We start from the raw sequence: 57486 nt of genomic DNA, 5'->3' as shown, positions 1-57486 counted from the left end.
CGAATTGAAATCCACTGCCTGCATCGGGGTCGCTCCGTTGAAGTTCATGCCATGGAAATTAGGCTGCCGCTTGACCCCTTGGGAAGATCTATTATCAGATGGGTCATCTTCTGAAAATCAGATACCTGATACTGATCGTTCCCACGCTCCGTGTGGGAATGCCACCCTGGACGCTCTGCGTCCGCTTTTAAAATCGTGACGCGGAGCGTCACAGGATGCGTTCCCCACGCAGAGCGTGGGAACGAGCGGAGAAACCAATGTCCCTGACCCTGCGCCAAATCCGCTACTTCGTCGCCACCGCCGAAATCGGCCAGATCTCCCAGGCGGCGATTCACCTCAACATCTCCCAATCCGCAGTGACCACCGCGATCAAGGAGCTGGAGGCGATGCTCGGCGCGCAGCTATTCGTGCGCTCGGCCCAGGGCATGAGCCTGACCGACGCCGGGCGGCATTTTCTCAACCGCGCCTACGTGATTGTGCGCAGCGTCGATGACGCCCTGAACAGCCCGTTGCCGGACTACCGCGCCAGCGGCGTACTCCGGGTGGCCGCCAGCTACACCGTGCTCGGTTACTTCCTGCCGCACCATTTGCAACGCATGGAACACTGGCACCCGGACGTGACCATCGAGGTCTTCGAACAGGAACGCCAGGCCATCGAACATGGCCTGCTCAACGGCCAGTTCGACATGGCCGTGGTGCTCACCGCCAACCTCACCCACCCGGATATCGTCTCGGAAATCCTCTTCAACTCCGAACGCCGCCTGTGGCTGCCCAGTCATCACCCGTTGTGCGAACGCCCGGCCGTGAGCCTCGCGGACGTGGCCAGGGAACCGTACATTTTCCTCACCGTCGACGAAGCCGAACAAAGCGCGATGCGCTACTGGGAACAGGCCGGGCAAACGCCCAAGGTGCGGCTGCGCACCAGTTCAGTGGAGGCGGTACGCAGCATGGTTGCCAATGGCAGCGGCGTGGCGATTCTGTCGGACCTGGTGCATCGCCCGTGGTCACTGGAAGGCAAGCGCATCGAAACCGTGAGCGTCACCGACAAGGTCACGCCCATGAGTGTCGGCCTGGCCTGGCACCGCGAGCGCGACTTCACCCCGGCGATGCAGGCGTTTCGGGATTACTTCCACGATGCATTCCTGGCGCCGCAGCAGTTGTCGGCCCGGCGTTAAAGCCGGGATTGCAGGATCGCCGCCAGCCAATCCATGAACACCCGCACCCGCAGCGGCAAATGCCGTTGGCCGGCGTACAGCAGGGACACGTCCAGCGCGGGTGCCGGATAGTCCGGCAGCACCGCCACCAACTCGCCGCTGGCCAATAGATCGACAATGCCCAGGACCGGCACCTGAGTCAGGCCGAACCCGCCGATGCACGCTGCCCGATACGCATCCGTGCTGTTAACGGTAACCCGCCCGGCCATGGGAACCCGGTGCACCTTGTTGCCCTGTACGTATTCAAACCCGGGCGAACGCGAGCCCAGCGGGCGTACGTAATGCACCAGTTGATGGTGGGCCAAATCGTCGAGTGTCTTGGGTATGCCGTGACGTTGCAGGTAAGTCGCGCTGGCGCAATTGATCATCGTCATGCTGCCCAGCAACCGCGCCACTACCGACTGGTCCGGCTGCGCGCCAATCCGCAATACGCAGTCGAAACCTTCGGCCAGCAGGTCGACCTGACGGTCAGTGCTGCTGATTTCCAGCTCGATCAGCGGGTGCAGGTCCATGAATTCCGGCAGGCGCGGCAGGATCAGTTCCCGGGCCATGACGTTGGGCATGTCCACGCGAATCCGCCCCGCCAGTTGCGCCTCATCCTGGCGAAACAAGCCTTCCAGCTCCTCCATGTGCGACAGCAGATCCTTGCTGCGTTCGTACAGCACGCGGCCATCCTGTGTCGCCTGAACCTTGCGCGTGGTGCGCTGCAACAGGCGCGCACCGAGCAACTCTTCCAGGGCCTGCACATGCTCGGACACGGTCGAGCGCGGCAGGCCCAGGCTCTCGCCCGCCTGGGTGAAACTCGACAGTTCGGTGACGCGCACGAAGGTGCGCAACAACTCAAGTTTGTTCATGGGATTGTTCGCCTTATCCGGCCAGTGATTCCGGTATCGCTCTGTTTATCACGTTATGGCCGGACAAATACACTCTGTCTCACGAACAATCACCCGCTCCGAGGACTCCACCATGACCCGTAAAATCGCACTGATCACCGGCGCCAGCCGTGGCCTGGGCAAAAGCGCCGCGCTGCACCTGGCAGCGCAAGGCGTCGACATCATCGGCACGTACCACAGCGCGGCGGACGAAGCCCAGGCCGTGGTCGCCCAAGTCGAAGCGCTGGGCGGCAAAGCGGCGATGCTGCAACTGGACGTCAGCCAGAGCTCCACCTTCGATGCATTCACCGCCCAGGTTGGCTCGGTGTTGAAAGAAGTGTTCGGCCAGGCGCACTTCAACTTCCTGATCAACAACGCCGGGATTGGCGCCCACGCCAGCTTTGCCGAAACCACCGAAGCGCAGTTTGACCAACTGGTGGCGATCCACTTCAAGGGCCCGTTTTTCCTGACCCAGAAACTGCTGCCGCTGATCAGCGATGGTGGCCGCATCATCAATATCTCCAGCGGCCTGGCGCGCTTCAGCCTGCCGGGTTACTCGGCCTACGCCTCGATGAAAGGCGCGGTGGAAGTGCTGACCCGCTACCAGGCCAAGGAACTGGGTGCACGCGGGATTACCGTCAACACCCTGGCCCCCGGCGCGATTGCCACCGACTTCAGCGGCGGCGCGGTGCGCGACAATCCGGACGTGAACGCGATGGTCGCCAACAACACCGCACTCGGTCGCGCCGGCTTGCCGGATGACATTGGCGGGGCGATTTCCACCCTGCTGGCCGATGGCAGCAACTGGATCACCGGGCAGCGCGTCGAGGCGTCGGGCGGGATGTTTCTGTAACGCGCTCAGATTCTCCGCTAGCATCAATGCTTTCGGATAACTGACAGGCAATCACCCATGAGTTTTGATCCAGGATTGGCCGGCGGCATGGGCGTACTGGCCGCCGTGGTCGATAGCGGCAGTTTTGCCCGCGCCGCCGACAGCCTGGAGATGACGCCTTCGGGAGTCAGCCGGGCCATTTCGCGGCTGGAAAAACGCTTGGGGATTCGCCTGTTCGACCGCACCACTCGCTCGGTGCAATTGACCGACGAAGGCCGGCGTTTCTACCAGGAAATCGCCCCGCTGCTGGCCGGCCTGGAAGAAGCCGCCAGCTCGGCGGCAGACAGCGCCCTGACCGTACGTGGGCGGTTGCGGGTGAACATCGACCCGTACTTCTCGCGGCTGGTGCTGGGGCCGGTGCTCGGTGAATTCATGAGCCAGTACCCGCAGTTGCAGTTAGACCTGCACACGCGGGATCAACTCGGGGACCTGGTGGCGGATGGCTTTGACCTGGCCATCCGTTTTGGGATTCCGCAATCGTCCTCGTTGATCGCCCGCAAGTTGCTGGAAGTGCGGGTGCTCACGTTGGCGTCGCCGACTTATCTTGAGCGCCACGGCCGCCCCAACCAGCCATTGGACCTGGAAGACGGCCAGCACGTCTGCATCGACTTTCGCGACTCCCAGACCGGCCGGCCGTTTGGCTGGGAATTCCACCGGCCCGGCGAACAGATCAATGTCGCCACCAGCGGACGGCTGGTGGTCAACGATGCCGGGACCTTGTACAGCGTTTGCGAACACGGCCATGCAGTTGCGCAGATGCTCGACCTCGGGCTTGCGCCAGCGCTCGAATCGGGCGCGTTGATCGAGCTGTTTCCCGACTGGCCCGATGAGCGCTTCCCGTTGTATGCCTTCTACCCGTCGCGGCATTTGCCGGCGGCCAAGGTGCGGGCGTTCCTGGAGTTTGTGGCGTCTGTAGGAGCGAGCTTGCTCGCGAAAAACTAAAGTGCACCGTGTTACTCCTGAAACCCGGCGTTTTCGTTAACGTCCATCGCGAGCAAGCTCGCTCCTACAAATAATCCTTTCCCGCAACGCGTCGTACGCCCAGTGATACACATAGGTGTACGGCAGGAAAAACAGCAGCACGCCGATGTCGAGGATAAACGCCTGCATCAGGCTGATGTTCAGCCACCAGGCAATCAACGGTACGCAGATCGCCACCAGGCCGCCTTCAAACATCAACGCGTGCAGCACGCGGGTCCACACCCCGCCGGACAGTTGCAGGCGCGCCTTGAGACGGTCGAACAGGCCGTTGAAAATCACGTTCCAGGCCAGTGCCATAAGGCTGATGGCCAAGGTCACCATGCCCATCTCCAGCGCCGGTTTATCCATGATCCACGCCAGCAGCGGCGTACAGATCAACAAAGCCAGGCCTTCAAAACCAATGGCCTGCCAAACGCGTTCAGTAATCGACTTGGTGGGTGTCATGACCCGTTCTCCGTGAGTGACGATGGTTGCCATCATTACCCTTTGAATCGATACTTCATAACCAATAACCATCGAACAAGGCGATAGTCATGGCTTCCCATGAAGTGCTTCAGGCGTTTGTGCAGGCGGCGACCCAGGGTTCGTTTTCAGCGGCGGCGCGCAAGCTGGGCAAGAGCCAGTCCACCGTCAGCGCGGCGGTGGCGAGCCTGGAGATTGACTTGGACGTGGTGCTGTTTGATCGCAGCAGCCGCAAGCCCACGCTGACCCCGGCCGGGCATGTGCTGTTGCAACGCGCCGAGCAGGTGCTGGAAGCCAGCAGCCGCCTGGAGTTGGCGGCCAGTCAGTTGTCCCAGGGGTTGGAGCCGAAGCTGAGTATCGCCATGTCCGATACGTACCAGTCGGACCGTTTCGAAACCGCCCTCAGCGCCTTCGAACAGCGCTATCCGGACCTGGAGCTGGAATGCCTGATCGCCGAATGCGAGGACTTGATCGCCCTGGTGCAAAGCGGCCGGGCGCAGATTGCGTTTATCGAGAAGCAGGACGTATACCCGCCGGACCTCACCAGTACCGCCGTGGAAGAGCGCACGGAAATCGCGCTGTTTGTAGCGCCCAAACATCCGCTGGCGAACCTTAAGGACATCGATCAGCAAACCCTGGAGCAACACCGCGAACTGCGCCTGGCGAGCATCATCAACCCGAATGAAACCCGGGGCCTGGGGCGTGTGTGGTCGGCGCCCAGTTACCTGATGCTGATGGAAATGGCGCAACTGGGCTTTGGCTGGGCACCGCTGCCGCGCTGGTTGGTGGAGCGCTTTGGCGGCGGCCACCTGTGTGAAATCAAGGCCCGGAGCTGGCCGCGCTCGGTGGCGGTGGATGCGTTGTGGTCACGCCAGCATCCGCCCGGCCCGGCAGGCAGTTGGTTGCTGGGCAAGATGCTGGAGTAACGGCTCAGGCTGCTTCTATCTGTGGCGGGCGGTTGTTCTGGAAATACTCATGCAGCGCCCGCAACGCCGGCAACTCCAGCGCCTGGGCGGCAAAGCACAACCCCACCCGGCGCGTCGGTGCCGGCAGGTGCCAGGGACGAATCACCACCCCGGCCCGCTCCGCCGCCAGCGACTGAGGCAACATCGCCACGCCCACCCCGGCGGCCACCATGTGCAAGGCCTGGGTCAACGAACCGGCATGCCCGGCCACCGCCTGAGGTGAACGACCGTACAAGGCCATCAGGCGCTGGTGCGAGTCATGCTGCGGGCAAGTGATCCAGTCTTCAATCGGCGCCCACGCCTGTTCTTTTCCACCTGCCGCCATCGGGTGTGCCATCGGCAGCGCCATCACGTAGGACTCTTCCCAAAGCGGCAGGAACAATTCGTCCTCGCAGCACATTTCCTCCACAGCCAGGCGCCCTTCTCCTTCACAGCCTTCCTGCAAGGTCAGCAGCAAGCCGGGTAAGCCTTGGTGCGCCATGCGCAGGAAAGTTTCGATCTGGCTGTCGGCAATATCGCCTTCCACCCCCAGTTCCAGGGCGATGCGGTTTTCGCGTCCGCGAAACAACCGGCTCAACGCATCGGCCTCGGCCACCATGCGCCGCGCTTGCGGGTACAGCACACGCGCCTCGTCACTGACCTCAACCCCGCGAGGCTGGCGCAGAAACAACGCCACGCCCAACTCTTCTTCCAGTTGCTTGATGGTCACCGACAGCGTCGGCTGGCTGACGAACAGGCGCTGGGCGGCGGCAGTGATATTGCGCTCTTCGAACACCGCGAGAAACGCTTTGAGATGACGCACATCCATAGCTAATACCGATGACAGACAGAGGAATAAGGCATTTTTCAGTCACTCAAGGGCTAAATATACTGCGACCCACGTTTAGTTATTTGTTTTTCTTATTTCAGGAGTTCAAGCATGAGCAAGCCATTGATCATCATCACCGGCGCCAGTTCGGGCATTGGCGAAGCGTCTGCGCGCTTGCTGTCGGCCGCCGGCCACCCGCTGTTGCTGTTGGCCCGCCGCATCGACCGGCTAAATGCGCTGGAGTTGCCGAACACCTTGAGTCGCGGTGTCGACATCACCGACCGCGCTGCACTGGTGGCAGCGGTGAAAGAAGCCGAAGCGCAATTCGGCCCGGCCGATGCACTGATCAACAATGCCGGTGTGATGCTGCTGGGCAGCGTCAGCGAACAGGACCCGGCACAGTGGGAGCAGATGCTCGACGTCAACGTGAAAGGCTTGCTGAACGGTATTCATGCAGTGGCTGCCAGCATGGTCGAGCGCAAGGGCGGCACGATCATCAACGTCAGCTCGGTGGCCGGGCGCAAGACCTTCCCTAACCATGTCGCCTATGTAGGCACCAAGTTTGCCGTGCATGGGATTTCGGAAAATCTGCGGGAAGAAATGTCGCCGCACAATGTGCGCGTGATCACCATCGCGCCGGGGGCGGTGGAAACCGAACTGCTGAGCCACACCACCGATGAAGCGATCAAGACCGGCTACCAGGCGTGGAAACAGGACATGGGCGGTACGGTATTGAGTGCGGATGACGTGGCTTCGGCGATTGCCTATGCCTACCAGCAGCCGCAGCATGTGTGCATTCGTGAGATCGTGTTGGCGGCGACGCGCCAGCAGCCGTAATTCAGTCGTCCAGGCAACATCGATTAAATGTGGGAGCGGGCTTGCCCGCTCCCACATTTAGTACTGCGTCGGCTTAGAGACCGTAGCTCATCAGACGCTCGTAACGACGGGCCAGCAGCGCCTCGTTGTCGAACTTCTTGAGCATCGCCAGTTGCGCGCTGAGTTCAGCACGAATGGTCGCGGCAGCGGCAGCCGGGTCACGGTGGGCGCCGCCCAATGGCTCGGCGATCACTTTGTCCACGATACCCAGGCCTTTCAGGCGATCAGCCGTGATGCCCATGGCTTCAGCGGCATCCGGCGCTTTCTCGGCGGTTTTCCACAAGATCGAGGCGCAACCTTCCGGCGAGATCACCGCGTAGGTCGAATATTGCAGCATGTTCAGTTGATCGCAGACGCCAATGGCCAGCGCACCGCCGGAACCGCCTTCGCCGATCACGGTAGCGATGATCGGGGTCTTCAGGCGAGCCATCACACGCAGGTTCCAGGCAATTGCTTCGCTCTGGTTGCGCTCTTCAGCGTCGATACCCGGGTAGGCGCCCGGGGTGTCGATGAAGGTCAGGATCGGCATCTTGAAGCGCTCGGCCATTTCCATCAGACGGCAAGCCTTGCGGTAGCCTTCCGGGCGCGGCATGCCGAAGTTGCGACGGACTTTCTCGCGCACTTCACGGCCTTTCTGGTGACCGATCACCATCACTGGCTGGTCGTCCAGGCGAGCGATACCGCCCACGATGGCAGCGTCGTCGGAGAAGTGACGGTCGCCGTGCAGTTCGTCGAACTCGGTGAAGATGTGCTCGATGTAGTCCAGGGTGTACGGACGGCGCGGGTGGCGGGCCAGGCGCGCGATCTGCCAGCTGGTCAGCTTGCCGAAGATGTCTTCGGTAAGCGTGCTGCTCTTGTCTTGCAGGCGAGCGATTTCATCGCCGATATTCAGCGAATTGTCATTGCCGACCAGGCGCAGCTCTTCGATCTTGGCTTGCAGGTCAGCGATCGGCTGTTCGAAATCAAGAAAATTCGGGTTCATAAGCGTCCGTCTTGGGTCGACGGCCAAGGAGTGCCTGGCCAGCCGGTGGTCTATTCGCGCCCTACCTTAAGGGAGAGGCGCGGTTAGGTCGAGATTAAATGTTCGGTCGAGATCAGGCTTTTTTGTACTGCCTGACCGTCAACGGTATTGGAGGAAGACGTTGTCACGCCCGAACTGGTCACGCAATGCTTGAATCAAGCCATCCGCCGGGTCGATTCTCCAGGTCTCGCCGAACTGCAGCATGGCCTTGGCATCGTTGCCGGTGTACTCCATGGTCACCGGGCACGCGCCGCGATGCCGCTTGAGCAAGTCACCCAACCAGCGTAGCTGATCACCTTTAAGCGCCTCGGTGCGCACTTTCAGGCGCAGGCTTTCGGCGAGGTTGGTGCGGGCATCTTCCATGCTCATCACGCGCTTGATCCGCAGGCGCAGGCCACCGGAGAAGTCGTCGTTGCTGACCTCCCCTTCCACCACCACCATCGCATCAGTCTGCAACAGTGACTGGGCGGAATGGAAGGCATCGGCAAACAGCGACGCTTCAATCCGGCCCGAGCGGTCGTCGAGGGTGATGAAGCCCATCTTGTCGCCCTTCTTATTCTTCATCACCCGCAGGGCGATGATCATGCCCGCAACGGTCTGGGTATCCCGCGCCGGCTTCAGGTCGATGATGCGCTGACGGGCGAAACGCCGGATTTCACCTTCGTATTCGTCAATCGGGTGACCGGTGAGGTACAGGCCCAGGGTGTCTTTCTCACCCTTGAGGCGTTCCTTGAGGGTCAGGTCCTTGGCTTTGCGGTGGTTGGCATAGACGTCGGCGTCTGCTTCGACGAACAGCCCGCCAAACAAGTCGGCGTGGCCGCTGTCGTGGGTGCGCGCGGTCTGCTCGGCGGCCTTGATCGCTTCTTCCATGGCGGTCAGCAACACTGCACGGTTGCGATCGATGTTGGCCTGGTAAGCCTTCGGCTCATCATGGAAATACGGGCCCAGGCGATCCAGGGCGCCGCTGCGGATCAAACCGTCAAGGGTACGTTTGTTGATGCGCTTGAGGTCGACCCGGGCGCAGAAGTCGAACAGGTCCTTGAACGGCCCGTCCTGGCGCGCTTCGGTAATCGCCTCCACCGGGCCTTCGCCCACGCCCTTGATCGCGCCGAGACCATAGATGATGCGGCCGTCATCGTTCACCGTGAACTTGAACTCGGAAGTGTTCACGTCCGGCGCGTCGAGGCGCAGCTTCATGGTGCGCACTTCTTCGATCAAGGTCACGACCTTGTCGGTGTTGTGCATATCCGCAGACAGTACCGCGGCCATGAACGGAGCCGGGTAATGAGCTTTCAGCCAGGCCGTCTGGTACGACACCAGTCCGTAAGCGGCGGAGTGAGACTTGTTGAAGCCGTAACCGGCGAACTTTTCTACCAGGTCGAAGATGTTACCGGCCAGGTCGGCGTCGATGTTGTTGGTGGCGCAACCTTCAATGAAACCGCCACGCTGCTTGGCCATTTCCTCGGGCTTTTTCTTACCCATGGCTCGACGCAGCATGTCCGCACCGCCGAGGGTGTAGCCGGCCATAACCTGGGCAATCTGCATCACCTGTTCTTGATACAGAATGATGCCGTATGTCGGTGCCAGTACCGGCTTGAGGCCTTCGTACTGGTAGTCGGAGTGCGGGTAAGCCAGTTCGGCACGCCCGTGCTTACGGTTGATGAAGTCGTCCACCATGCCCGATTGCAGCGGGCCCGGACGGAACAGGGCCACCAGTGCGATCAAGTCTTCCAGGCAGTCGGGCTTGAGCTTTTTGATCAGCTCTTTCATACCACGGGATTCAAGCTGGAAGACGGCCGTGGTTTCGGCCTTTTGCAGCAACTGGTACGTCGGTTTGTCGTCCAGCGGGATAAAGGCGATGTCCAGCGGCGGCTCGTCGATCTTCGCCCGCTCGCGGTTGATGGTCTTCAGCGCCCAGTCGATGATCGTCAGGGTACGCAGGCCGAGGAAGTCGAACTTCACCAGGCCGGCCGCCTCCACGTCATCCTTGTCGAACTGGGTTACCAGGCCGTCGCCTTCTTCGTCGCAATAGATCGGCGAAAAGTCGGTCAGCTTGGTGGGCGCGATGACTACACCACCGGCGTGTTTACCGACGTTACGCACTACACCTTCGAGCTTGCGCGCCATGTCCCAGATTTCGGCCGCTTCTTCATCGACCTTGATGAAGTCCCGCAGGATTTCTTCCTGCTCGTAGGCTTTTTCCAGGGTCATGCCGACTTCAAACGGAATCATCTTCGACAGACGGTCCGCCAGGCCGTAGGACTTGCCTTGCACACGGGCCACGTCGCGGATTACCGCTTTCGCCGCCATGGAACCGAAGGTGATGATCTGGCTTACCGCATTGCGGCCGTATTTCTCGGCCACGTATTCGATAACCCGGTCGCGACCATCCATGCAGAAGTCGACGTCAAAGTCGGGCATCGATACCCGTTCCGGGTTAAGGAACCGTTCGAACAGCAGGTCATATTCCAGCGGGTCGAGGTCGGTGATCTTCTGCACATAGGCCACCAGGGACCCGGCACCCGATCCACGGCCAGGGCCTACCGGCACGCCGTTGCTTTTGGCCCACTGGATAAAGTCCATTACGATCAGGAAGTAACCGGGGAACCCCATCTGGATAATGATATCCAGCTCGAAATTCAGCCGGTCGACGTACACCTGGCGCTTGGCTTCGTAATCTTCAGTGGTGTCCTTGGGCAGCAGGACACTCAAACGGTCTTCCAGGCCGTCGAACGACACCTTGCGGAAATATTCATCGATGGTCATGCCATCGGGAATCGGGAAGTTGGGCAGGAAGTGCTTGCCCAGTTTCACTTCAATATTGCAGCGCTTGGCGATTTCGACAGAGTTTTCCAGGGCCTCGGGCAGGTCGCTGAACAGCTCGGCCATTTCATCGGCGCTTTTGAGGTACTGCTCTTCGCTGTAGTTTTTCGAACGGCGCGGATCGTCCAGCGCCCGGCCTTCACCGATGCATACGCGGGTTTCGTGGGCCTCGAAGTCTTCTTTCTTGATAAAGCGCACATCGTTGGTCGCGACCAGCGGCGCACCGAGCTTTTCAGCCAGGGCCACGGCGGCGTGCAACTGCTCTTCATCGTTGGGGCGGTTGGTGCGCTGGATTTCCAGGTAGAAACGGTTGGGGAACACGTCCATCCACTCACGGGCGAGCACTTCCGCCTCCTGAGGATTGCCGCCCAACAACGCGATACCGATTTCACCCTCTTTGGCCGCCGAGAGCATGATCAGCCCTTCGCTGGCCTCGGCCACCCACTCGCGCTCGATGATGATCGAGCCGTTGCGCTGGCCGTCGATAAAACCACGGGAAATCAGTTCGGTGAGGTTGCGATAACCGACGCCGTTCATCGCCAACAGGCTGATGCGGCTCAGTGGGTTATCCGGGTCTTTGTTCGACAGCCACAGGTCGGCGCCGCAGATCGGCTTGATGCCGGCGCCCATGGCGGCCTTGTAGAACTTGACCAGGGAGCACATGTTGTTCTGGTCGGTCACCGCCACGGCAGGCATGTTCATGCCCACCAGGGTTTTGACCAGGGGTTTGATCCGTACCAGGCCGTCGACCAGGGAGTATTCAGTGTGCAGGCGCAGGTGAACGAATGAAGCCGGCATAGTGATCCTGTCTAAAAACGTGGAGACAACAAGGCCCGGATTGTACCGGGCCTTGGCAAAAACATCAGCCTTGCTGCTAAACCTCGATCAAGCTTTCCCGGGCCTCGTAAGCCTGGCGAACCGGGGCGAACGAGCGGCGGTGGATCGGGGTTGGGCCCAGGCGAGCCAAAGCTTCCAGATGAACGGGCGTCGGATAGCCTTTGTGTCCACCGATCCCGTAGCCGGGGTAGATCAATTCGAAAGCCGCCATTTCACGGTCACGGCTAACCTTGGCCAGGATCGAGGCAGCGGCAATCGCCGGCACCTTGCTGTCGCCCTTGACCACTGCTTCCGCCGGCATTGTCAGCTTCGGGCAGCGGTTGCCGTCGATCATCGCCATTTTTGGCGTGATGTGCAGGCCTTCGATGGCGCGCTGCATGGCCAACATGGTGGCGTGCAGGATGTTCAGTTCGTCGATTTCTTCGACCTCGGCCCGGGCGATGTGCCAGCTGAGGGCTTTCTCACAGATCTCGTCGTAGAGTTTTTCACGACGGGCTTCGGTGAGTTTCTTCGAATCGTTGAGACCGAGGATCGGACGGTTCGGGTCGAGAATCACCGCGGCGGTGACGACTGCGCCGCACAGCGGGCCACGACCGACTTCGTCGACGCCGGCCACCAGATCAAGAGCATCGGCGACCAGGCTGAAATCCAGGCCCATTTGCGTCTTCATAGGGCTTCCTGTTTATGGCCGATCAAGGTCAGCACGGCATCTGCCGCCTGGTTCGACGCATCACGGCGCAGGGTACGATGGATTTCGTCGAAACCACGGGTTTGTTCTTCGCCGCCATCGATCAACGGGAGCATGGTGTGCGCCAAGGCTTCCGGCGTCGCGTCGTCCTGCAGCAATTCGGGCACCAGCAGTCGCTGGGCCAGCAAATTGGGCAGGGAAATGTAAGGGCTTTTGACCATACGCTTGAGAATCCAGTAGGTCAGCGGCGCGAGGCGATAGGCCACGACCATAGGGCGCTTGTAGAGCAGGGCCTCCAGGGTCGCGGTGCCGGAGGCGATCAGCACCGCATCGCATGCAGCCAGCGCCAGGTGCGAGCCGCCGTCGAGCAAGGTCAACGGCAAGTTGCGGCCTACCAGCAATTCTTCAACTTGCGCGCGACGCTGAGGGCTGGCGCACGGCAATACGAAGCGCACGCCCGGCTTCAGCGCTTGCAGGCGTTCGGCAGCATCAAAAAACAGTGCGCCGAGACGACCGACTTCGCCACCACGGCTACCCGGCATCAGGGCGACCAAGGGTCCGTCGGGCAAGCCCAGTTCGGCACGCGCCGCAGCACGGTCAGCCTGGAGCGGGATGGTATCGGCCAGGGTGTGGCCAACAAACCGCACCGGCACGCCCTTCTCCTCGTAGAACCTGGCCTCGAACGGCAGCAGGGTCAGCATCAGGTCGCAGCCTTCGCGAATCTTCAGCACGCGCTTTTGCCGCCACGCCCATACGGACGGGCTGACGTAATGCACGGTCTTGATCCCGGCCTGACGCAACTTGAGTTCGATATTGAGGGTGAAGTCCGGAGCGTCGATTCCGATAAAGACGTCGGGCTTTTCTTCGATCAGGGACTGAATCAGCTTTTTGCGGCGAGCCAGCAGCTCACGCAACCGACCCAGCACTTCCACCAGCCCCATGACCGACAAGCGCTCCATGGGAAAGTAGGACGTGAGGCCTTCAGCCTGCATCAGCGGACCGCCGACACCAATGAATTCAACCGCCGGATGCTGGAGCTTGAGGGCCCGCATCAGGCCTGCACCGAGAATATCGCCGGAAGCTTCTCCGGCCACCAACGCTATACGCAGCTTGGCCATGATCAGCGAGTGATGCCGCGAGTCGACGACTGGATCGAGTCACGGAATATTGCGACTTCAGGAAACAATGTTGCGGGTTCCGTCAGTTCGGTCAAAGCCTGGTCGACCGTCAGCCCCTGGCGGTAAACCACCTTATAGGCGCGGCGCAGGGCATGGATCGCGTCTTCGCTGAAACCCCGACGGCGCATGCCTTCGAAGTTCATGCTGCGGGCTTCGGCCGGGTTGCCGAATACCGTGACGAACGCCGGAACGTCCTTGCCGATGGCGGTACCCATGCCGGAAAAGCTGTGGGCGCCGATATGGCAGTACTGATGCACCAGGGTGAAGCCGGACAGGATCGCCCAATCGTCCACATGCACGTGGCCAGCCAACGCAGTGTTGTTGACCAGAATGCAGTGATTGCCGATGACGCTGTCATGGCCGATGTGCGCGTAGGCCATCACCAGGTTGTGATCACCCAGGGTGGTCTCTGCGCGGTCCTGAACGGTACCGCGGTGAATGGTCACGCCTTCACGGATGATGTTGTGATCTCCGATTACCAGGCGCGTCTCTTCACCCTTGTACTTCATGTCCGGAGTGTCTTCGCCTATCGATGAAAACTGATAGATGCGATTGTGTTTGCCAATCCGCGTCGGGCCTTTGAGGATTACATGCGGCCCGATGACTGTCCCCTCGCCGATTTCCACACCTGCGCCGACGATCGACCAAGGGCCGACCTCAACGTCGGCGGCCAGTACGGCCGTCGGATCGATGATTGCGCGAGGGTCAATCAAACTCATAGTTTGCGTTCCGCACAGATGATTTCAGCCGAGCACACCGGCTTGCCGTCGACCGACGCCTGGCATTCGAACTTCCAGATCTGGCGCTTGCAGCTGATGAACTTGGCTTCCAGGATCAACTGATCACCCGGGGTCACCGGGTTGCGGAAGCGCAGTTTGTCGGAGCCCACGAAATAATAGAGCGTGCCATCGGCAGGCTTCAGGTCGAGCATTTTGAAACCAAGGATACCGGCAGCCTGGGCCATCGCTTCGATGATCAAAACGCCTGGCATGATGGGATGCGCAGGGAAGTGACCATTGAAGAACGGTTCGTTGATGCTGACATTCTTGTAGGCACGAATGCGCTTTTCCTCAACATTGAGGTCCGTTACTCGGTCCACCAGCAGGAACGGGTAACGGTGAGGCAGGTATTCGCGAATCTCGTTGATGTCCATCATTTCGGGGGGAAGCCTGTAATAAAGATTGGGAGCGTGCGGACTAAGGCACGCCCCTCTAGCAAATCAAGGAGGCAGTCTAGCGGCTGTGCACACTTGATATGGAAATGGTATCAGCCATCTGATGAAGCATTACCGCCAGGGGTCACGTCCCCAACACGCTTTTCCAGATGTTTCAGGCGCCGAGCGATATCGTCGAGCTGCCTCAGACGCGCCGCGCTCTTGCGCCATTCGGCCGCAGGCTGCATGGCCGTACCGGATGAATAGGACCCAGGTTCGGTAATCGAATGGGTCACCATGGTCATGCCGGTGATGAATACGTTGTCGCACACTTCGATATGGCCCACCAGGCCTACACCGCCGGCGAGCATGCAATGCTTGCCAATCTTGGTGCTGCCGGAAATCCCCACGCACGCCGCCATGGCGGTGTGATCGCCAATCTGCACGTTGTGGGCAATCTGAATCTGGTTATCCAGTTTCACACCGTTACCAATGACGGTATCGGCCAAGGCGCCGCGATCAACAGCAGTATTGACGCCAATTTCCACGTCATCACCGATCAACACGCCGCCCACTTGGGCAATCTTGTGCCAAATACCTTTCGCGTTGGCGAAGCCGAAGCCCTCGCCGCCGATCACAGCACCTGACTGAATCACTACACGCTCACCGATACGCACGTCGTGGTACAGGGTCACGCGAGGAGCCAGCCAACCACCGGCACCAATCTCACTGCGGGCGCCGATAAAGCACTGGGCGCCTATCGTTACACCCGCGCCGATACGTGCGCCGCTTTCGATCACCACAAAAGCACCAATGCTCGCGGCAGGGTCAACCTGCGCGTCATCCGCGATTACCGCCGAAGGATGGATTCCCGCGGCAGCCTTGGGTTTTGGATCGAACAGGTGCGATGCCCGGGCATACGCCAGGTACGGGTCGGCAACAACCAGCGCATCCCCGGCAAACTCTTCGGCGTCAGCGGCCTTCAGCAACACGGCTGCGGCACGGCTTTCGCCCAGGTATTTACGGTATTGGGGGTTTGCCAGGAAGCTCAACTGAGCTGGGCCAGCCTCCTGCAAGGTGGCTAGCCCAGTAATTTCCTTCTCCGGAGAGCCACGTAAGGTGGCCCCCAGGAACTCGGCCAATTGGCCGAGTTTGATAGTCGCAGTCATGGCTTACTTCAGCTGATTCATGCGCTCGATCACCTGACGGGTGATGTCGTACTGAGGTTTAACGTCGATGACTGCACCGCGTTCGAATACCAGGTCAAAGGCACCTTTCTTGATGACTTCTTCCACAGCGCTGTCGAGTTTCGGCTTGAGTTGCTTGAGCATTTCGCGGTCGGCAACAGCCTTGGCTTCGTTCAGCTCCTTGGACTGGAACTGGTAGTCACGGGCCTTTTGCTTGAATTCAAGCTCCAGACGCTCGCGCTCGCCTTGCTGCATCTTGTCGCCACCGGCTACCAGACGATCCTGGATACCCTTGGCGCTGCTTTCCAGCGTCTTCAGCTTGGTCAGCTGCGGACCGAATTTCTTCTCGGCATCCACGGCGTATCTCTTGGCCGCATCGGATTCCAGCAGAGCCATCTGATAGTTCAGAACAGCAATCTTCATTTCGGCAAAGGCCGGGGTCGCTACCAGGACAGTCGCCAGGAGAACCAATTGAGTCAACTTACGCACGATGCACTCCTACAAATCCGTTGTCGTTATCTTGGGTCAGACGCTTAGAACGTCTGGCCGAGGGAGAATTGGAAAATCTGGGTTTCAGCGTTATCCGGTTTCTTGATCGGCATGGCCAGAGCAAAGCTCAATGGGCCCAGCGCCGTCACCCAGGTCACGCCCACACCTACAGAGCTTGCCAGGTTGCTCAGACTTACGTCGTTGCATTGCGTGTTGGACTTCGAGCCATTCGGGTTGGTGACCTGTTCGCACTTGGAGTCGAACACGTTACCCACATCCCAGAAGACCGACGTACGCAGGGAACGTTGATCTTTCACGAATGGCAGCGGGAACAGGATTTCCGCACCACCCTGGATCAGCACGTTACCACCGAATGGCAGCGGGTCGTTGTCCGAGTCAGCCACGGTACCTTTGTTACCCGTTACATCCGCACCACGACTTGGGGTACCACGAGGGCCCAAGGTGCTGTCTTTGAAACCACGTACCGAGTTGAAACCACCCGCATAGTAGTTCTCATAGAACGGCAAGCCGCTGGTCGAACCGTAACCATCGCCATAACCCAGCTCGGTGTGCAGGCGCATGGTGTAGTTTTCGCTCAATGGCTGGAACAACTGGCCACGGTAGTCGAGTTTGAAGAACGACAGGTCGCTGCCCGGCGTGGTGGCTTCCAGAGTCAGGCTCTGGGAATGGCCACGGGTCGCCAGTACACCTTTGTTCAGGGTCGATTCCGACCAGCCGGCCGAAGCCTTGAAGTTCAGGAACTGGTCGCCTTCTTTACGCACGAAGTTGAAGATCTCATCCACGGTGTACACACCGGTCTTGATCTTGTCCTGTTGCGCGGTCAGGCCGAAGGTCAGACGCGAGGTCTCACTGATCGGGTAACCAATGTTGGCGCCAACACCCAGGCTGTCGATTGCATAGCTTGCAACATCAACGTCGAGGTCTTTGTAGTCGGTTGTGCGGTAGAAGGCGTTGTAGCCCAGGCTCACACCGTCAGCAGTCCAGTAGGGGTCGACATAACCGAAGTTATAGCGGCTCTGGTATTCGCTTCGGGTCAGCCCGATGGAAACCTTGTTACCGGTACCGAGGAAGTTGTTCTGGGTAATCGAACCACCGAGGATCAGACCGGCACTCTGGGCGAAACCGACACTGGCGGTAATCGAACCGGAGGCTTGTTCTTCTACGGCGTAGTTCACGTCAACCTGGTCATCCACGCCCGGTACAGCCGGGGTTTCAACGTTGACTTCTTTAAAGAAGCCCAGGCGCTCAAGTCGAACCTTGGACTGGTCGATCAGGTAAGTCGACGCCCAGCCACCTTCCATCTGACGCATTTCGCGACGCAGCACTTCGTCAGCAGACTTGGTGTTGCCACGGAAGTTGATGCGGTTCACGTAGGCACGCTTGCCCGGGTCTACAACGAAGGTGATGTCTACCGTGTGGTCTTCGTCGTGCGGGGTCGGTACGCCGTTGACGTTGGCGAAGGTATAGCCTTCGTTACCCAGGCGACGGGTGATCAGTTCCGACGTGGTGGTCATCAGCTTGCGCGAGAACACCTGGTCTTTCTGCACCAGTAACAGGGACTTGACCTGGTCTTCAGGCACTTTCAAGTCACCGCTGAGCTTGACGTCACGAACCTTGTACTTCTCGCCTTCGTTGACGTTGACCGTGATATAGACGTGCTTCTTGTCCGGGGTGATGGACACCTGGGTCGAAGCGATATCCATATTGATATAGCCACGGTCCAGGTAGTAGGAACGCAGGCGCTCCAGGTCACCGGACAGTTTTTCGCGAGCATACTTGTCATCGTTCTTGAAGAACGACAACCAGTTGGTGGTCTTGAGTTCGAACAGGTCAACCAGGTCGTCATCAGAGAACTTGGTGTTACCCACCACGTTGATGTGCTGGATCGCCGCCACGGTGCCTTCGTTGATGTTGACCTTCAGGCCGACGCGGTTACGCGGCTGCGGCACCACTTCAGTCTCGACGGTAGCCGAGTAACGGCCCTGGGCAACGTACTGGCGTTGCAGCTCGTTACGCACGCCTTCGAGGGTGGCACGCTGGAAGATCTCGCCTTCGGCAAGGCCCGATTGCTTGAGGCCTTTCATCAGGTCTTCAGTGGAGATCGCCTTGTTGCCTTCGATCTCGATACTGGCGACAGAAGGCCGCTCGACGACGGTGATGACGAGGACGTTACCTTCGCGACCCAGTTGGATATCTTGAAAGAACCCGGTTTTGAACAGCGCACGAGTGGATTCCACCAGGCGACGGTCATCAGCCTGTTCCCCGACGTTCAACGGCAAGGCACCAAAGACGCTACCCGCGGAAACCCGCTGGAGGCCGTTGACGCGAATATCGGAGATGGTGAAGGACTCGGCGTGAACTTCGGCGATCATCAATACGGTGAGAACCGCAGTTAGCAGCAGACGTTTCATGAAGTCCTTTCTTATTCCAACTGGCAATAAACAAACTGCCGCAAAATGCGGCAGATTCGCAATTCAGCGAAGCGTTACAGACGTCCCAGATCGTTGACCAGAGCTAACAACATCACCCCGACCACCAAACTGATACCGATCTGTATCCCCCAACCCTGCACCCGATCCGACAAGGGGCGACCACGCGCCCACTCGACCAGATAAAACAACAGATGCCCCCCATCCAATACTGGAATGGGCAACAAATTCAGAACCCCAAGGCTAATACTCAGATAAGCCAGGAAATTCAGGAAATCTACAACGCCCGACTGGGCAGAAGCGCCCGCCACTTTAGCAATGGTTATCGGTCCACTCAAGTTTTTTACCGAGAGCTCGCCGAACAACATTTTCTTGAGGGAATCGAGGGTCAGCACACTCATGGTCCAGGTGCGTCTCGCACCCTCGCCAATTGCCGCCAACGGCCCGAAACTGATCTCTCGCACCATCGACGGTGGCCACTCGACACCCTTAACACCGGCACCCAGGTAACCCCCGGCCGCCTTGGCTTCCCCGCGAACCGCCAGGGTTACAGGGACGTCGATTTGAGCACCATCGCGCTCAACTTTCAGCACAATTTTGGTATCAGGCCGAACACGCACCAGATCCACCACTTGCTGCCAGTCACCCAGCGCCTGGCCATCAAGGACCAACAGGCGATCACCGGCTTTCAGACCTGCGGCCTGGGCCGGCCCTTTCGGATCCAGCTCTGCCAGCACCGGCGGCAAGGCCGGACGCCACGGACGGATACCCAGGGACTTGATCGGATCAGGCTCATCGGAGCCCTTCAGCCAGTGGTCCAGGGTCAGCTCTCGCGCAGTTTCCGTGGTGGAGTCCTGCTCGCGCACCACCAACTTCACGATGCCGCTTTCACCCAGGCGACGCACCAACTGCAAATTGACCGCGCCCCAACCGGTGGTTGGTTCGCCATCAACTGCGACAATTTCTTGCCCGGCGGTCAGGCCAGCCTTGGCTGCCATGCTGTCCGCCTCGACCGCACCAATGACCGGCCGCACCTGCTGGCTGCCCAGCATGGCCAGGACCCAGAAGAACACCATGGCCAATAGAAAGTTGGCTATCGGGCCTGCTGCAACAATGGCGATACGCTGACGAACGGTCTTGCGATTAAAGGATTGGTCCAACTGATCAGCTGGCACTTCGCCTTCGCGCTCATCGAGCATCTTGACGTAGCCGCCCAACGGAATGGCCGCAATCACAAACTCGGTGCCGCGACGATCATGCCAACGCACCAAGGGCATGCCGAAGCCTACGGAAAAGCGCAGTACCTTGACGCCGCAACGACGCGCGACCCAGAAATGGCCGAACTCGTGGAAGGTAACCAGCACACCCAGAGCAACCAGGGTGCCGACAATCATGTAAAGCGCACTCATCTAATTTCTCCGCATTTCAATCCAGTGCCTGAAGGCTCGAAAACGCCCAAAGACTAACGCGTATTGCGGTTCAACCACTGCTCGGTCAAGGCCCGAGCCTTTGTATCTGCCTCGAACACTGCGCCCAGGTCATTCACGGCGACAACGGGCTCAAGGTTTAAAACGTCCTCGATGATACTCGCGATCTGCGGAAAGCGGATGCGTCGGTCAAGAAACGCCGCCACGGCCACTTCATTGGCCGCATTCAGCATCGCCGGGGCACTGTTACCTGCCTCGGCAGCTTGCCGCGCAAGACGCAGGCAAGGGAAGCGTTGCTCGTCGGGCGCTTCGAAGTCCAGACGGGCAATGGCAAACAGATCCAACGGCGCAACACCCGAATCCATCCGCTCCGGCCACGCCAGCGCATTGGCGATCGGCGTGCGCATGTCCGGATTGCCCAGCTGGGCCAATACCGAGCCATCCACGTAATCCACCAGGGAATGAATCACACTTTGCGGGTGGATCACCACCTCGACCTGATCCGGCCGGGCATCGAACAGCCAGCAGGCCTCGATAAGCTCCAGGCCTTTGTTCATCATGCTCGCTGAGTCCACCGAGATCTTGCGACCCATGGACCAGTTCGGATGAGCACACGCCTGATCAGGAGAAACATGCTCCAGATCGGCCAGCGGCGTCTGTCGGAACGGGCCGCCGGAGGCCGTCAGCAGAATCCGGCGCACACCAACCTGGCTCAACCCACGGGCGAAATCACCGGGCATGCACTGGAAAATCGCGTTGTGCTCGCTGTCCAGCGGCAACAGCACTGCGCCGCTCTTGCGCACCGCCTGCATAAAGAGCGCACCGGACATCACCAGGGCTTCTTTATTGGCCAGCAGAATCTTCTTGCCTGCATCAACGGCTGCCAGGGTCGGACGCAAGCCGGCAGCACCGACAATCGCCGCGACGACGGTGTCGACATCAGGGTCAGCCGAAACCTGGCACAACCCCTCCTCCCCCACCAATACCTGAGTCGCCAGGCCCGCAGCGCGCAGGTCATCCTGCAAACCACGTGCGGCCGCCGCTTCAGGTACGACGGCGTATTGCGGCGCGTGTCGCACACACAGCGCCAGCAGTTCGCTCAGGCGACTGAAGCCGGTCAATGCGAATACTTGATAACGCTCGGGATGACGGGCAATCACATCCAGGGTACTTAGCCCCACCGAGCCGGTAGCGCCCAGCACGGTCACCTGTTGCAGGCGGCTCACGAGGCAGCCATCCACAGCAGTACGGCAAAGATCGGGATCGCGGCCGTCAGGCTGTCGATGCGGTCCAGCACGCCACCGTGACCCGGCAGCAGGTTACTGCTGTCCTTGATCCCGGCCTGGCGCTTGAACATGCTTTCAGTCAGGTCACCGACCACCGAGATGAATACGACCACGGCCGCACCCACCAGGGACAGAAGCATTTCCTTGACGGTCCAGCCACGCACTACACCGACCACCAGGGTAATCACCAGGGTCAGGGCCAGGCCGCCATACACGCCTTCCCAGCTTTTACCCGGGCTGACAGCCGGCGCCAGCTTGCGCTTGCCGAAGGCACGACCGGAGAAATAAGCACCGATATCAGCACCCCACACCAGCACCATCACCGCCATGATCAGCCAGTTGCCCAGCTGCATGTGCTTGATATAGACCAGCCCTTGCCAAGCGGGCAGCAGGATCAAAAGACCGATCACCAGCTTGCAGGCGACACTCGACCAATGGCTGCTGGTGCCAGGATAGGTCAGCACCAGATAGGTCGCCAACGCCCACCACAGCACCGCCGCACCCAGCACCCAAGGCGCCACGTCCGGCAGGATGTACATCAGGAACATCAACAGTGCCACGACAGCGGCGTACACCACACGCGGCAACTGCGCCGCGAAACCGGCGAGCCGCGCCCATTCCCAGGCACCCAGTGTCACCACCAGGCCAATGAACAGCGCGAAATTTGCACCTTCAAGCAGGAAAAACCCGCACAGGGCAATAGGCAGCAGGATCAGCGCCGTGATGATTCGTTGTTTAAGCATTAAACCCGGGCTCCAGCTTCGATCTGCTCGCTCGTTTTACCGAAGCGACGCTGACGGGAAGCGAAATCGGCCAGCGCATTGCGCATGGCATCGTGTTTGAAGTCCGGCCAGAACAGGTCGGAGAAGTACAGTTCGGTATAGGCCAACTGCCACAACAGGAAGTTGCTGATGCGATGGTCGCCACCGGTACGAATGCACAGGTCCGGCAGCGGCAGGTCGCCGGTTACCAGACAGGTTTGCAACAGTTCGGGGGTGATGTCTTCGGGGCGCAAATGACCGGCTTGCACTTCCCGCGCAAGACGCTGCGCTGCCTGGGCAATATCCCACTGGCCGCCGTAGTTGGCTGCGATCTGCAGCACAAAACGGTTGCTGCCGGCAGTGATCGCCTCGGCTTCGCGCATCGCCGCTTGCAGCTCCGGATGGAACCGCGAACGGTCACCGATGATGCGCAGGCTGATGTTATTCTCGTTCAGGCGCTTGGCCTCACGACGCAGGGCCTTGAAGAACAGGTCCATCAAGGCACTGACCTCCTCGGCCGGGCGCTGCCAGTTTTCACTGGAGAACGCGAACAAGGTCAATACTTCGACCTTGGCCTCGGCGCACACCTCGATCACGGCACGCACCGCATCGACACCCGCCTTATGCCCGGCAACGCCAGGCATAAAGCGCTTCTTCGCCCAGCGATTATTCCCGTCCATGATGATCGCGACATGGCGCGGCACCACGGAGGGCACAGTCTGCTTGGTCTTTTCCATGAAGGCGTCCTGACCCCTTATACGGCCATCAGGTCCTTTTCTTTATCTTCCGTGGCCTTGGTGATCTGGGCCTCGGCATCTTTAGTCAGCTTATCGATATCGGCGACGGCACGGCGCTCTTCGTCTTCACTGATTTCCTTGTCCTTGACCAGCTTCTTCAGGTCACCCAAGGCATCACGACGAATGTTGCGCACGGCAACACGTGCATCTTCAGCTGCGCTGCGCGCCTGCTTGGTGAAGCCCTTGCGGGTTTCTTCGGTCAGGGCCGGCATGGAGATCAGCAGCAATTCGCCCAGGTTGGTCGGATTGAGGTTCAGGCCGGCGCTCTGGATGGCTTTGTCGACGGCGCCGAGCATGTTGCGCTCAAAGGCTACGACTTGCAGGGTGCGCGAATCTTTTACAGTGATGTTGGCCACTTGGGTGATGGAGGTATCAGCGCCGTAGTACGGCACCATCACGCTGCCCAGAATGCTTGGGTGAGCCTTGCCGGTACGAATCTGGCCAAATGCATGGTTCAGAGAGTCCAGGGATTTCTGCATGCGCTCTTGAGCGTCTTTTTTGATTTCGTTGATCATTGTTCGATTTCCTCGATCAGAGTCCCTTCCGCGCCGCCGTGTACGATGTTCAGCAGGGCACCGGGCTTGTTCATGTTAAATACGCGCAGCGGCATCTTGTGGTCGCGGCACAAGCAGATTGCCGTCAGGTCCATCACGCCCAGCTTGCGATCCAGCACTTCATCATAAGTCAGATGATCGAACTTCTCGGCATGCGGGTCTTTGAATGGGTCTGCGGTGTAAACACCATCAACCTTGGTGGCTTTTAGCACCACGTCCGCGTTGATCTCGATACCACGCAGGCAAGCTGCCGAGTCGGTGGTAAAGAACGGGTTGCCGGTACCGGCAGCAAAAATCACTACCTCTTTGGCATCCAGGTGACGCATGGCTTTGCGACGATCATAGTGATCCGTTACGCCAACCATGGAAATAGCCGACATGACGATGGCGGTGATGTTGGCGCGCTCAAGGGCGTCACGCATCGCCAGGGCGTTCATCACAGTGGCCAGCATGCCCATGTGGTCGCCTGTCACCCGATCCATGCCAGCAGCGCTCAGTGCTGCACCGCGGAACAGGTTGCCGCCGCCGATCACCAGACCGACCTGAACACCGATACCGACCAGTTGGCCGACTTCCAGCGCCATGCGATCGAGTACTTTGGGATCGATCCCAAACTCTTCCGAGCCCATCAGGGCCTCGCCGCTAAGCTTGAGTAGAATGCGTTTATAGCGAGCCTGATGACCACTGCCCTGCTGAGCCATTGCGAATCTCTCCTGCGGCGTATTTTTTGAAAATTCTTGGCAAGCCGTTTACGGCCTGCGTTCACTCTAGCTTGACGCTGTCACAGCGCCATCGGAACACGGCTTTGTAAGCCAGTTCCAAAGGGAAACCAATAAAAATCGATCACCCCATTTGAAAAGAGGCTGCGCGCGTAAGCGGGCAGCCTCTTTTGGGCGACAGTTGAAAACTGTCTTACTGCTTGGCGGCAGCCAGCTGGGCAGCAACTTCTTCAGCGAAGTTGTCGACCGGCTTCTCGATACCGTCGCCTACTTTGTAGTAAGTGAAGGAAACGATTTCAGCACCGGCTTTCTTGGCCAGTTCGCCAACCTTGATTTCAGGGTTCTTGACGAACGCCTGCTCAACCAGGGAAGCCTCAGCCAGGAACTTGCTGATGCGGCCTTTGATCATGTTTTCAACGATATTTTCCGGCTTGCCGGCGATTTTGTCAGCGTTGAGGCTCAGGAACACGGCTTTTTCGCGTTCGATTGCTTCAGCGGACACTTCCGATGGCAGCAGGAATTCAGGGTTGCTGGCCGCTACGTGCATAGCGATGTCTTTGGCCAGTTCAACGCTGCCGCCTTTAAGGGCAACCACAACGCCGATCTTGTTACCGTGCAGGTAACCACCGACAACATCACCTTCAACGCGAGCCAGGCGACGGATGTTGACGTTTTCGCCAACTTTGCCGACCAGTACCAGGCGAGCAGCTTCTTGAGCTTCGATCAACGGAGCGACGTCAGTCAGCTTGTCAGCGAACGCTTTTTCAACGCTTGCAGCGACAAATGCCTTGAAGTCGTCCTGCAGAGCCAGGAAGTCGGTCTGCGAGTTCACTTCCAGCAGAACGGCGGTTTTACCGTCTTCTTTAAGAGCGATAGCGCCTTCAGCAGCTACGTTGCCTGCTTTCTTGGCAGCCTTGATGGCGCCCGAAGCACGCATGTCATCAATGGCTTTTTCGATGTCGCCGCCGGCCTTGGTCAAGGCCTTTTTGCAATCCATCATGCCTTCGCCGGTACGCTCACGCAGTTCTTTAACCAACGCTGCAGTAATCTCTGCCATTTTCAAAATCCTCTTGGATAGGTTTTCAACCATTCCACCCGATTGAACGGGCGATCAATTCTTCCCGAATCACCCTTGTAGGCCGCTGCACGTTACAGATGTTGTAGCTGCGCTGCCGACAAATGGTTTTCGAGGTGGCAAAAAGGGGGCCAAGCCCCCTTTTTGCTTACTGAGTCAACGCCAAGGCGTCAGTTACTCAGCTGCTGCTACCGGAGCTTCTTCAACGAACTGCTCGGTGCCGCCAGCAACGTGGTTGCGGCCACGGATTACAGCGTCAGCCATCGAACCCATGTACAGCTGGATAGCGCGGATTGCGTCATCGTTGCCTGGGATGATGTAGTCAACGCCATCCGGGCTGCTGTTGGTATCGACTACGCCGATAACCGGGATGCCCAGCTTGTTGGCTTCGGTGATCGCGATGCGCTCGTGATCAACGTCGATAACGAACAGTGCGTCAGGCAGACCGCCCATGTCCTTGATACCACCCAGGGAACGATCGAGCTTTTCCAGGTCGCGAGTACGCATCAGCGCCTCTTTCTTGGTCAGCTTGGCGAAAGTACCGTCTTCGGCTTGCACTTCAAGGTCACGCAGACGCTTGATGGAAGCACGGATGGTTTTGAAGTTGGTCAGCATGCCGCCCAACCAGCGGTGATCGACGTACGGCGAACCGCAACGTGCTGCTTCTTCAGCAACGATCTTGCCAGCGGAACGCTTGGTGCCGACGAACAGAATCTTGTTTTTGCCCTGGGCCAGGCGCTCTACGAAAGTCAGAGCTTCGTTGAACATTGGCAGGGTTTTTTCAAGGTTGATGATGTGGATCTTGTTACGCGCGCCGAAAATGTATTTACCCATTTTCGGGTTCCAGTAACGGGTCTGGTGACCGAAGTGCACACCGGCCTTCAGCATATCGCGCATGTTGACTTGGGACATGATAGTTCCTTAATAAGTCGGGTTTGGCCTCCACGTATCCCAATGACCAACCAGCGGCATTCGCCTCCGGCACCCAGGTCATCGTGTCGACACGTGTGTGGATTTAAGCTTTGCGGGGTATCCCCGGAAAGCGGCGCATTTTATACCACAGAGCTTGCAAAAACGAAACCCGCAATCACATTTGCCGTCAGTCGCTTTTGCCTAAGCCTTTGAATAGAGCCAGAATGCCCCCATCCTTATAGACAGAAGCGATCGCCAGACGCTCATGGTTTCACCCCTGCGTCTGCTAGAATCGCGTTTTTTTGGGCTTGTGCGAATTCTGCAACCTTTTGTCGCACACCCGTAAACCGTATTGATTTCAGCGCGTCGCGCTAGAGAGAGCCTGTATGACCGTAACCCTCAAAACCGCCGAAGACATCGCTGGCATGCGCGTTGCCGGCAAACTGGCTGCCGACGTGCTGGAAATGATTGCCGAACACGTCAAGCCCGGCGTCACTACCGAAGCGCTGGACCGCATTTGCCACGACTATATCGTCGACGTGCAAAAGGCCATCCCTGCGCCGCTGAACTACAAGGGTTTCCCCAAGTCGATCTGCACCTCGATCAACCACGTGGTGTGCCACGGGATTCCAGGCGACAAGCCGCTGAAAGACGGTGACACCCTGAACATCGACGTCACCGTGATCAAGGACGGCTACCACGGCGACACCAGCCGCATGTTCCACGTCGGCTCCGTGCCGGTCTGGGCCGAGCGCCTGTCGCAAGTGACCCAGGAATGCATGTACAAGGCCATCGAGATCGTCAAGCCTGGCTGCCGCCTGGGCGACATCGGTGAAATCATCCAGAAGCACGCTGAAAAGAACGGCTTCTCGGTGGTGCGTGAATTCTGCGGCCACGGCATCGGCAAAGTGTTCCACGAAGAGCCGCAGATCCTGCACTACGGCCGTGCCGGCACCGGCATGGAGCTGAAGGCAGGCATGACCTTCACCATCGAGCCGATGATCAACCAGGGCAAGGCCGACACTAAGGTACTGGGCGACGGCTGGACCGCCATCACCAAGGACCGCAAGCTCTCGGCCCAATGGGAACACACCCTGCTGGTGACCGACACCGGCTACGAGATTTTCACCCTGCGTGCCGACGACACGATTCCTCGCGTTTCGGCGTAATGTTTGCACCGGTTTTCTAATAGCAACGCTGTGACCCATAGATAGAAAGGAAAACCGATCGATGCCCCAGGTGGATCCCGAACTCTTCGACCGTGGCCAGTTCCAGGCGGAACTGGCGCTGAAGGCCAGCCCTATCGCCGCCTTCAAGAAAGCCATTCGTCAAGCCCGCGAGGTACTCGACGAGCGCTTCCGCACGGGCCGGGACATCCGCCGGTTGATCGAGGACCGCGCCTGGTTCGTCGACAATATCCTGCAAAAGGCCTGGGAACAGTTCAGCTGGAGTGAAGACGCCGATATCGCCCTGGTGGCGGTCGGCGGCTACGGCCGTGGCGAACTGCACCCCTACTCCGATATCGACCTGCTGATTTTGCTGGACAGCGCCGATCACGAGATTTTTCGCGATTCCATCGAGCGTTTTCTGACCCTGTTGTGGGACATCGGCCTCGAGGTCGGCCAAAGCGTACGTTCAGTGGACGAATGCGCCCAGGAAGCCCGCGCCGACCTGACGGTGATCACCAACCTGATGGAAAGCCGCACCATCGCCGGCCCCGAGCGCCTGCGCCAGCGCATGCTGGAAGTCACCAGCACCGCGCGCATGTGGCCGAGCAAGGATTTCTTCCTGGCCAAGCGTGCTGAACAGAAAGCCCGGCACCACAAATACAACGACACCGAATACAACCTGGAACCCAACGTCAAAGGCTCCCCGGGCGGGCTGCGGGATATCCAGACGATTTTGTGGGTCGCGAGGCGCCAGTACGGCACCCTGAACCTGCGTGCCCTGGCCGGGGAAGGCTTCCTGGTGGAGAGCGAAAACGCCCTGCTGGCCTCCTCCCAGGAATTTCTCTGGAAAGTGCGCTACGCGTTGCACATGCTGGCCGGCCGCTCCGAAGACCGCCTGCTGTTCGATCACCAACGCTCTATCGCCACCTTGCTGGGGTTTGAAGGCGAAGACGCAAAGACCAGCATCGAAAGCTTCATGCAGCAGTACTACCGGGTGGTGATGAGCATTGCCCAGCTCAGCGACCTGATCATCCAGCATTTCGAAGAAGTGATCCTGGCCCCGGAAGACGAAGCACCGCCGCAGCCGATCAACTCGCGCTTCCAGTTGCACGATGGCTACATCGAGGCTCGCAACGACAACGTGTTCAAACGCACGCCGTTCGCCATGCTGGAAATCTTCGTGTTGATGGCCCAGCAGCCGGAAATCAAAGGCGTACGCGCCGACACCATTCGCTTGCTGCGGGAAAACCGTCACCTGATTGACGACGACTTCCGTAACGACATTCGCAACACCAGCCTGTTTATCGAGCTGTTCAAGTGCAAGATCGGCATCCACCGCAACCTGCGGCGCATGAACCGCTACGGGATCCTCGGGCGTTACCTGCCGGAGTTCGGCTTTATCGTCGGGCAGATGCAGCACGACCTGTTCCACATCTATACGGTGGACGCCCACACCCTGAACCTGATCAAGCACCTGCGTAAGTTGCAGTACACCCAGGTGTCAGAGAAATTCCCGCTGGCCAGCAAGCTCATGGCACGCCTGCCCAAGCCAGAATTGATCTACCTTGCCGGCCTGTACCACGACATCGGTAAGGGCCGTCACGGCGACCACTCGGAAATTGGTGCCGTGGACGCCGAGGCGTTCTGCCAGCGCCACCAGTTGCCGCTGTGGGACAGCCGCCTGATTGTATGGCTGGTGCAAAACCACCTGGTGATGTCCACCACCGCCCAGCGCAAGGACTTGTCCGACCCGCAGGTGATCCATGACTTCGCCCTGGCCGTCGGCGACGAAATCCGCCTCGACTACCTCTACGTGCTCACCGTCTCCGACATTAATGCCACCAACCCGACGCTGTGGAATTCCTGGCGCGCCAGCCTGTTGCGCCAGCTCTACACCGAGACCAAGCGCGCGCTGCGTCGCGGCCTGGAGAACCCGGTAGACCGCGAAGAGCAGATCCGCCGCACCCAAAGCGCGGCCCTGGATATTTTGGTGCGTGGCGGCAACGACCCGGACGACGTCGAGCAACTCTGGTCGCAGCTGGGAGACGACTACTTCCTGCGCCACACCGCCGGCGACGTGGCCTGGCACAGCGACGCGATCCTGCAGCAGCCGGCCGATGGCGGGCCGCTGGTGCTGATCAAGGAAACCACCCAGCGCGAGTTCGAGGGCGGCACGCAGATCTTCATCTACGCACCCGACCAACACGACTTCTTCGCCGTGACCGTGGCCGCGATGGACCAGCTCAACCTGAACATTCACGACGCCCGGGTGATCACCTCCAGCAGCCAGTTCACCCTCGACACCTACATCGTGCTCGACACGGAAGGCGAGTCCATCGGCGACAACCCGGAGCGGGTGAAAAAGATCCGCAAAGGCCTCACCGACGCGCTGCGCAACCCTGACGACTACCCGACCATCATCCAACGCCGGGTACCGCGCCAGCTCAAGCACTTTGCGTTCGCCCCCGAAGTCACTATCCACAACGACGCCCAGCGCCCGGTAACGGTGCTGGAACTCAGCGCACCGGACCGCCCGGGCCTGTTGGCGCGGATCGGCACGATCTTCCTGGAGTTCGACCTGTCGTTGCAGAACGCCAAGATTGCGACCCTGGGCGAACGGGTGGAAGACGTGTTCTTTATTACCGATGCCGACAACCAGCCGCTTTCCGACCCTGAACTGTGCCGACGCTTGCAGGAAGCCATCGTCCAGCAGTTGAGCGTCAACCAGGAGACCGGCGTCGAGATGTCACGCTTGAGCATCTGACCGGCCGCCATTTTCAGCTTCCAGTGAATTGAACGAGATTTATCGATGAACAATGCCCTGAACCAGTTGCAGCCCTACCCGTTCGAGAAATTGCGCGTCCTGCTGGGCAGCGTCACGCCGAACCCGGACAAACGCCCGATCGCCCTCTCCATCGGCGAGCCGAAGCACAAATCCCCGCAGTTCGTCGCCGACGCGCTGGCCAACAACCTGGACCAGATGGCGGTGTACCCGACCACCCTGGGCATTCCCGCCCTGCGCGAAGCCATTGGCGCCTGGTGCGAACGTCGTTTCAGCGTGCCCAAGGGCTGGCTCGACCCGGCGCGCAACATCCTGCCGGTGAACGGCACCCGTGAAGCGCTGTTCGCCTTCACCCAGACCGTGGTCAACCGTGGCGACGACGCGCTGGTGGTCAGCCCAAACCCGTTCTATCAGATCTACGAAGGCGCTGCGTTCCTCGCCGGGGCCAAGCCGCATTACCTGCCGTGCCTGGATGAAAACGGCTTCAACCCGGATTTCGACGCCGTGTCGCCGGACATTTGGAAACGCTGCCAGATCCTGTTCCTGTGCTCGCCAGGCAACCCGACCGGCGCACTGATTCCCGTCGACACCCTGAAAAAACTGATCGCCCTGGCCGACGAATACGACTTCGTGATCGCCGCCGACGAGTGCTACAGCGAGTTGTACTTCGACGAACAAACCCCGCCGCCGGGCCTGCTCAGTGCCTGCGTCGAACTGGGTCGCCAGGACTTCAAGCGTTGCGTGGTGTTCCACAGCCTGTCCAAGCGCTCCAACCTGCCGGGCCTGCGTTCGGGCTTTGTGGCCGGCGATGCCGAAATCCTCAAGGGTTTCCTGCTGTACCGCACCTACCACGGCTGCGCGATGCCGGTGCAAACCCAACTGGCGAGCATCGCCGCCTGGCAGGACGAAGCCCACGTGCAGGCCAACCGTGATCTGTACCGGCAGAAGTTTGATGCCGTGCTGGCGATCCTGAAGCCGGTGCTGGACGTGCAAAACCCGGACGGCGGGTTCTACCTGTGGCCGAACGTGAGTGGCGACGATGCGGCGTTCTGCCGGGACTTGTTCGTGGAAGAACACGTGACCGTGGTACCGGGTTCGTACCTGTCGCGGGAAGTGGACGGGGTCAACCCAGGCGCCGGGCGTGTGCGCCTGGCACTGGTTGCGCCGCTGGCCGAGTGTGTGGAAGCAGCCGAGCGGATTCGCGACTTCATCACTCGCAATAAATAATTGCGCTGAATGTGGCGAGGGAGCTTGCTCCCGCTCGGCTGCGCAGCAGTCGTAAACCGGCTGACGCTGTTTCCCTGCATGAATGAAGTCGCCAGCGTTGGGGCGACTTCGTCACCCAGCGGGCGCAAGCTCCCTCGCCACAAGTAAGCACCGCGGTGTTATTTGACGTGACCCAGGTTCGCCTCGCTCATATCCAGATCCGCCAACACCTCCCGTAGCACGTCATCACCAATCTGGTGGTGACGACTCAGGCTATACAGCTCCAGGCGCTGCGCCCGCAGGGCCTTGAGCCGCAACTTGCGCTCCAGTTGGTCCATCTGAAACGCCAGCGCCTGGGCTTCGGCCGAATCATTGAACACCTCCAATTGATGACGATACTCCGACATCAACCGCGCCTTGAGCTCGGTGGCCAAGGCTGCCTGAGCGGCATCCAGAGGTGCAGCTTCAGCGGGTTCTTCGGTTTCGAGTGCATGGATAGCCGCCACGGCGGTCTTCTTCCAGGCCTCGCGCACTTCATTGTGGCGTTTCTCATCCGGGCTCTTCTCGATGCCGCGCAACAGCAGCGGCAAAGCGATGCAGGCCGCGACGAGCGACAGCAGGATCACACCGGCGGCGATGAAGATCAGCAGGTCGCGCTCCGGAAACGCTTCACCGGGAGCCAGCAGCAACGGCACCGACATCACACCCGCCAGGGTCACCGCACCACGCACCCCACCCACGGTCAACAGCCAGCAGGAACGGGCCGTTGGTACCAGCGTCAGCTCACTTTTCCCACGCAGGCGGCGCAGCAATCCCGACAGGCGCCAGATGCTTTGCACCCAGATAAACCGCAACACCACCAGCACCAGGAAAATCGCGATAACGTCCAGGCAGCGATACAGCAACGTCGGCCACAGCGTCGGCTCATGGCTGACCACCGCCTTGATAATGTCCGGCAATTGCAGGCCCAGCAGCAGGAAGATCAGACCGTTGAAGGCAAACTCCAGCAGCGACCAGACACTGCGATTGAGCAAGCGGGTGCTGGTCTGGCGCGGCAGCAGGTCGAGCCAGCTTTGCATCATCCCTGCGGCCACCGCCGACAAGATCCCCGATGCGCCAAGGCGTTCAGCCAGCACGTAGGCAGCGAACGGCAGCAGCAACATGAACACCACGTGCGTCGCCGGGTCGTCCCAGCCCCGTGCAATCATCCAGGACCGCAGGCGGCCCACCAGCCAGCTCAACGCTACGCCGATGGCCAGGCCACCGACGGCTACCAGCACAAATGTCAGGCTGGCATTGGCCAGGGAGAACACCCCGGTAACTGCCGCCACCAGGGCAAACTTGAAGGTCACCAGGCCCGAAGCATCATTCATCAGCGCCTCGCCCTGAAGCATATGCATCAAAGGCGTTGGCAAACGATTCTGGGAAATGGCCGACACCGCCACGGCATCCGTCGGCGACAGCACGGCCGCCAGGGCGAAGGCCACCGGCAGTGGAATACTCGGCAACAACCAATGAATGAAGTACCCGGCACCGACCACGGTGAACAGCACCAGGCCCACCGCCAGCGTCAGGATCGGCCCGCGCAGGCGCCACAATTCTCGCTTGGGCATGCGCCAGCCGTCCGAGAACAGCAGCGGCGGCAGAAACAGGAACAGAAACAACTCAGGGTCCAGGGCCACATGCAGCCCCAGGGTCGGCCAGGCCAGCAAGGCACCGGCGGCGATCTGCACCAGTGGCAACGGCAGTGGGATGATGCGCCCGACAAGGCGCGAAACGCTGACCAGCATCAGCAGGATAAGTACGGTGTAGGCGGTTTGCATAACGCGGGATTCCCAGACAATCAACTTGCAACAACACACATCAGGCAACAACTCGCCGTTGAAGTGCCATATTAGCCGCCTATGCTGCGCGATGGCCTTTGCACAAAAGTCGCACGCGAGCAAAACGTAATGTTGACGAGCGGCGCCGAAAGCCGCTGGCCATGGCATAATCCGTGACCTTTCATTTGCGTCAGCCCAAAGGGGGGCAATTCCTTGACCGATTCAAGCAAAACGCTGCACCTTTTCGGCATCAAAGCCTGCGACACCATGAAAAAGGCGCGCACCTGGCTCGATGAACACGCTATCAAGTATGAGTTTCATGACTACAAAACGGCCGGTATCGACCGCGAACACTTGACCCAATGGTGCAATGAGCACGGTTGGCAGGTGGTTTTGAACCGTGCGGGCACCACCTTTCGCAAACTCGAAGACGAACGCAAAGCCGATCTCGACCAAGCGAAAGCCATTGAATTGATGCTCGCGCAACCCTCGATGATCAAGCGACCAGTGCTTGATCTCGGTGACAAAACCCTGATTGGCTTCAAGCCAGATAGCTATTCGGCGGCCCTCAAGTAGGCCTGCCCACTCCATTTTTGTAGAGGTAACAGCATGTCCAATTCCCTGTTCAGCCTGGGCTTCGGCGTCGGCACTCAGAACCGCCAAGGTGCTTGGCTGGAAGTGTTTTACGCACAACCGCTGCTCAATCCATCGGCTGAAATCATCGCTGCCATCGCGCCGATCCTCGGTTACACCGAAGGCAACCAGGCGATCACTTTCACCGTCACCCAGGCCCTGCAACTGGCTGACGCGCTCAAAGGCGTCGACGCTGCCCAAGCCGCTCTGTTAAGCCGCCTGGCTGAAAGCCACACGCCACTGGTCGCCACGCTGCTGGCCGAAGACGCCGCACTGACGTCCACCCCTGAGGCTTACCTCAAGCTGCACCTGCTGTCCCATCGCTTGGTCAAGCCACACGGCCTGAGCCTGGCCGGTGTGTTCCCGCAACTGCCGAACGTGGCCTGGACCAGCCAGGGCGCGATCGACATCGCCGAGCTGGCCGAGCGTCAACTGGAAGCGCGCCTGCGTGGCGACCTGCTGGAAGTGTTCTCGGTGGACAAGTTCCCGAAAATGACCGACTACGTAGTGCCGAGCGGCGTGCGCATTGCTGATGCCGCGCGCATCCGCCTGGGCGCCTACGTGGGCGAAGGCACTACCGTGATGCACGAAGGTTTCGTCAACTTCAACGCCGGTACCGAAGGCCCGGGCATGATCGAAGGCCGTGTGTCGGCTGGCGTATTCGTCGGCAAGGGTTCGGACCTGGGCGGCGGTTGCTCCACCATGGGCACCCTGTCGGGCGGCGGCAACATTGTGATCAAGGTCGGCGAAGGCTGCCTGATCGGCGCCAACGCCGGTATCGGTATCCCGTTGGGCGACCGCAACACCGTGGAATCGGGCCTGTACGTCACCGCCGGTACCAAGGTTGCACTGCTGGATGAAGCAAACCAGCTGGTCAAAGTGGTCAAGGCCCGTGAGCTGGCCGGCCAGCCGGACCTGTTGTTCCGCCGCAACTCCGAGACCGGTGCCGTGGAGTGCAAAACCCACAAATCGGCCATCGAACTGAACGCAGCGCTGCACGCTCACAACTAAGCAGCGACTCGATGCCACTGACGGCCCACACCTTGCCGGTGTGGGCCGTTTATACGAGCCTTGATCACCATGCTTGTGCCCTCTCCCTGGCGCGCCGATTTCCCGGCCATCGCCACCCTGCTACGGCAAGACCAGACCTATCTGGACAACGCCGCCACCACGCAAAAACCTCAAGCCTTGTTGGACGCCATCAGCCATTACTACGCCAATGGCGCAGCCAATGTGCACCGTGCCCAGCATTTGCAGGGCGCCCATGCGACCCAGGCGTTCGAGGACAGTCGCAGTAAAGTGGCGCAGTGGCTGAACGTCGGTGACAACGGGCAAATCATCTTCACCCACGGCGCGACGTCGGCGCTGAACCTCCTGGCCTATGGCCTTGAGCACCTATTCAACCCGGGCGACGAAATTGTCATCAGCGCCCTGGAGCACCACGCCAACCTGCTGCCGTGGCAACAATTGGCCAAACGTCGCGGGCTGGAGTTGGTGGTACTGCCGCTTAACGATGACGGCTTGATCGACCTGCAAGCCGCCGCCCGAATGATCGGCCCGCGCACCCGCCTGCTGGCGGTGAGCCAACTGTCCAACGTGCTTGGCGCCTGGCAGCCGTTGCCGCAATTGCTGGCCCTGGCCAAGGCCCACGACGCACTGACGGTGGTCGATGGCGCCCAGGGCGTCGTTCATGGTCGCCATGACATGCAGGCCCTGGGCTGTGACTTCTACGTGTTTTCCAGCCACAAGCTCTACGGTCCGGATGGCGTCGGCGTGCTTTACGGTCGCACCGAAGCCCTGCATCACCTGCGCCATTGGCAGTTTGGAGGCGAGATGGTGCAACTGGCCGACTATCAAAGCGCCAGCTTCCGCCCCGCGCCCCTTGGTTTCGAAGCCGGAACACCGCCGATCGCCAGCGTGATCGGCCTGGGCGCAACCCTGGATTACCTGAGTTCCCTGGATCAACAAGCCGTGACGGCCCACGAAGCCGCTTTGCACGACTACCTGTTGCGCGGCCTGCAAGCCCGCAACGGCGTGCGCCTGCTGGGTTCGCCGCAAGTGGCCCTGGCCAGTTTTGTGGTGGAAGGCGTACACAACGCCGACCTCGCCCACTTGCTGACTGAACAAGGGATTGCCGTACGCGCCGGCCATCATTGTGCGATGCCGCTGCTCAAGCAGATGGGATTGTCGGGGGCGATTCGGGTGTCGCTGGCGCTGTACAACGATTCCGATGACCTGGAACGCTTTTTTGAAGCGCTGGATCAAGCCCTGGATATGCTGCGATGAGCTTGCCGACGGAGGCCGTTGTGGCGCTGCAGGCGTTTCAGGTGGTCGGGAGTTGGGAGCAACGCGCCCGCCTGCTGATGCAATGGGGTGAGCGTCTTCCCCCGTTGCTGGATGAAGACAAGGTCGACGCCAACCTGGTGCAGGGCTGTGAAAGCCTGGTGTGGCTGGTGGGGCGCTTGCAGGATGGCCACTGGCAGTTTGCCGCCAGCAGCGATGCGCGCCTGATACGCGGGCTGGTGGCGTTGTTGCTGGCACGGGTTAACGGTTTGTCTGCCGCTGAGTTGCAGGCGGTCGACTTGCCCGACTGGTTCAATCAACTGGGTCTGTCGCGGCAGCTATCACCGTCACGCAGCAATGGTCTGAATGCAGTGCTTCAGCGCATGCGGAAGTTGAGCCTCACACAAAACTAAATGTGGGAGCGGGCTTGCTCGCGAAGGCGGAGTGTCAGTCACCAGATAGGTCGACTGATACACCGCCTTCGCGAGCAAGCCCGCTCCCACATTTTGATCTTTTCAGGGTGCAGAGATCGGTGTTGCCTGAACTCTGTCAGCAGGCCTGCGCACCCCGGCCACAATCTTGTCCACCGCCTTGGTCGCCGCCACCATGCCGAAAGTCGCGGTGACCATCATCACCGCGCCAAACCCGCCGGCGCAGTCCAGTTTCACGCCATCTCCGACAAAACTCTTCTGCAAACAGATGCTGCCGTCCGGCTTTGGATAACGCAGTTGTTCGGTGGAAAACACGCAGGGCACACTGTAATGGCGGGTCACGGTGCGTGAGAAGCCATAGTCGCGGCGCAGGGTGGAACGCACTTTCGACGCCAGCGGGTCATTGAACGTACGGTTCAAATCACACACCTGAATCAGCGTCGGATCAATCTGCCCACCCGCGCCGCCAGTGGTGATGATCTGGATCTTGCGCCGCTTGCACCAGGCGATCAGCGCGGCCTTGGCATTGACGCTGTCGATGCAGTCGATCACGCAATCGATATTGGGCGTGATGTACTCGGCCATGGTCTCGCGGGTGACAAAATCCGCCACCGCATGCACGGTGCAGTCCGGGTTGATGCCCTTCAGGCGCTCAGCCATGACCTCGACCTTGGCCTTGCCCACCGTGCTGTCCAGCGCATGCAACTGACGGTTGCTGTTGCTGACGCACACATCATCCAGGTCAAACAGCGAAATTTCGCCCACCCCGCAACGAGCGATCGCTTCCGCCGCCCACGAGCCCACACCGCCCACGCCGACGATGGCCACGTGGGCCGCCTTCAAGCGTTCCAGGCCTTCAATGCCATACAAGCGGGCGACGCCGGCAAACCGCGGATCTTCTGTACTCATGACCATTACCCCAAAAACCGGCGCGCATTATAGGGCGTTGCCGCGACAAGTTCGACGCATCCAGCTACAAGTAAAGAACTTAGGTGAACTTTCGCTGCCCAATGTTCGGTTTTTCTCGGCTTGCTGTACGGTCAGTGAAAGGCCGGTGTAGGATGCGCGCCGTTCGGCGCAGGCCGACACCTCTTTTCGTTCCACACCCTTTGGAACCCGAAATAGCCATGTCATCGCGTAAATTTGGACTCAACCTGGTGGTAGTGCTGGCAATTGCCGCGCTGTTCACCGGCTTCTGGGCGCTGATCAACCGCCCGGTCACTGCCCCTAACTGGCCTGAACAGATCTCCGGTTTTTCCTACTCGCCGTTCCAGCAAGGCCAGTTCCCACAGAAAGACCAGTATCCGACTGACGATCAAATGCGTCAGGACCTGGCGATCATGAGCAAGCTGACGGACAACATCCGTACCTACTCGGTCGACGGCACCCTGGGGGATATCCCCAAGCTGGCGGAAGAGTTCGGCCTGCGGGTGACCCTGGGTATCTGGATCAGCCCGGACCTCGAGCGCAACGAGCGCGAGATCCAGCGTGCCATCGAAATCGCCAACAACTCCCGCAGCGTCGTGCGGGTGGTGGTGGGTAACGAAGCGCTGTTCCGTGAAGAAATCACCCCGGAGGCGCTGATCGTGCTGCTGGACCGGGTGCGCGCCGCCGTGAAAGTACCGGTGACGACTTCCGAGCAATGGCACATCTGGGAAAAGAACCCGCAACTGGCCAAGCACGTCGACCTGATCGCCGCGCACATCCTGCCGTTCTGGGAATTCATTCCGATGGACAAGGCCGGCCAGTACGTACTCGACCGCGCCCGGGACCTGAAGAAATTGTTCCCGAAAAAGCCGCTGCTGCTGTCGGAGGTTGGCTGGCCGAGTAACGGCCGCATGCGTGGTGGCAATGAAACGTCCCCGGCCGACCAGGCAATTTACCTGCGCACACTGGTGAACAAGCTCAATCGCCAGGGCTACAACTACTTCGTGATCGAGGCGTTCGACCAGCCGTGGAAAGTCAGCGATGAAGGCTCGGCGGGCGCCTACTGGGGCGTGTTCAACGCCGCACGCCAGCAGAAATTCAACTTTGAAGGGCCGGTGGTAGCGATCCCGCAATGGCGGGTGCTGGCCATCGGTTCGGTGGTGCTTGCGCTGCTGTCCCTGACGTTACTGATGATCGACGGCTCGGCCCTGCGCCAGCGAGGCCGGACCTTCCTGACCTTCATCGCGTTCCTGTGCGGTTCGGTGCTGGTGTGGATCGGTTACGACTACAGCCAGCAATACAGCACCTGGTTCAGCGTTACCGTGGGCATCCTCCTGGCCCTCGGCGCCCTGGGCGTATTCATCGTTCTGCTGACCGAGGCCCATGAACTGGCGGAAGCGGTCTGGACCCACAAACGCCGGCGTGAATTCCTGCCGGTTGAAGGGGATTCAGACTACCGCCCGAAAGTCTCGATCCACGTGCCGTGCTACAACGAGCCGCCGGAGATGGTCAAACAGACCCTCGACGCCCTGGCCGCCCTCGACTATCCGGACTACGAAGTCCTGATCATCGACAACAACACCAAGGACCCGGCCGTGTGGGAGCCAGTGCGCGACTACTGCGAAACCCTGGGCCCGCGCTTCAAGTTCTTCCACGTCTCGCCCCTGGCCGGTTTCAAGGGCGGCGCGCTGAACTACCTGATCCCGCATACCGCCAAGGATGCCGAAGTGATCGCGGTGATCGACTCCGATTACTGCGTGTCGCCAAACTGGCTCAAGCACATGGTGCCGCACTTCGCCGATCCGAAAATCGCCGTGGTGCAGTCGCCACAGGATTATCGCGACCAGAACGAAAGCACCTTCAAGAAGCTCTGCTACGCGGAATACAAAGGCTTCTTCCATATCGGCATGGTCACCCGCAACGACCGTGACGCGATCATCCAGCACGGCACAATGACCATGACCCGGCGTTCGGTGCTTGAAGAACTGGGCTGGGCCGACTGGTGCATCTGCGAAGATGCCGAGCTGGGCCTTCGGGTATTCGAGAAAGGCCTGTCGGCGGCGTACTACCACGACAGCTACGGCAAGGGCCTGATGCCCGATACCTTTATCGACTTCAAGAAACAGCGTTTCCGCTGGGCCTACGGAGCGATTCAGATCATCAAGCGTCACACCGCAAGCCTCCTGCGCGGCAAGGACACCGAGCTGACCCGTGGCCAGCGCTACCACTTTCTCGCGGGCTGGTTGCCGTGGGTGGCAGACGGCATGAACATCTTCTTCACCGTGGGCGCCCTGCTGTGGTCGGCGGCGATGATTATCGTGCCGACGCGGGTTGACCCGCCGCTGCTGATTTTCGCGATCCCGCCGTTGGCGTTGTTCGTGTTCAAGGTCGGCAAGATTATCTTCCTCTACCGTCGTGCGGTGGGTGTGAACCTGAAAGATGCGTTCTGCGCGGCACTGGCCGGGTTGGCGTTGTCCCACACCATCGCCAAGGCGGTGCTGTACGGCTTCTTCACCACCAGCATTCCGTTCTTTCGTACACCGAAGAACGCCGATAACCACGGTTTCTGGGTCGCGATTTCCGAAGCCCGGGAAGAGATGTTCATCATGCTGCTGTTGTGGGGCGCGGCACTGGGGATTTACCTGGTGCAGGGCCTGCCGAGCAATGACATACGCTTCTGGGTGGTGATGTTGCTGGTGCAGTCGCTGCCGTATGTGGCGGCGCTGATCATGGCGTTCCTGTCGTCGCTGCCGAAACCGGCGCCGAAGGAAGAGCCTGTGACGGCCGCTTAAAATCCTGCGCAATGCACTAAACGGCGGCCTCTGGCCGCCGTTTTGCTATAAGATAACGGCCCTTTTGCCTTGCACATGACTGTAGGAGCGAGCTTGCTCGCGAAGCACTTGAGATCGACGCGTCCATCCAGACAGGCCGCGTTATCGTTAACGACCTTCGCGAGCAAGCTCGCTCCTACAATTAGAACGTCGCCGCCTCGATTTCCGGAGTTTTTACATGACGGCCCATGCCGACCTTTCGCCGACCCTCCAACTCGCTATCGACCTGATCCGTCGCCCGTCGGTGACGCCGATCGATGCCGATTGCCAGAAGCTGATGATGCAGCGCCTGGGCGACGCCGGTTTTGCGCTTGAGCCGATGCGCATCGAGGATGTGGATAACTTCTGGGCCACCCACGGCAAACACGAGGGCCCGGTATTGTGCTTCGCCGGCCACACCGACGTGGTGCCGACCGGTCCGGTCAAGGCCTGGCAGAACGATCCGTTCGACGCGTTGATCGACGAAAACGGCATGCTCTGCGGCCGTGGCGCGGCCGACATGAAAGGCAGCCTGGCCGCGATGCTGGTCGCCTCGGAGCGCTTCGTCACCGACTACCCGGACCACAAGGGTTCCGTCGCCTTCCTGATCACCAGCGATGAAGAGGGCCCGGCGCACCACGGCACCAAGGCTGTGATCGAACGCCTCGCGGCCCGCAAGGAGCGCCTGGACTGGTGCATTGTCGGCGAACCATCGAGCACCACCCTGGTGGGTGACGTGGTCAAAAATGGTCGTCGCGGCTCCCTCGGCGCCACCCTGACCGTGCGCGGCGTGCAAGGCCACGTGGCCTACCCGCACCTGGCGAAGAACCCGATCCACCTGGCCGCTCCGGCCCTGGCCGAACTGGCCGCCGAGCATTGGGACGATGGCAACAGCTTCTTCCCGCCCACCAGCTTCCAGATTTCCAACCTTAATTCGGGCACCGGCGCCACCAACGTGATCCCGGGCGACCTGACGGCGGTGTTCAACTTCCGTTTCTCCACCGAGTCCACCGTCGAAGGCCTGCAACAGCGGGTCGCGGCGATTCTCGACAAGCATGGCCTGGACTGGCATGTGGAGTGGGCGCTGTCGGGCCTGCCGTTCCTCACCGAGCCGGGCGCATTGCTCGATGCCGTCTCCGCCAGCATCAAGGCCGTCACCGGCCGCGAGACCAAGGCGTCCACCAGTGGCGGTACTTCCGACGGTCGCTTCATTGCGACACTCGGCACTCAGGTGGTGGAACTGGGCCCGGTCAACGCGACCATCCATCAGGTCAACGAGCGCATCCTCGCCAGCGACCTCGATGTGCTGACCGAAATCTACTACCAGACCCTGATCAAGTTGCTCGCCTGATGCTCGCTTGCCCCATTTGCAGCGCACCGTTACACGAGGTGGACAATGGCGTGGCCTGCCCGGTCGGGCACCGCTTCGACCGCGCGCGCCAGGGTTACCTGAACCTGTTGCCGGTGCAGCACAAGAACAGCCGCGACCCGGGGGATAACCTGGCAATGGTGGAGGCGCGCCGCGACTTCCTCAATGCCGGGCACTACGCCCCGGTGGCCAAGCGCCTTGCCGAACTGGCCGCGGAACGCAAACCCCAGCGCTGGCTGGATATCGGCTGTGGCGAGGGTTACTACACCGCGCAAATCGCAGACGCCCTGCTGCGCGCTGACGGCTACGCCTTGGATATTTCCAAGGAAGCGGTCAAGCGCGCCTGCAAGCGCAACCCCACGGTGACCTGGTTGATCGCCAGTATGGCCCGAGTGCCGTTGGCGGATGCCAGCTGCCAGTTCCTTGCCAGTGTCTTCAGCCCGCTGGACTGGCTGGAGGCCAAGCGCCTGCTCAGCCCGGGCGGCGGCTTGATGAAAGTCGGCCCCACCAGCGGCCACCTGATGGAGCTGCGCGAGCGCTTGTACGACGAAGTGCGCGAGTACACCGATGACAAGCACTTGGCGCTGGTACCGGACGGCATGAGCCTGCAGCACAGTGAAACCCTGGAGTTCAAACTCAGCCTGGCCGACCCCAAGGACCGCGCCAATCTGTTGGCGATGACACCCCACGGCTGGCGCGCCAGTGCCGAGCGCCGAGCGCAGGTGATCGAGGCCGCCGAACCGCTGCTGGTCACCGTGTCGATGCGCTACGACTATTTCGTGCTTCAATAACCCATTATTTTGCGGGCCTCTCGGGGCCTGCGCTGAATCCGCGAATGGATTTTCAGAATCCCGCAATGAGGAACATCCATGCGCCAACCTGATATCGAGATTTACCTCAAGGACGCCGACGTCGACTACAAGGCCATCGCCGCCTGGCTCGGTGCTGCCCTGGGCCCGTGCACCGATTGGGTCCAGCGCGGCCAGACCTACAAGTGCACAGCCGGCAGCGTGCCGGTCACCTGGCTGCCGAAAGCCGTAGGAAAATGGAACAGCCTGTACCTGGAAAGCGACCAGACCCCGTGGGAAGACGACATCGCCTGCGCCCGTGCGGCCTTTGCCGCGCTAAACGTCGAAGTGCGTTGCGCGCCGGGCAGCTGGGTTGAGGAAGAAGGTGAAGAAAGCGCGGATACCTGGATTCGTATCAGCGAAGACGGTGAAGAGCAGATCACCTGGAAAACAGCCTGAGGGATCGTTCCCACGCTCTGCGTGGGAATGCAGCCTGTGACGCTCCGCATCACGATTAAAAGCAGACGCGGAGCGTCCAAAGAAGCATTCCCACGCAGAGCGTGGGAATGATCATGGAAGGGTTACAAGCCCACCACATCCTCAGCCTGCAAGCCCTTCTCGCCCGTCACCACGGCGTATTCCACCTGCTGGCCTTCAGACAACGAACGGTGCCCGTCACCGCGAATGGCGCGGTAGTGCACAAACACATCCTTGCCATCTTCCCGCTGTATAAAGCCGTAGCCCTTGGCGTCGTTGAACCACTTCACATTGCCGGTCTCGCGCGTTGCCATCTGTTTTGCTCCCACATGCTTTTATTAGTACGTTTATTGTTAAGTCGTCGCAGTTGAACTGCCGAGTATAAGACAGGCTCAAAAAGCTTCAACTCAAGATTACTTCGCCGCTTTTTTGCCGATTTTCGGCTAATACTGCACACTAGCGCCCCGAGCATCCGCTCGGTTTTTCCCACTCAAAGCAGAAGCCGTATGACCCGTTCTCCCTTTCGCCGTCTGGTATTTGGCACCTTGCGTCGGCTGTTGTACCTCTGGGTTCGCTCAGAGACGATCAACCAGTCGTCCCTTACCCTGAACCTCGACCGCAGCCGTCCGGTGTTTTACGTCCTGCAATCCCCATCCCTCACCGAGTTGGCGGTGGTTGATACCGAATGTACCAAGGCCGGCCTGCCGCGCCCGGTACTGCCGGTATCGGTCGGCCCGTTGATGGAACCGGCAGCCTTCTTCTACCTGACGCCCGACCCTGACTGGCTCGGCCGCCAGGACAAGCGTGGCGCACCGCCGACCCTGACCCGCCTGGTGGATGTGCTCACCGAACACGCCGAAGAGAATGCACAGATCATTCCAGTCAGCGTGTTCTGGGGCCAGTCGCCCGACAGCGAGTCCAGCCCCTGGAAGCTGCTGTTCGCCGACAGCTGGGCCGTGACCGGCCGCCTGCGCCGCCTGCTGAGCATCCTGATCCTGGGCCGCAAGACCCGGGTGCAATTCTCCGCGCCCATCAACCTGCGTGAATTGATCGAGCACAATAAAGGCCACGAACGCACCGTGCGCATGGCCCAACGCATCCTGCGGGTGCACTTTCGCAACCTGAAAACCGCGGTGATCGGCCCCGACCTGTCCCACCGGCGCAACCTGGTGAAAGGCCTGGTCAACATGCCGCTGGTGCGCCAGGCGATCCTCGACGAAGCCGAACGCGAGAACATCACCCCCGAGAAAGCCAAGGCCCAGGCCCTGCGCTACGGCAACGAAATTGCCTCGGACTACACCTACACCGCCATCCGCTTCCTGGAAGTGGTGCTGAGCTGGTTCTGGAACAAGATCTACGACGGCATCAAGGTCAACAACGTCGAGGGCGTGCAAAAGGTCGCCCAGGGCTACGAGGTGATCTATGTGCCGTGCCATCGCAGCCATATCGATTACCTCCTGCTGTCGTACCTGCTGTTCAAGAATGGCCTGACTCCGCCGCACATCGCCGCCGGGATCAACCTGAACATGCCGGTGATCGGCAGCCTGTTGCGCCGTGGCGGGGCGTTTTTCATGCGCCGCACCTTCAAGGGCAACCCGCTGTACACCTCGGTGTTCAACGAATACCTGCACACCTTGTTCACCAAGGGTTTCCCGGTGGAGTACTTCGTCGAAGGCGGCCGCTCGCGCACCGGGCGCATGCTGCAACCGAAGACCGGGATGCTGGCGATCACCCTGCGCAGCTTCTTGCGCTCCTCGCGCATGCCCATCGTGTTTGTGCCGGTGTACATCGGCTATGAGCGCGTATTGGAAGGCCGGACTTACCTCGGCGAACTGCGCGGTGCGAGCAAGAAGAAAGAGTCGATTTTCGATATTTTCAAAGTGGTCGGCGCCCTCAAGCAGCGCTTTGGCCAGGTCGCGGTGAACTTCGGCGAACCGATCAAGCTGGCTGAATTCCTCGACAGCGAGCAGCCCGACTGGCGTTCCCAGGAACTGGGCCCGAACTACAAGCCGGCATGGCTCAACGAAACCACCAACCGCCTCGGCGAGCGGGTGGCGCAACACCTGAACGAAGCGGCGGCGATCAACCCGGTGAACCTGGTGGCGCTGGCGCTGCTGTCCACTACCCGCCTGGCCCTGGACGAACAAGCCATGGCGCGCCAGCTTGATCTGTATCTGGCGCTACTGCGCAAGGTGCCCTACTCGCCCCACACCACCTTGCCCGAGGGGGATGGCCTGGCGCTGATCAAGCATGTAAAGGACATGAAACTGCTGTCGGAACAGAGCGATGCCCTGGGCAAAATCCTTTATCTGGACGAGCAAAATGCCGTCCTGATGACGTACTACCGCAACAACGTGCTGCACATCTTCGCCCTGCCGGCGCTGCTGGCGAGTTTCTTCCAGAGCAGCTCGCGCATGAGCCGCGAACAGATCCTGCGCTACACCCGCGCGCTCTACCCGTATCTGCAATCGGAGTTGTTTATCCGTTGGACCCTGGACGAGCTGGACGCGGTGGTCGACCAATGGCTGGAAGCCTTCGTCGAACAAGGCCTGCTGCGCTTCGAGAACGAGGTGTACCTGCGCCCGGCCCCGAGTTCGCGGCACTTTGTACTGCTGACGCTGCTGTCCAAAAGCATCGCCCAGACCTTGCAACGCTTCTACATGGCTATCTCGCTGCTGCTCAACAGCGGCCAGAACAGCATCAGCGCCGAAGAGCTGGAAGACCTGTGCACCGTCATGGCCCAGCGCCTGTCGATCCTTCACGGGCTGAATGCCCCGGAGTTCTTCGACAAGAGCCTTTTCCGACATTTCATCCAGACGTTGCTGGAGCAAGATGTACTGCGCCGCGACGAGGCCGGCAAGCTGAGCTATCACCCGCTGCTGGGTGAACTGGCCGAAGGCGCGGCCAAGCGCGTGTTGCCGGCGGATATTCGCCTGTCAATTCGCCAGGTGGCCCTGCATCGCAGTGAAGACGCAGCGGACAAGCCCGTCGTACCCGAAGAAACACACTAGAGTGACCGAGGCGCCAGGGTGTTTCTGGCGCCGCTGACAAGGAGCTGTACCATGAAAAAAATCATCCTCCTGGGCCTGACCGCCCTGCTGGGAGCCTGCCAGACCATGAGCCCCACGCCCACCAAAGCCAGCCTCGACGGCGAAGTGTTCTACCTGCAACGCATCGCACTGCCGCCCGCCGCCACCTTGAGTGTGACCCTGCAAGACGTGTCCTTGATGGACGCCCCGGCCGTGACCCTGGCCGAGCAGAAAGGCCCGGTGAAAGGCCAGGTGCCGCTGCCCTTCCACCTGAGCTACGACCCCGCCCAGGTCAAGCCTGGCCACAGCTACTCGGTCAGCGCTCGCATCGAACTGGATGGCAAGCTACTGTTCATTACCACCGAACGGCACTCCGTGCAGTTGAACGGCCAGGATCCACAACCGCTGCGCGTACGCGTGGATGCGGTTGCACACTGATTAAAAAATCGAACATAAGGAAGCGCCCATGCTCCGTAACTCCCTTCGCCTCACTGCCCTGTGCGCCGGCCTGCTGCTCGGCGCCAACGCCATGGCCTTGTCCCTCGGCAGCCTGTCCCAAGGGGACGCTGCCGGCGGCCTCAAGGATGCACTGACCCAAGGCGCGCAGATTGCCGTCAAACAACTGGGCGTGCCCGGCGGTTTCAGCAACAACCCCGAAGTGAAAATCGGCCTGCCGGGCAAGCTGGGCAAAGTCGCCGACAAGTTGAAGATGTTTGGCATGGGTGACCAGGTCAACCAACTGGAAGCCAGCATGAACAAGGCGGCCGAATCTGCCGTGACCCAGGCTCAGCCGATCCTGGTAAACGCAGTGAAGAACATGAGCGTGACCGATGCCAAGGGCATCCTCAGCGGTGGCCAGGACTCCGCCACCCAGTACCTGAACAAAAGCAGCCGTGACGAGATCCGGGCCAAGTTCCTGCCGATCGTTAAAGCGGCCACCGACAAGGTCGGCGTGGCCCAGCAGTACAACGCCCTAGCGGGCAAGGCGGCGACCTTTGGCGCGATTGATGCCAAGAGTGCCAACGTCGAAAGCTACGTGACCGAGCAGGCGCTGGACGGGCTGTTCAAGATGATTGCGCAGCAGGAAGAGACCATTCGCAAGAACCCGGCGGCCGCGGCGACCAGTTTGGCGAAAAAAGTGTTTGGCAGCTTGTAAGCCAACAGGATCGCCCCTCTGCCCGGGGCGATCCCTTTTTCTGTGGTTATGCGTTGCCTGCGGGGGAAAACGACTGCATCGAAACCATCCCAAACGTAATTGTTCCTGTCTGGTTTTCAGAACTTGTTGAACAGGTTTTCGGAGGGCAAGCCCATGGTGGCGGGCATTCGGGCTCTGCCGGCTTTGTCTCGCACGGCTTTGGCTTCGAGCACTCGGGCTCTGGCTCCGGTTTAGGAGGGCGGGCAAACATACGCATGATGGAACTAATACACATAGGGCAATCCTTCAATCCATTTAGACGTCTTCACTTACCGGCTGCAGCAATCGCCGTAACCGGTAAATCAATACCTGCGATCAGGTAGTCCCTAAGTGGAAGGAACGTCCGAAAACGTTCCCTGCTCCGCGTTGGAATATGAAGGCTGCCCGCCTTACGCCACATCCTTCCTGATCCTGAACCAGGCCGCGTACAGGGCCGGCAGGAACAACAGCGTCAACGCCGTCGCTACAATCAAGCCGCCCATGATCGCCACGGCCATTGGCCCGAAGAACACGCTGCGAGACAGCGGGATCATCGCCAATACGGCGGCCAGGGCGGTCAATACGATCGGCCGGAAGCGTCGCACCGTCGCCTCGATAATTGCCTGCCAGGGAGCCAGGCCGGCCTTGATGTCCTGTTCAATCTGGTCCACCAGGATCACCGAGTTGCGCATGATCATCCCCGACAGCGCGATGGTCCCCAACATCGCCACGAACCCAAAGGGTTGGCGGAACACCAGCAGGAACAGCGTCACCCCGATCAACCCCAACGGCGCTGTGAGAAACACCATCGCAGTGCGTGAGAAGCTGCGCAGTTGCAGCATCAGCAAGGTCAACACCACCACGATAAACAGCGGCACGCCAGCCTTGACCGAGTTCTGCCCACGGGCGGAATCCTCCACCGTGCCGCCAACTTCCAGCAGGTAACCGTCCGGCAGTTCGGCGCGAACGCCTTCCAGCGTTGGCAGGATCTGCTGCACCAGGGTTGCCGGTTGCTCCTTGCCGTAGATATCGGCGCGGATGGTCACCGTCGGCAGACGGTTGCGGTGCCAGATGATGCCTTCCTCAAAGCCGTATTCCAGGGTCGCGATCTGCGACAGCGCAACGCTCTTGCCGTTGTCGGTCGGCACCGCCAGGCTTGGCAGCAGCGACAGTTCAGTACGCTCGTGAACGGTGCCGCGCAGCAGGATTTCGATCAACTCGTTATCTTCGCGGTACTGGCTGACGCTGGAACCTGTAAGGGAACTCTGGAGGAATTTCGACAGGTTGGCGGTGCTCACGCCGAGGGCGCGGGCGCGGTCCTGGTCGACGTTGAGGTAGACGATCTTGCTCGGTTCTTCCCAGTCCAGGTGGACGTTGACCACGTGGGTATTTTCGCGAACCTTGGCCGCCACTTTCCGCGCCAGGGCCCGGACTTCTTCGATGTGCTCGCCCGTCACCCGAAACTGTACGGGGTAACCAACGGGTGGGCCGTTTTCAAGACGCGTGACCCGCGAGCGCAGGTCCGGGAACTGTTCGTTGAGGGTCTCGATCAGCCAGGTGCGCAGGCTTTCGCGCTCCTCGATGGTTTTGGCCAATACCACAAATTGGGCGAAGCTGGCGGCCGGCAGTTGCTGGTCCAGCGGCAGGTAGAAACGTGGCGAACCTGTACCGACATAGGCCACGTAATTTTCTATACCTGCATGTTCCTTGAGCAACGCTTCAAGGCGTTTGACCTGGTCAGCCGTATTGCTCAGCGAAGCGCCTTCAGCCAGTTTCAGGTCGACCATCAACTCCAGTCGCCCGGAAGCCGGGAAGAACTGCTGGGGCACAAAGCGAAACAGCACCACCGAGCCGATAAACAACAGCAAGGTCAGGACGATCACCGTCTTGCGGCGACGCACGCACCACTCCACCAGGCGCCTTACGCGCTGATAGAACGGCGTGCCGTAGGGATCCGGCCCGTCGGTGCCATGCTTGGCCGCATGAATCTTCGCCAGGTCCGGCAGGAGTTTTTCCCCCAGATATGGCACGAACACCACGGCGGCGACCCACGAAGCCAGCAGTGCGATGGTCACTACCTGGAAGATCGAACGGGTGTATTCACCGGTGCTCGACTGTGCGGTGGCAATCGGCAGGAAACCCGCCGCGGTGATCAGCGTCCCGGTGAGCATCGGGAAGGCGGTACTGGTCCAGGCGAAACTCGCGGCCTTAAGGCGGTCGTACCCTTGCTCCATTTTGATCGCCATCATTTCCACGGCGATGATCGCGTCGTCCACCAGCAAACCCAGTGCGAGCACCAACGCGCCGAGGGAGATTTTGTGCAGGCCGATGCCGAGGTAATACATGGTGGCAAAGGTCATGGCCAACACCAGCGGAATCGCCAGGGCGACCACCATGCCGGTGCGCACCCCCAAGGAGAAGAAGCTCACCAACAACACAATCGCCAGGGCTTCCGCCAGCACTTGGACGAATTCGCCGACACTGGTTTTTACCGCTGCCGGCTGGTCCGACACCTTGCGCAGTTCCATGCCCGCAGGAAGGTTCTTCTGCAAGCGTGCGAATTCGCTTTCCAGGGCCTTGCCCAACACCAGAATGTCGCCACCATCACGCATGGCCACGGCCAGGCCAATGGCATCGTCGCCCATGTAACGCATGCGCGGTGCCGGTGGATCGTTGAAGCCGCGATGAATCTCGGCCACGTCGCCGATACGGAACGTGCGATCGCCGACGCGGATCGGGAAGTCGCGAATCTCTTTAACGGTCTTGAAGTTGCCGGAAACCCTTAGCTGCACACGCTCGCTCGGGGTTTCAAAGAAGCCGGCGGTCGACACTGCGTTCTGCTCTTGCAGCGCCTGTTGAGCGGCGGCCAGCGGCAAGCCGAGGGTGGCGAGCTTGAGGTTGGACAGCTCGATCCAGATCTTCTCGTCCTGCAAACCCAACAGTTCGACCTTGCCGACATCCGGCACCCGCTGCAGCTGAATCTGGATCCGGTCGGCGTAGTCCTTGAGCACGGCATAGTCGAAGCCGTCGCCGGTCAGGGCGTAGATATTGCCGAAAGTGGTGCCGAATTCATCGTTGAAAAACGGGCCCTGGATATCCGGCGGCAAGGTCTGGCGAATATCGCTGATCTTCTTGCGCACCTGGTACCAGAGGTCCGGGATCTGCGCGGAATGCATCGAGTCCCGGGCCATGAAGGTGACCTGGGATTCACCGGGGCGCGAGAAGGAAACGATGCGCTCGTAGTCGCCGGTCTCCATCAGTTTCTTTTCAATACGCTCGGTGACCTGGCGCGAGACCTCCTGGGCGGTCGCCCCCGGCCAATTGGTCTTGATGACCATGGCCTTGAAGGTAAACGGCGGGTCTTCGCTTTGTCCCAGCTTGGTGTAGGAAAGAGTGCCAACCACCGCCAGCAGGATCATCAGGAACAGTACGATCTGGCGATTACGCAACGCCCATTCGGAAAGATTGAAACCCATCGGGGACTACTCCTTGGCCGCCAGACTTACCACTCGGTTGGAGCGATCCACCGGGCGCACTTGCTGGCCCTCATGGAGTACATGCACACCGGCTGCGATCACCCAGTCTGTTGCGCTCAAGCCTTCCAGCACCGGCACGGTCTTCTCGCCAAAGGCACCGATGCGCACCGGTGTGCGCTTGAGGGTGTTGTCGGGCTGTACCACCCAGACGTAGGACGCCCCGTTCTCCGCGCTGAGGGCAGACAGTGGCACCGCCAAAGGAATCACGCCGTCGGCCTGTATGAATACGCGAGCGCTCTGCCCCAGTTCAGCAGGCACCTTGCCGCCGGTAAACGCGACACGGGCAGCGAAGGTTCGCGACTTTGGGTCGGCGGCGGGCGACAGTTCGCGGATGCGACCGTTGAAGCGCTGGTCGGGCTGGCTCCATAACTCCACGGACACCGGCTGGCCAATCTTGAAGCGCCCGAAGCTTTGCTCCGGCAGGCTGATCAGCACCTCCCGCTCACCATCGGTGGCCAGGGTAAACACGGTCTGGCCGGCAGACACCACCTGGCCGACTTCCACCGCACGCTTGGCGACCACGCCATCCTGGGGCGCGCGCAGTACGGCGTAACCGGCCTGGTTATTGGCCACGTCGAATTCGGCCTTGATCTGCTTGAGGCGGGCTTCACCTGAGCGGTAGAGATTTTCGGAATTGTCGTACTGGGAACGGCTGACCATCTGACGGTCCATCAGGGTCTTGTAACGATCACGCTCGGCGCGCACCAGGCTCAGGTTGGCCTCGGCGGCGGCGACCTGGGCGCGGGTGGCTTCGAGTTGCAGGCGTACGTCCTGGGGATCGAGTTCTGCCAGGGGCTGATTGGCCTTGACGCGCTCGCCCTCCTCCACCAGTCGTCGGCTGACTTTACCGCCGATGCGAAAGGCCAGGTCGGGTTCATAACGGGCGCGCACTTCGCCCGGGTAGCTGTCAGAAGCCTGCGCCGAAGGCTCTGGCTGAACCACCATGGCCGGGCGGATGGTAGTTTGTGCGGCTTCTTCATGGCCACAGGCAGCCAACAGGAATAACAAGCTGGCAGGCAACGCGAGTGGCAGGAAATAGCTGCGCATGCTGAAGGACCTTTCGCTAATGGAGCTAGGAATAATTATACTGGCCAGTATGTTATTAATACCAAACTCACCAGTCCAGTAATAAAGTGAAAATGTCTGACAATCCTGTAAACACCAATAGCCCCGGGCGTCCCAAGGACATGGCAAAACGCCAGGCGATCCTTGATGCGGCGAAGATTCTGTTTTTGAGTAATGGGTATGCCAGTACCAGCATGGATGCCGTGGCAGTGGAGGCCGGGGTGTCGAAGCTGACGGTGTACAGCCATTTCACCGACAAGGAGACCCTGTTCTCGGCGGCGGTGGTCGCCAAGTGCGAAGAGCAGCTACCGGTGATGTATTTCGAGTTGCCCGAAGGTATGCCGGTGGAGAAGGTGCTGCTCACTATCGCTCGCGGGTTTCATGTGTTGATCAATAGCGAGGAGTCGGTGAACTTGCATCGGTTGATGATGACTTCCGGGAGTCAGGATCCGAAGTTGTCGCAGATCTTTTTCGAGGCTGGGCCGATGCGTATGTTGCAGGGGATGGAGCGGCTCCTCGGTAAGATCGACCAGAGTGGCGCACTGCGTATTGCCAAACCTTTCACCGCTGCGGAGCACTTTTTTTGCTTGCTCAAGGGCACGGCGAATTTTTGTTTGCTGTATGGGTGCGGGGGGCAATTGAGCGCTGAGGCGGCCGAGGAGCATGTGCAGGAGGTTGTGGGATTGTTTATGCGGGCTTATCGGGCTTGATGCGCTTTTATAAGGCGGGTTGAACCGGGTACACATATCCGTGTTTTTATCCCGCGGCGCAGCAATCGCAGTTAAACCTTTCCCCCACCCCACAGGTCTCTGAGATACACCCCCAGAGCCCCTAGCATGGCCAAATCCCGCAATTTCGCCAAAGACTGGTTCACCGCCAAAAACTGGAACCCATTCGCCTTTCAGAAACAGGTATGGAAGGCCGTCAAGGAAGGCCAATCAGGACTGCTCCACGCCAGCACCGGCGCCGGGAAAACCTACGCACTGTGGTTCGCCGCCCTCAACCGCTTCGCCATCACCGAAGACACTCCCCGCAAACGCAAAGCCCCAGCCGAACCGCTGACAGTCCTGTGGATCACCCCAATGCGTGCCCTGGCCGCAGACACCGCCCGCGCCCTTGAAGCCCCGCTGGAACCCCTGAACATCCACTGGACCGTCGGCCTGCGCACCGGCGACACCAGCAGCAGCGAGCGCGCCCGCCAGAGCCGCCGCCTGCCCACCACCCTGATCACCACCCCGGAAAGCCTCACGCTGATGCTGGCCCGTGCCGACAGCCAAACCAGCCTGTCAAAGCTGCGCATGGTGGTCGTGGATGAATGGCACGAACTGATCGGCAACAAACGCGGCGTACAACTGCAACTGGCCCTCGCCCGCCTGCGACAATGGCATCCAGAGCTGATTGTGTGGGGCATTTCCGCAACCCTGGGTAATCAGGCCCACGCGCTGGAGGTGTTGATCCCACAGGGTGGCGGGATCAACGTGCAGGGTCAAACGACCAAGAAATTACTGGTGGACACCCTGTTGCCCCCGGTTATCGAGCGTTTCCCATGGGCCGGCCATATCGGCCTGAAAATGCTCCCGCAGGTGGTGGCCGAGGTGGATGCCAGCAGCAGTTGCCTGGTGTTTACCAATACACGGGCACAATCGGAAATCTGGTACCAGGCCTTGCTCGATGCTCGTCCCGACTGGGCCGGGTTGATTGCCTTGCACCACGGCTCGCTGTCCCGGGAAACCCGGGATTGGGTGGAACGCGCCCTGAAGGAGGGGCAACTGAAGGCCGTGGTGTGTACGTCGAGCCTCGACTTGGGGGTGGATTTCCTGCCGGTGGAACGGGTACTGCAGATTGGCTCGGCCAAGGGCGTGGCGCGTCTGATGCAGCGCGCCGGGCGTTCCGGCCATGCGCCGGGCAGGCCGTCGCGGGTCACGCTGGTGCCGACCCACAGCCTGGAGCTGGTGGAAGCCGCTGCCGCACAAGACGCCATCGCTGAACGGCGTATCGAGGCCCGGCAGTCGCCCCACAAGCCATTGGATGTGCTGGTGCAGCATCTGGTGAGCATGGCGCTGGGCGGCGGCTTTGTGCCTGATGAGTTGCTGGAGGAAGTTCGTAGCGCCTGGGCCTACCGTGACCTGAGCGACGCAGATTGGGCCTGGGCCCTGGGTTTTGTGCGCTATGGCGGTCTGTCGCTGACGGCCTACCCGGATTACCGCCGGGTCGAGCCGGACGAGCATGGCGTCTGGCGCGTGCCCGATGCACGGCTGGCGCGGCGCCATCGCATGAGCGTGGGGACGATCGTCAGCGACGCCAGCATCCAGCTGAAATTCTGGAGCAAGGGCGGCGGTGGCAAGACTCTGGGCAGTGTCGAGGAAGGCTTTATTGCACGGCTCAAACCGGGGGATGGTTTTCTGTTCGCCGGGCGCCTGCTGGAGTTGGTGCGGGTGGAAAACATGACCGCTTATGTTCGGCGCAGTACCGCGAAAAAGGCTGCCGTACCGCGCTGGAACGGCGGGCGCATGCCACTTTCCAACGAGCTGGCCCAAGCGGTGGTCGAGCGCTTTGATGCCGCCGCCCACGGTCAATTCCTCGGGCCGGAGATGCAGGCAGTGCAACCGTTGCTGAACACCCAGTTGCGCTGGTCCGGGCTGCCGACCCGCGAGCATTTGCTGGCCGAGGCCCTCAAGTCACGGGAAGGCTGGCACCTGTTTCTGTATCCGTTCGCCGGGCGCCAAGTGCATCTGGGGCTGGCGAGCCTACTGGCCTGGCGGGTTAGCCGGCAGCAGGCGGTGACATTCTCGATTGCGGTGAATGACTACGGGCTGGAACTGCTGAGCGCGACCGAGGTGGATTGGCCTGAGTTATTAAGCGAGGAGTTGCTGAGTGCGGATCATCTGCTGGATGACGTGATAGCGAGCCTGAACGCCGGTGAGCTGGCCCTGCGGCGCTTTCGCGAAATCGCGCGGATCGCCGGGCTGGTGTTTGCCGGCTATCCCGGTGCGCCGAAAAGCACGCGTCAGGTTCAGGCTTCCAGCGGTTTGTTTTTTGAAGTGTTCAAGCAATATGACCCGCACAACCTGTTACTGACCCAGGCCGGGGAAGAAGTCCTGCGGGAAGAGTTGGATATTCGTCGGCTGGAAGAGACATTGCGTCACTTGTCGGAATTGAAACTGGACCTGCATCGAATCAAACGACCTACGCCACTGGCCTTTCCGCTGCTGGTGGAGCGCTTTCGGGAAAGCCTGAGCTCGGAAAAACTCTCGGAACGGATTGCGCGGATGGTCAAGGATCTGGAAAAAGTCGCCGATAACGGGAAGCCCTGATGCCCGCTCATTACCCGATACATCTGGCAAAGGAGGAGCTGTGGTTGCTGGCGGACAAGGCCGTGTACTGGCCAGTCAAGCGCTGCCTGCTGATCGCCGATGCACATTTTGGCAAGGCGTCGGCCTATCGCAGCCTGGGCCAGCCGGTGCCCCAGGGCACGACGACGGACAACCTTCAGCGCCTGGACCGGCTGCTGGCGGCCTTCCCATGCTCGCAGGTGATCTTTCTCGGCGACTTTCTCCACGGGCCCGGCTCCCACGCCAGCGGCACCCTGAACGCTCTGAGAGCCTGGCGCGAGCGCCATCCAGCTCTAGCGCTCACACTGATTCGCGGCAACCACGACAAGCGCGCTGGCGACCCACCGGTTGATCTGAACATTGAGGTGGTGACCGAACCCCTGCTGATGGGCCCGTTTGCGTTGCAGCACGAGCCCGACGCCCATGCCAGCCACCATGTTTTAGCGGGGCACGTGCATCCAGTGTATCGCCTGCGGGGCAAAGGCCGGCAAAGCTTGCGCCTGCCGTGCTTTCGCCTCGGCACTCAAGTCAGCCTGTTACCTGCCTTCGGCGCGTTTACCGGTGGGTATCCAGTGACGCAGGATGAAGAGAGCCGGATCTTTGTGATCGGAGACCATGAAGTATGGCCAGTGCGCTGAGCAACTGACCATTGGCGACAAATGCGGGAAATCAGGCCACAGGGGCGGGAGGCGGTTCGTCAGGGAGAGTGGGTTCACCAGGCTCTTCAGGCTGGTTGGGCCAGGGATCATCCGGGCCGGGCTGGCCTGGAATGCCGCCTGCGGCGGGATCGGCCATCAAAGACCAGGCCATGACACCAATCTGGTTGGGTTCAAGCCGGGCGAGTTCTGCGCTGATTCGCGGATCGAGCTTCATAGGGGACTCCTCAAGCGTGGCCCGGCGCGTTGTGCACGCGTCGGGGCAGTACACTCAATAGAGTGCATGCCCGCTTACAAATTCCCTAAGCCTGTAAGACGATTCGATCAGGTGCGTGGGAGAGTGACGCCGCGCTGGCCCTGATACTTGCCGCCACGGTCCTTATAGGACACTTCGCACTCTTCGTCGGATTCAAAGAACAGCATCTGTGCCACCCCTTCATTGGCATAGATTTTTGCCGGCAAAGTGGTGGTGTTGGAGAACTCCAGGGTAACGTGCCCTTCCCATTCCGGCTCCAGCGGCGTCACGTTGACGATGATGCCGCAACGCGCGTAGGTGCTTTTGCCCAGGCAGATAGTCAGGACGTTACGCGGGATACGGAAGAACTCGACAGTGCGCGCCAGGGCAAAGGAGTTTGGCGGGATGATGCAGACGTCGCTCTTGACGTCGACGAAGCTTTTTTCGTCGAAGTTTTTTGGATCGACGGTCGCCGAGTTGATGTTGGTGAACACCTTGAACTCATCGGCGCAGCGTACATCGTAGCCGTAGCTGGAAACCCCGAACGAAATCAGCCGCTCAGCACCTTCGCCACGCATCTGGCGCTCCACGAAGGGCTCGATCATGCCGTGCTCTTGCGCCATGCGGCGAATCCACTTGTCCGATTTGATGCTCATGGCGGGTGTCCTGAATAGCGAGGTGAAAAAATTCTGTTGGGCATCTTACCGGGGCTGGCTCCGTGGTTCAAAGGGCCGGCTGTTTTTCTTGCTGCCGCGCCGTCCCTGCTGGGCGGGACGCACCTTCAATTGCGGGGTATTGGTGCGGTATCAGGCTGCCGCCAGTCACGAAAATAGAGAAACCTTCGGAAATACCATTGGCACGTTCCTGAAAAAGGGTTAAGGTGGCGCCACTGTGCTGCTTGTGTCACTGAGAATCTCTACACGATATGTTGAATTTCGATCCAACCATCTCCAAGAATTTTTCCTGCTCTTTGCACTCAGTCTCGGCCAGGGCTTTTCCTGAGTCGCAGTTAACTTTGTCCAAGGAGATACACCATGTCTAATCGCCAAACTGGTACCGTTAAGTGGTTCAACGATGAAAAAGGCTTCGGCTTCATCACTCCACAATCCGGTGACGACCTGTTCGTTCACTTCAAAGCTATCCAATCCGACGGCTTCAAAAGCCTGAAAGAAGGCCAACAGGTCTCTTTCATCGCTACCCGCGGTCAGAAAGGCATGCAAGCTGAAGAAGTTCAAGTTATCTAACTTGTACTGATTTAGTCGAAAAGCCCCGCCCTTAAAAGCGGGGCTTTTTTGTGCCTGGGATTCGCCAATCACACGATGTAATTCCATGCA

At 60.2% G+C, this 57486-nt stretch carries 51 protein-coding genes (1 of these 51 only partly in view); 23 read left to right on the top strand and 28 right to left on the bottom strand.

The genetic code is table 11. The features are described from left to right. Positions 1 to 24, bottom strand: the 5' end (the start) of a protein-coding gene (locus tag SNL23_RS25560; RefSeq protein WP_318303997.1) for a 5-oxoprolinase subunit PxpA. 765 nt of this gene lie to the left of the window's left edge; 24 of the gene's 789 nt are visible here — the first part of the coding sequence; its start codon is at positions 22 to 24; its stop codon lies beyond the left edge, outside the window. A 233-nt stretch (positions 25 to 257) separates the two neighbouring features. On the opposite strand from SNL23_RS25560, the gene SNL23_RS25555 reads away from it, so the two are divergent. After that, positions 258 to 1175 carry a LysR family transcriptional regulator gene (locus SNL23_RS25555; RefSeq protein WP_017475938.1) on the top strand — a complete coding sequence of 306 codons (918 nt, stop codon included), beginning with the start codon at positions 258 to 260 and terminating at the stop codon, positions 1173 to 1175. Here the strand turns inward: SNL23_RS25555 and SNL23_RS25550 are convergent. Further along, positions 1172 to 2068 carry a LysR family transcriptional regulator gene (locus SNL23_RS25550; protein ID WP_167665536.1) on the bottom strand — a complete coding sequence of 299 codons (897 nt, stop codon included), beginning with the start codon at positions 2066 to 2068 and terminating at the stop codon, positions 1172 to 1174. The genes SNL23_RS25555 and SNL23_RS25550 overlap by 4 nt on opposite strands. A 112-nt stretch (positions 2069 to 2180) precedes the next feature. Between SNL23_RS25550 and SNL23_RS25545 the strand changes: the two genes are divergently transcribed. After that, positions 2181 to 2939 (top strand): SDR family NAD(P)-dependent oxidoreductase, encoded by a 759-nt coding sequence (locus SNL23_RS25545; protein WP_076015773.1) that lies wholly within the window; start codon positions 2181 to 2183, stop codon positions 2937 to 2939. 57 nt (positions 2940 to 2996) lie between these two features. Next, positions 2997 to 3920 carry a LysR family transcriptional regulator gene (locus SNL23_RS25540; protein WP_318303996.1) on the top strand — a complete coding sequence of 308 codons (924 nt, stop codon included), beginning with the start codon at positions 2997 to 2999 and terminating at the stop codon, positions 3918 to 3920. Between the two features lie 36 nt (positions 3921 to 3956). Here the strand turns inward: SNL23_RS25540 and SNL23_RS25535 are convergent, their stop codons facing one another. Further along, a complete protein-coding gene (locus SNL23_RS25535; RefSeq protein ID WP_076015775.1) occupies positions 3957 to 4403 on the bottom strand; it encodes a multidrug/biocide efflux PACE transporter in 447 nt (148 codons plus the stop codon). 89 nt (positions 4404 to 4492) lie between these two features. On the opposite strand from SNL23_RS25535, the gene SNL23_RS25530 reads away from it, so the two are divergent. After that, positions 4493 to 5347: a LysR family transcriptional regulator gene (locus tag SNL23_RS25530; RefSeq protein ID WP_076015776.1), complete on the top strand. Its 855-nt coding sequence runs from the start codon at positions 4493 to 4495 to the stop codon at positions 5345 to 5347. Between the two features lie 4 nt (positions 5348 to 5351). Here the strand turns inward: SNL23_RS25530 and SNL23_RS25525 are convergent, their stop codons facing one another. Continuing rightward, positions 5352 to 6194: a LysR family transcriptional regulator gene (locus SNL23_RS25525; protein WP_318303995.1), complete on the bottom strand. Its 843-nt coding sequence runs from the start codon at positions 6192 to 6194 to the stop codon at positions 5352 to 5354. A gap of 111 nt (positions 6195 to 6305) precedes the next feature. On the opposite strand from SNL23_RS25525, the gene SNL23_RS25520 reads away from it, so the two are divergent. Then, complete coding sequence (locus SNL23_RS25520) at positions 6306 to 7031, top strand: SDR family oxidoreductase (protein ID WP_167665533.1); 726 nt, start codon at positions 6306 to 6308, stop codon at positions 7029 to 7031. Positions 7032 to 7104: 73 nt separating this feature from the next. On the opposite strand, the gene SNL23_RS25515 is transcribed toward SNL23_RS25520, so the two are convergent. The 17 genes from SNL23_RS25515 to rpsB form a co-directional block, all read right to left on the bottom strand. Then, positions 7105 to 8052: an acetyl-CoA carboxylase carboxyltransferase subunit alpha gene (locus SNL23_RS25515; protein WP_076015779.1), complete on the bottom strand. Its 948-nt coding sequence runs from the start codon at positions 8050 to 8052 to the stop codon at positions 7105 to 7107. Between the two features lie 138 nt (positions 8053 to 8190). Further along, the gene (dnaE, locus tag SNL23_RS25510; protein ID WP_076015780.1) at positions 8191 to 11712 is read right to left on the bottom strand and encodes a DNA polymerase III subunit alpha; all 3522 of its coding nucleotides are present in this window, start codon (positions 11710 to 11712) and stop codon (positions 8191 to 8193) included. Between the two features lie 76 nt (positions 11713 to 11788). Beyond that, complete coding sequence (rnhB, locus tag SNL23_RS25505; RefSeq protein WP_017479407.1) at positions 11789 to 12421, bottom strand: ribonuclease HII; 633 nt, start codon at positions 12419 to 12421, stop codon at positions 11789 to 11791. After that, entirely contained in the window at positions 12418 to 13557 is a 1140-nt protein-coding gene (gene lpxB / locus SNL23_RS25500; RefSeq protein WP_318303991.1) for a lipid-A-disaccharide synthase, read from the bottom strand. The genes rnhB and lpxB overlap by 4 nt, the downstream gene beginning before the upstream one ends. A 2-nt stretch (positions 13558 to 13559) precedes the next feature. Continuing rightward, entirely contained in the window at positions 13560 to 14336 is a 777-nt protein-coding gene (gene lpxA / locus SNL23_RS25495; RefSeq protein ID WP_076015782.1) for an acyl-ACP--UDP-N-acetylglucosamine O-acyltransferase, read from the bottom strand. Further along, positions 14333 to 14773 carry a 3-hydroxyacyl-ACP dehydratase FabZ gene (gene fabZ, locus SNL23_RS25490; RefSeq protein ID WP_003219309.1) on the bottom strand — a complete coding sequence of 147 codons (441 nt, stop codon included), beginning with the start codon at positions 14771 to 14773 and terminating at the stop codon, positions 14333 to 14335. Before fabZ ends, lpxA begins: the two co-directional genes overlap by 4 nt. Positions 14774 to 14883: 110 nt before the next feature. Then, positions 14884 to 15939 (bottom strand): UDP-3-O-(3-hydroxymyristoyl)glucosamine N-acyltransferase, encoded by a 1056-nt coding sequence (gene lpxD / locus SNL23_RS25485; RefSeq protein WP_076015783.1) that lies wholly within the window; start codon positions 15937 to 15939, stop codon positions 14884 to 14886. A gap of 3 nt (positions 15940 to 15942) precedes the next feature. After that, positions 15943 to 16446 carry an OmpH family outer membrane protein gene (locus tag SNL23_RS25480; RefSeq protein WP_033902788.1) on the bottom strand — a complete coding sequence of 168 codons (504 nt, stop codon included), beginning with the start codon at positions 16444 to 16446 and terminating at the stop codon, positions 15943 to 15945. A gap of 44 nt (positions 16447 to 16490) precedes the next feature. Further along, positions 16491 to 18878: an outer membrane protein assembly factor BamA gene (gene bamA / locus SNL23_RS25475; RefSeq protein WP_167665531.1), complete on the bottom strand. Its 2388-nt coding sequence runs from the start codon at positions 18876 to 18878 to the stop codon at positions 16491 to 16493. Positions 18879 to 18952: 74 nt separating this feature from the next. Continuing rightward, on the bottom strand, positions 18953 to 20305 hold the full coding sequence (gene rseP, locus SNL23_RS25470) for a sigma E protease regulator RseP (RefSeq protein ID WP_318303989.1): 1353 nt from the start codon (positions 20303 to 20305) through the stop codon (positions 18953 to 18955). Between the two features lie 53 nt (positions 20306 to 20358). Further along, positions 20359 to 21549: a 1-deoxy-D-xylulose-5-phosphate reductoisomerase gene (gene ispC, locus SNL23_RS25465; protein WP_318303988.1), complete on the bottom strand. Its 1191-nt coding sequence runs from the start codon at positions 21547 to 21549 to the stop codon at positions 20359 to 20361. Then, the gene (locus SNL23_RS25460; RefSeq protein WP_076015787.1) at positions 21546 to 22352 is read right to left on the bottom strand and encodes a phosphatidate cytidylyltransferase; all 807 of its coding nucleotides are present in this window, start codon (positions 22350 to 22352) and stop codon (positions 21546 to 21548) included. Before SNL23_RS25460 ends, ispC begins: the two co-directional genes overlap by 4 nt. After that, a complete protein-coding gene (gene uppS, locus SNL23_RS25455) occupies positions 22352 to 23107 on the bottom strand; it encodes a polyprenyl diphosphate synthase (RefSeq protein ID WP_003219323.1) in 756 nt (251 codons plus the stop codon). The genes SNL23_RS25460 and uppS overlap by 1 nt, the downstream gene beginning before the upstream one ends. Positions 23108 to 23124: 17 nt before the next feature. Then, entirely contained in the window at positions 23125 to 23682 is a 558-nt protein-coding gene (gene frr / locus SNL23_RS25450) for a ribosome recycling factor (RefSeq protein ID WP_010176756.1), read from the bottom strand. After that, a complete protein-coding gene (pyrH, locus tag SNL23_RS25445) occupies positions 23679 to 24422 on the bottom strand; it encodes a UMP kinase (RefSeq protein ID WP_003219327.1) in 744 nt (247 codons plus the stop codon). Before pyrH ends, frr begins: the two co-directional genes overlap by 4 nt. A 211-nt stretch (positions 24423 to 24633) precedes the next feature. Continuing rightward, positions 24634 to 25497 (bottom strand): translation elongation factor Ts, encoded by an 864-nt coding sequence (gene tsf / locus SNL23_RS25440; RefSeq protein WP_318303986.1) that lies wholly within the window; start codon positions 25495 to 25497, stop codon positions 24634 to 24636. A 192-nt stretch (positions 25498 to 25689) separates the two neighbouring features. Further along, entirely contained in the window at positions 25690 to 26427 is a 738-nt protein-coding gene (rpsB, locus tag SNL23_RS25435) for a 30S ribosomal protein S2 (protein ID WP_048719953.1), read from the bottom strand. 386 nt (positions 26428 to 26813) lie between these two features. Between rpsB and map the strand changes: the two genes are divergently transcribed. The 3 genes from map (at position 26814) to dapC (ending at position 31605) form a co-directional block, all read left to right on the top strand. After that, positions 26814 to 27596 carry a type I methionyl aminopeptidase gene (gene map / locus SNL23_RS25430; protein WP_076015789.1) on the top strand — a complete coding sequence of 261 codons (783 nt, stop codon included), beginning with the start codon at positions 26814 to 26816 and terminating at the stop codon, positions 27594 to 27596. A gap of 61 nt (positions 27597 to 27657) precedes the next feature. Then, positions 27658 to 30360, top strand: a complete 2703-nt coding sequence (locus SNL23_RS25425) for a [protein-PII] uridylyltransferase (protein ID WP_167665527.1) — start codon at positions 27658 to 27660, stop codon at positions 30358 to 30360. A gap of 45 nt (positions 30361 to 30405) precedes the next feature. Continuing rightward, entirely contained in the window at positions 30406 to 31605 is a 1200-nt protein-coding gene (gene dapC, locus SNL23_RS25420; protein ID WP_167665526.1) for a succinyldiaminopimelate transaminase, read from the top strand. A 158-nt stretch (positions 31606 to 31763) separates the two neighbouring features. Here the strand turns inward: dapC and SNL23_RS25415 are convergent, their stop codons facing one another. Beyond that, positions 31764 to 33407, bottom strand: coding sequence for a Na+/H+ antiporter (locus tag SNL23_RS25415; protein WP_076015792.1), 1644 nt, complete (start codon positions 33405 to 33407; stop codon positions 31764 to 31766). Between the two features lie 213 nt (positions 33408 to 33620). Here SNL23_RS25415 and SNL23_RS25410 point away from each other — a divergent pair, with 213 nt between their 5' ends. The 4 genes from SNL23_RS25410 to SNL23_RS25395 all read left to right on the top strand — a co-directional run bounded on the left by SNL23_RS25410 (position 33621) and on the right by SNL23_RS25395 (position 36736). Beyond that, positions 33621 to 33983: an ArsC family reductase gene (locus SNL23_RS25410; protein ID WP_167665525.1), complete on the top strand. Its 363-nt coding sequence runs from the start codon at positions 33621 to 33623 to the stop codon at positions 33981 to 33983. Between the two features lie 33 nt (positions 33984 to 34016). Continuing rightward, a complete protein-coding gene (dapD, locus tag SNL23_RS25405; protein WP_167665524.1) occupies positions 34017 to 35051 on the top strand; it encodes a 2,3,4,5-tetrahydropyridine-2,6-dicarboxylate N-succinyltransferase in 1035 nt (344 codons plus the stop codon). A 69-nt stretch (positions 35052 to 35120) separates the two neighbouring features. Continuing rightward, positions 35121 to 36326: an aminotransferase class V-fold PLP-dependent enzyme gene (locus SNL23_RS25400; RefSeq protein WP_318303981.1), complete on the top strand. Its 1206-nt coding sequence runs from the start codon at positions 35121 to 35123 to the stop codon at positions 36324 to 36326. Beyond that, the gene (locus tag SNL23_RS25395; RefSeq protein WP_318303980.1) at positions 36323 to 36736 is read left to right on the top strand and encodes a SufE family protein; all 414 of its coding nucleotides are present in this window, start codon (positions 36323 to 36325) and stop codon (positions 36734 to 36736) included. The genes SNL23_RS25400 and SNL23_RS25395 overlap by 4 nt, the downstream gene beginning before the upstream one ends. Before the next feature lie 102 nt (positions 36737 to 36838). On the opposite strand, the gene tcdA is transcribed toward SNL23_RS25395, so the two are convergent. After that, entirely contained in the window at positions 36839 to 37663 is an 825-nt protein-coding gene (tcdA, locus tag SNL23_RS25390; protein ID WP_167665521.1) for a tRNA cyclic N6-threonylcarbamoyladenosine(37) synthase TcdA, read from the bottom strand. 218 nt (positions 37664 to 37881) lie between these two features. On the opposite strand from tcdA, the gene SNL23_RS25385 reads away from it, so the two are divergent. From SNL23_RS25385 to SNL23_RS25365, 4 genes are all read left to right on the top strand, one after another. Next, on the top strand, positions 37882 to 40473 hold the full coding sequence (locus tag SNL23_RS25385) for a glycosyltransferase (protein WP_076015798.1): 2592 nt from the start codon (positions 37882 to 37884) through the stop codon (positions 40471 to 40473). Between the two features lie 217 nt (positions 40474 to 40690). Beyond that, positions 40691 to 41842, top strand: coding sequence for a succinyl-diaminopimelate desuccinylase (dapE, locus tag SNL23_RS25375; RefSeq protein WP_167665520.1), 1152 nt, complete (start codon positions 40691 to 40693; stop codon positions 41840 to 41842). Beyond that, complete coding sequence (locus SNL23_RS25370) at positions 41842 to 42651, top strand: putative RNA methyltransferase (RefSeq protein ID WP_076015800.1); 810 nt, start codon at positions 41842 to 41844, stop codon at positions 42649 to 42651. Before dapE ends, SNL23_RS25370 begins: the two co-directional genes overlap by 1 nt. Before the next feature lie 78 nt (positions 42652 to 42729). Further along, a complete protein-coding gene (locus SNL23_RS25365; protein ID WP_122540682.1) occupies positions 42730 to 43107 on the top strand; it encodes a hypothetical protein in 378 nt (125 codons plus the stop codon). A 122-nt stretch (positions 43108 to 43229) separates the two neighbouring features. Here the strand turns inward: SNL23_RS25365 and SNL23_RS25360 are convergent, their stop codons facing one another. Further along, positions 43230 to 43439: a cold-shock protein gene (locus tag SNL23_RS25360; protein WP_076015802.1), complete on the bottom strand. Its 210-nt coding sequence runs from the start codon at positions 43437 to 43439 to the stop codon at positions 43230 to 43232. A gap of 192 nt (positions 43440 to 43631) precedes the next feature. On the opposite strand from SNL23_RS25360, the gene plsB reads away from it, so the two are divergent. The 3 genes from plsB to SNL23_RS25345 are packed head-to-tail and all read left to right on the top strand — an operon-like array spanning position 43632 to position 47310. Continuing rightward, entirely contained in the window at positions 43632 to 46136 is a 2505-nt protein-coding gene (gene plsB, locus SNL23_RS25355) for a glycerol-3-phosphate 1-O-acyltransferase PlsB (protein WP_076015803.1), read from the top strand. Between the two features lie 51 nt (positions 46137 to 46187). Continuing rightward, positions 46188 to 46592, top strand: a complete 405-nt coding sequence (locus SNL23_RS25350) for a YbaY family lipoprotein (protein WP_218264330.1) — start codon at positions 46188 to 46190, stop codon at positions 46590 to 46592. A gap of 28 nt (positions 46593 to 46620) precedes the next feature. Continuing rightward, the gene (locus tag SNL23_RS25345; RefSeq protein WP_076015805.1) at positions 46621 to 47310 is read left to right on the top strand and encodes a DUF4197 domain-containing protein; all 690 of its coding nucleotides are present in this window, start codon (positions 46621 to 46623) and stop codon (positions 47308 to 47310) included. A 428-nt stretch (positions 47311 to 47738) separates the two neighbouring features. Here SNL23_RS25345 and SNL23_RS25340 read toward each other — a convergent pair whose 3' ends face one another. Next, positions 47739 to 50804, bottom strand: coding sequence for an efflux RND transporter permease subunit (locus tag SNL23_RS25340; protein ID WP_318303975.1), 3066 nt, complete (start codon positions 50802 to 50804; stop codon positions 47739 to 47741). Between the two features lie 6 nt (positions 50805 to 50810). Continuing rightward, entirely contained in the window at positions 50811 to 51911 is a 1101-nt protein-coding gene (locus tag SNL23_RS25335) for an efflux RND transporter periplasmic adaptor subunit (RefSeq protein WP_076015807.1), read from the bottom strand. Positions 51912 to 52003: 92 nt separating this feature from the next. Between SNL23_RS25335 and SNL23_RS25330 the strand changes: the two genes are divergently transcribed. From SNL23_RS25330 to pdeM, 3 genes are all read left to right on the top strand, one after another. Beyond that, a complete protein-coding gene (locus SNL23_RS25330; protein ID WP_076015808.1) occupies positions 52004 to 52639 on the top strand; it encodes a TetR/AcrR family transcriptional regulator in 636 nt (211 codons plus the stop codon). 126 nt (positions 52640 to 52765) lie between these two features. Continuing rightward, positions 52766 to 55243: a ligase-associated DNA damage response DEXH box helicase gene (locus SNL23_RS25325; RefSeq protein WP_318303974.1), complete on the top strand. Its 2478-nt coding sequence runs from the start codon at positions 52766 to 52768 to the stop codon at positions 55241 to 55243. Next, complete coding sequence (gene pdeM, locus SNL23_RS25320) at positions 55243 to 55899, top strand: ligase-associated DNA damage response endonuclease PdeM (protein WP_318303972.1); 657 nt, start codon at positions 55243 to 55245, stop codon at positions 55897 to 55899. The genes SNL23_RS25325 and pdeM overlap by 1 nt, the downstream gene beginning before the upstream one ends. A 31-nt stretch (positions 55900 to 55930) precedes the next feature. Here pdeM and SNL23_RS25315 read toward each other — a convergent pair whose 3' ends face one another. Next, positions 55931 to 56134, bottom strand: a complete 204-nt coding sequence (locus tag SNL23_RS25315) for a hypothetical protein (protein ID WP_003219272.1) — start codon at positions 56132 to 56134, stop codon at positions 55931 to 55933. Between the two features lie 107 nt (positions 56135 to 56241). Continuing rightward, positions 56242 to 56808, bottom strand: a complete 567-nt coding sequence (dcd, locus tag SNL23_RS25310; protein ID WP_003219273.1) for a dCTP deaminase — start codon at positions 56806 to 56808, stop codon at positions 56242 to 56244. Positions 56809 to 57186: 378 nt separating this feature from the next. Here dcd and SNL23_RS25305 point away from each other — a divergent pair, with 378 nt between their 5' ends. After that, entirely contained in the window at positions 57187 to 57396 is a 210-nt protein-coding gene (locus tag SNL23_RS25305; protein ID WP_002554837.1) for a cold-shock protein, read from the top strand. Positions 57397 to 57486: the final 90 nt, after the last annotated feature.

The sequence above is a fragment of the Pseudomonas sp. SED1 genome (genome assembly GCF_034044025.1).
Taxonomy (GTDB): Bacteria; Pseudomonadota; Gammaproteobacteria; order Pseudomonadales; family Pseudomonadaceae; genus Aquipseudomonas.
Note: the sequence above shows the minus strand (reverse complement) of the source record. Positions and strands in the feature narration are given on the sequence as shown.

What these genes read in the sequence shown, in the direction of transcription:
- SNL23_RS25555 (WP_017475938.1), top strand. Translation starts at nt 258, where the DNA reads ATGTCCCTGACCCTGCGCCAAATCCGCTACTTCGTCGCCACCGCCGAA.
- SNL23_RS25425 (WP_167665527.1), top strand. Translation starts at nt 27,658, where the DNA reads ATGCCCCAGGTGGATCCCGAACTCTTCGACCGTGGCCAGTTCCAGGCG.
- fabZ (WP_003219309.1), bottom strand. Translation starts at nt 14,773, where the DNA reads ATGATGGACATCAACGAGATTCGCGAATACCTGCCTCACCGTTACCCG.
- dapD (WP_167665524.1), top strand. Translation starts at nt 34,017, where the DNA reads ATGTCCAATTCCCTGTTCAGCCTGGGCTTCGGCGTCGGCACTCAGAAC.
- SNL23_RS25400 (WP_318303981.1), top strand. Translation starts at nt 35,121, where the DNA reads ATGCTTGTGCCCTCTCCCTGGCGCGCCGATTTCCCGGCCATCGCCACC.
- SNL23_RS25335 (WP_076015807.1), bottom strand. Translation starts at nt 51,911, where the DNA reads ATGCGCAGCTATTTCCTGCCACTCGCGTTGCCTGCCAGCTTGTTATTC.
- SNL23_RS25345 (WP_076015805.1), top strand. Translation starts at nt 46,621, where the DNA reads ATGCTCCGTAACTCCCTTCGCCTCACTGCCCTGTGCGCCGGCCTGCTG.
- frr (WP_010176756.1), bottom strand. Translation starts at nt 23,682, where the DNA reads ATGATCAACGAAATCAAAAAAGACGCTCAAGAGCGCATGCAGAAATCC.
- SNL23_RS25550 (WP_167665536.1), bottom strand. Translation starts at nt 2,068, where the DNA reads ATGAACAAACTTGAGTTGTTGCGCACCTTCGTGCGCGTCACCGAACTG.
- SNL23_RS25325 (WP_318303974.1), top strand. Translation starts at nt 52,766, where the DNA reads ATGGCCAAATCCCGCAATTTCGCCAAAGACTGGTTCACCGCCAAAAAC.
- SNL23_RS25520 (WP_167665533.1), top strand. Translation starts at nt 6,306, where the DNA reads ATGAGCAAGCCATTGATCATCATCACCGGCGCCAGTTCGGGCATTGGC.
- tsf (WP_318303986.1), bottom strand. Translation starts at nt 25,497, where the DNA reads ATGGCAGAGATTACTGCAGCGTTGGTTAAAGAACTGCGTGAGCGTACC.
- SNL23_RS25515 (WP_076015779.1), bottom strand. Translation starts at nt 8,052, where the DNA reads ATGAACCCGAATTTTCTTGATTTCGAACAGCCGATCGCTGACCTGCAA.
- SNL23_RS25415 (WP_076015792.1), bottom strand. Translation starts at nt 33,407, where the DNA reads ATGCAAACCGCCTACACCGTACTTATCCTGCTGATGCTGGTCAGCGTT.
- rseP (WP_318303989.1), bottom strand. Translation starts at nt 20,305, where the DNA reads ATGAGTGCGCTTTACATGATTGTCGGCACCCTGGTTGCTCTGGGTGTG.
- rpsB (WP_048719953.1), bottom strand. Translation starts at nt 26,427, where the DNA reads ATGTCCCAAGTCAACATGCGCGATATGCTGAAGGCCGGTGTGCACTTC.
- SNL23_RS25330 (WP_076015808.1), top strand. Translation starts at nt 52,004, where the DNA reads ATGTCTGACAATCCTGTAAACACCAATAGCCCCGGGCGTCCCAAGGAC.
- SNL23_RS25535 (WP_076015775.1), bottom strand. Translation starts at nt 4,403, where the DNA reads ATGACACCCACCAAGTCGATTACTGAACGCGTTTGGCAGGCCATTGGT.
- SNL23_RS25540 (WP_318303996.1), top strand. Translation starts at nt 2,997, where the DNA reads ATGAGTTTTGATCCAGGATTGGCCGGCGGCATGGGCGTACTGGCCGCC.
- dcd (WP_003219273.1), bottom strand. Translation starts at nt 56,808, where the DNA reads ATGAGCATCAAATCGGACAAGTGGATTCGCCGCATGGCGCAAGAGCAC.
- SNL23_RS25350 (WP_218264330.1), top strand. Translation starts at nt 46,188, where the DNA reads ATGAAAAAAATCATCCTCCTGGGCCTGACCGCCCTGCTGGGAGCCTGC.
- map (WP_076015789.1), top strand. Translation starts at nt 26,814, where the DNA reads ATGACCGTAACCCTCAAAACCGCCGAAGACATCGCTGGCATGCGCGTT.
- dapE (WP_167665520.1), top strand. Translation starts at nt 40,691, where the DNA reads ATGACGGCCCATGCCGACCTTTCGCCGACCCTCCAACTCGCTATCGAC.
- SNL23_RS25360 (WP_076015802.1), bottom strand. Translation starts at nt 43,439, where the DNA reads ATGGCAACGCGCGAGACCGGCAATGTGAAGTGGTTCAACGACGCCAAG.
- uppS (WP_003219323.1), bottom strand. Translation starts at nt 23,107, where the DNA reads ATGGAAAAGACCAAGCAGACTGTGCCCTCCGTGGTGCCGCGCCATGTC.
- bamA (WP_167665531.1), bottom strand. Translation starts at nt 18,878, where the DNA reads ATGAAACGTCTGCTGCTAACTGCGGTTCTCACCGTATTGATGATCGCC.
- lpxB (WP_318303991.1), bottom strand. Translation starts at nt 13,557, where the DNA reads ATGGCCAAGCTGCGTATAGCGTTGGTGGCCGGAGAAGCTTCCGGCGAT.
- dnaE (WP_076015780.1), bottom strand. Translation starts at nt 11,712, where the DNA reads ATGCCGGCTTCATTCGTTCACCTGCGCCTGCACACTGAATACTCCCTG.
- SNL23_RS25305 (WP_002554837.1), top strand. Translation starts at nt 57,187, where the DNA reads ATGTCTAATCGCCAAACTGGTACCGTTAAGTGGTTCAACGATGAAAAA.
- SNL23_RS25395 (WP_318303980.1), top strand. Translation starts at nt 36,323, where the DNA reads ATGAGCTTGCCGACGGAGGCCGTTGTGGCGCTGCAGGCGTTTCAGGTG.
- lpxD (WP_076015783.1), bottom strand. Translation starts at nt 15,939, where the DNA reads ATGACTGCGACTATCAAACTCGGCCAATTGGCCGAGTTCCTGGGGGCC.
- SNL23_RS25385 (WP_076015798.1), top strand. Translation starts at nt 37,882, where the DNA reads ATGTCATCGCGTAAATTTGGACTCAACCTGGTGGTAGTGCTGGCAATT.
- SNL23_RS25530 (WP_076015776.1), top strand. Translation starts at nt 4,493, where the DNA reads ATGGCTTCCCATGAAGTGCTTCAGGCGTTTGTGCAGGCGGCGACCCAG.
- pdeM (WP_318303972.1), top strand. Translation starts at nt 55,243, where the DNA reads ATGCCCGCTCATTACCCGATACATCTGGCAAAGGAGGAGCTGTGGTTG.
- lpxA (WP_076015782.1), bottom strand. Translation starts at nt 14,336, where the DNA reads ATGAGTTTGATTGACCCTCGCGCAATCATCGATCCGACGGCCGTACTG.
- tcdA (WP_167665521.1), bottom strand. Translation starts at nt 37,663, where the DNA reads ATGAGTACAGAAGATCCGCGGTTTGCCGGCGTCGCCCGCTTGTATGGC.
- SNL23_RS25340 (WP_318303975.1), bottom strand. Translation starts at nt 50,804, where the DNA reads ATGGGTTTCAATCTTTCCGAATGGGCGTTGCGTAATCGCCAGATCGTA.
- rnhB (WP_017479407.1), bottom strand. Translation starts at nt 12,421, where the DNA reads ATGAAGACGCAAATGGGCCTGGATTTCAGCCTGGTCGCCGATGCTCTT.
- SNL23_RS25525 (WP_318303995.1), bottom strand. Translation starts at nt 6,194, where the DNA reads ATGGATGTGCGTCATCTCAAAGCGTTTCTCGCGGTGTTCGAAGAGCGC.
- plsB (WP_076015803.1), top strand. Translation starts at nt 43,632, where the DNA reads ATGACCCGTTCTCCCTTTCGCCGTCTGGTATTTGGCACCTTGCGTCGG.
- SNL23_RS25545 (WP_076015773.1), top strand. Translation starts at nt 2,181, where the DNA reads ATGACCCGTAAAATCGCACTGATCACCGGCGCCAGCCGTGGCCTGGGC.
- SNL23_RS25460 (WP_076015787.1), bottom strand. Translation starts at nt 22,352, where the DNA reads ATGCTTAAACAACGAATCATCACGGCGCTGATCCTGCTGCCTATTGCC.
- SNL23_RS25370 (WP_076015800.1), top strand. Translation starts at nt 41,842, where the DNA reads ATGCTCGCTTGCCCCATTTGCAGCGCACCGTTACACGAGGTGGACAAT.
- SNL23_RS25315 (WP_003219272.1), bottom strand. Translation starts at nt 56,134, where the DNA reads ATGAAGCTCGATCCGCGAATCAGCGCAGAACTCGCCCGGCTTGAACCC.
- pyrH (WP_003219327.1), bottom strand. Translation starts at nt 24,422, where the DNA reads ATGGCTCAGCAGGGCAGTGGTCATCAGGCTCGCTATAAACGCATTCTA.
- SNL23_RS25365 (WP_122540682.1), top strand. Translation starts at nt 42,730, where the DNA reads ATGCGCCAACCTGATATCGAGATTTACCTCAAGGACGCCGACGTCGAC.
- dapC (WP_167665526.1), top strand. Translation starts at nt 30,406, where the DNA reads ATGAACAATGCCCTGAACCAGTTGCAGCCCTACCCGTTCGAGAAATTG.